The organism is Bradyrhizobium sp. NAS96.2, assembly GCF_001908235.1.
GTDB lineage: Bacteria > Pseudomonadota > Alphaproteobacteria > Rhizobiales > Xanthobacteraceae > Bradyrhizobium.
This window is the reverse complement of record NZ_LGHK01000047.1, coordinates 1-57,671: the sequence shown is the minus strand read 5'-3', so window position 1 is coordinate 57,671 and position 57,671 is coordinate 1. Positions and strand designations below refer to the sequence as shown.

Sequence of the window (57,671 nt, the reverse complement as noted above, 5' to 3'; positions counted from 1 at the left end):
TCAAGCAGCACCGCTGGCCGGGCAACGTCCGCGAGCTGGAAAACCTCGCCCGGAGGCTCGCCGCGCTCTATCCGCAGGACGTCATCACGTCCTCGGTGATCGATGGCGAACTGGCGCCGCCCGCGGTCACGTCGGGCAGCACCGCGACCGTCGGCGTCGACAATCTCGGCGGCGCGGTCGAAGCCTATTTGTCCTCGCACTTCTCCGGCTTCCCGAACGGCGTGCCGCCGCCGGGCCTCTACCACCGGATCCTCAAGGAGATCGAGATCCCGCTGTTGACCGCCGCGCTGGCGGCGACCCGCGGCAACCAGATCCGGGCCGCCGACCTGCTCGGATTGAACCGAAATACGCTGCGCAAGAAGATCCGCGACCTCGATATCCAGGTCTACCGGAGCGGCGGATAGGGCGTTTCGCGCAAAGCGGGCGCCGGGTCGTGTGAAGAAAGCGCGCCGGAACAAAGGGGCTCGAGCTTCGGTTCTGACTTGATCAGACGCGAAGCTCCAGCGAATCCGGACGGCGCGGTCACCGTTATTGAGTAGTCACAAATGGTTTTGAGGACACGGCGCCGCATTGTGGTTTGCGCCGCGGAAATGTCGCAATTCGGCAACATTGTGATATGATTGCATCAGTTCGCAATTCCCGCGGGCGATCGCACTCAGCTCAATTGCCGGTATGACCAGCGCAGAGACAACCGCCTCAACGTTACACGCGCCACCGGCCGAGCCCCATGCAGAGGCGCGGGGCTTTCCGCTGCGGCGCTGGCTGGCGCCGTTCGCCGTGGCCATCGCGCTGCTGTCCGCCTTCCTGACCTTCGTGGTTCTAACCGGCCTGACCCCGATCGAGCCGACCTCCGAGGTGGTCCGCTCCTTCCTGATGATCAACGCCGGCACGATCCTGCTCCTGGTCGGGATCATCGTCCGGGAAGTCTGGCAGATGGTGCAGGCGAGGCGGCGGGGCCGGGCGGCGGCACGGCTGCACGTCCAGATCGTCGGCCTGTTCTCGGTGATCGCGGTGCTGCCCGCCGTGCTGGTGTCGATCGTCGCCAATGTCACCATCGAGCGCGGCCTCGACCGGCTGTTCTCGGGCCCCACCAAGCAGGTGATCCAGAACTCGCTGACGATCGCCAGCGCCTACATGCAGGAGCACGCCCAGCTCATCAACGGCGACACGCTGGCGATGGCCAATGACCTCGCCCATGCGCGACCGCTCTACGACCAGGACCGCATGACGTTCCTGCAGCTGATGACGGCCGGCGCCGAGTCGCGCAATTTGCCGGTCGCGGTGCTGATGGACAAGGACGGCAAGATCGTCGCCAGCGCCGAAACCGGGGTTCGCCTGAATTACGAGGCGCCGCCGCCGGACATCCTGAAGGACATCAACGAGACCGAGCCGAAGATCTCGGTCTTCCCGGAAAACTACGTCGCCTCCGTGGTCCGGCTGCGGGCCTATGACGACATGTTCCTGTACGTCGCGCGGCTGCTCGATCCGGCTGTGGTCGCCCAGCTCAAGCAGACCCAGACCAGCGCCGCCGAATACGCTCAGCTCGAGACCCGAAGGCTCGGCATCCAGGTCGCGTTCGCGCTGATGTTCGCGGTGATCGCGCTGACCATCCTGATGGCCTCGGTGCTGATCGGGCTGAACTTCGCCAACGGGCTGGTGTCGCCGATCCGCCAGCTGATGGGCGCGGCGAGCGAGGTCTCGACCGGCAACCTCAACGTCCAGGTGCCGGTCCATAAATCGGCCAGCGACCTCGCGCTGCTCGGCGAAATCTTCAACAAGATGACGCAGGAGCTGCGGACCCAGCGCAACGAGCTGGTCGATGCCAGCGAGACAATCGACAGCCGCCGCCGCTTCATCGAAGCTGTGCTGTCGTCGGCCTCTGCCGGCATCATCGGCGTCGATGCCTCCGGCAGCGTCGGCATCCTCAATCGCTCGGCGGAGAAGCTGATCGGGCACGCCGAGTCGGAGACATTAGGCCATCCGCTCTCGGACGTGCTGCCCGAGCTCGACGAGATGATGAAGACCGCGCGCGAGGGCACGCAGCGCCTGGTGCAGGGGCAGGTCACGATCCTGCGCGACGGCCATGAGCGCAATCTGTCGGTTCGCGTCTCGGCCGAGCAGACCAGCCAGTCCCGCGACAGCTACATCATCACGCTCGACGACATCACCGAATTGGTCTCCGCGCAGCGCACCTCGGCCTGGGGCGACGTCGCCCGCCGCATCGCGCACGAGATCAAGAACCCGCTGACCCCGATCCAGCTTTCGGCCGAGCGCATCCGCCGCAAGTTCGGCAAGACCATTACCGAAGAGAAGGACAAGTCGATCTTCGAGCAGTGCACCGACACCATCGTGCGCCAGGTCGACGACATCAGGCGCATGGTCGACGAATTCTCGCGCTTTGCGCGGATGCCGAAGCCCGTGATGGAAGGCGAGGACGTTGCCGACGTGGTGCGCCAGGCGGTGTTCCTGATGAAGGTCGCGCATCCCGATCTCGCCATCGAGGCCGACATCAAGCAGTCGCCGCTGCCCGCGCAGTTCGACCGCCGGCTGATCTCGCAGGCGCTGACCAACATCATCAAGAACGCGACCGAGGCGATCGAGCAGGTGCCGCCCGAGGAACTCGGCAAGGGCCGCATCGACGTCGTGGCGCAGCGCGAGAACGACGACATCCTGATCGATGTCGTCGACAACGGCATCGGCCTGCCCAAGGTCGCGCGCGCGCGGCTGCTCGAGCCCTATGTCACGACGCGGGCGAAGGGCACCGGACTTGGACTTGCGATCGTCGGCCGCGTTCTGGAGGACCATGGCGGCCGCATCGAGCTCAAGGACGCGTCCGATTTCCGCGAGGGTCAGCGCGGTGCCTGGATGCGGCTGCGCTTTTCCGTCACCGGCCAGGCGGCCAAGCCGGAGAACAAGCCCGAGAGCAAGGACCAAAAGCCGGACGTGAAGCCGGAAGCAAACGACCCCGACAGTGAAAAAAATCCGCCGGAAGAGCCGACCAACGGCCCGGCACAGGCGACCAACAATGAACCAAAAATCCAAGAAGCAAATAGCCAAGAGCCAAATGCGCAAGAGCCAAGAAGCCAAGAGCCAAAAATCAAAGCCGCGACGGGCGACTGACAAGGCAGGTGTAACCCATGGCAAGTGACATTCTGATTGTCGACGACGAAGCTGACATTCGTGACCTCGTCGCGGGTATCCTGGACGATGAGGCTTCTCCACGCGCACCGCGCGCGACAGCGATTCGGCGCTGGCCGAAATCGCGAACCGCCGCCCGAACCTGATCTTCCTCGACATCTGGCTGCAGGGCTCCAAGCTCGACGGCCTGCAACTGCTCGAGCAGATCAAGAAGGACAATGCCGATCTGCCGGTCGTGATGATCTCCGGCCACGGCAACATCGAGACCGCGGTCGCCGCGATCAAGCGCGGCGCCTACGACTTCATCGAGAAGCCGTTCAAGTCGGACCGGCTGATCCTGGTCGCGACCCGCGCGCTCGAGACCTCGCGGCTGAAGCGTGAGGTGAAGGAGCTCAAGCAACTGGCGCCCGCCGCGAGCGTGCTGACCGGCCGCTCGGCCTGCATGAACCAGCTGCGCCAGACCATCGACCGCGCCGCCAAGGCCAACAGCCGTATCCTGATCGTAGGTCCCTCCGGTGCAGGCAAGGAGCTCGCCGCGCGCACGCTGCACCATGCGTCGGGTCGCGCCGAAGGGCCGTTCGTGGTGATCAATGCGGCCGCGATCACGCCGGAGCGCATGGAGATCGAGCTGTTCGGCATCGAGGGATCGAACGGCGAACAGCAGCGCAAGGCCGGCGCGCTCGAGGAAGCGCATGGCGGCACGCTGTTCATCGACGAGATCGCGGACATGCCGCGCGAGACCCAGAACAAGATCCTGCGCGTGCTGGTCGATCAGACCTTCCAGCGCCAGGGCGGCACCAGCAAGGTGCATGTCGACGTCCGCATCATCTCCTCGACCGCACGCAATCTCGAGGAGGAGATCGCCGGCGGCCGTTTCCGCGAGGACCTCTATCACCGCCTCTCGGTGGTGCCGATCCGGGTGCCGCCGCTGTCGGAGCGCCGCGAGGACATCCCCGAGCTGATCGACTATTTCATGGACCAGATCTCGGCGGCCACCGGCCTGCCGAAGCGTCAGATCGGACAGGACGCGATGGCCGTGCTGCAGTCCCATGTCTGGCCGGGCAACGTCCGTCAGCTCCGCAACAACGTGGAGCGCGTGATGATCCTGGCCGGCGGCGGCCCGGAGGCGATCATCACCGCCGACATGCTGCCGCAGGACGTCGGCTCCATGGTGCCGGCGATGCCGACCTCCAACAATGGCGAGCACATCATGGGTCTGCCGCTGCGCGAGGCACGCGAGGTGTTCGAGCGCGACTATCTGATCGCCCAGATCAGCCGCTTCTCCGGCAATATCTCGCGTACCGCGGAGTTCGTCGGCATGGAGCGCTCGGCGCTGCATCGCAAGCTGAAGGCGCTCGGGGTCGGTTGACCCCGCGCTCCGGGCCGGCGACCGCAGGCGACGGGGAGTGCAGGCAACTTGGCGAAGCCTCGGCGATCAACCGCCGGGGTGGCCGGACCAGGGTCAGGGCCGGGTGGGCCGGCGAGCGAGGCGAGGGTGGGGCCGGTACAACCCGGGATTTATCCACTCTCCACGAGAATATTCGTCTCTTTCCGTGCCCTTTCTTAGAATTGCCACCGTGTTCCTACCGACTGCACCGCGAACCGGCTTGCCTAAAAACCGCGCGTGGCCTCTAATCCTACCGCTACGCCTGCCAGAGGGGGATCTCAGGGCAGGTGGGCAGCCGGAGGAGGCTCCGTCAGAGAGCCGCAACCGGTTCAATAAAAAGAAGCACAAGCTTGCGGGACAAAAACAATGGCGGCAGACCGCGCACAAAATCTACAAGACACCTTCCTTAATCACGTTCGTAAAACCAAGACGCCACTGACGATATTTCTGGTTAACGGAGTAAAGCTGCAGGGCATTGTCACATGGTTCGACAATTTCTGTTTGCTGCTGCGGCGCGACGGTCACTCGCAGCTTGTCTACAAGCATGCGATCTCGACCATCATGCCCGGAGCCCCGATTCAGCTGTTCGAAGGTGGTGAGGACGCACCGGCTTGAGAGTGAACTGATTGGAACCCTTCAATCGTGAAGGGGGCGCCGACCGGACCAAGTCTAGGCCCGGGTCGGCGGGGAACGGCAGCAGCGGGCGCGTGATCGTCATCGGCCCGTACCTGCGCGCGCGCCGTGGCGACGGCGACGCGCAAACGTCCTCTGTCCGCGACTACGAAGCGCAGATCGAGGAGGCCGCCGGCCTTGCCGGAGCGATCGATCTCACCGTGGTGGAATCCGTCATCGCGCCGATCAGCCAGATCCGGCCCGCGACCTATCTCGGCAAGGGCAAGGTCGAGGAGATCAACGGCCTCGTCGCCAGCAACCATGTCGAGCTCGTGGTGATGGATTGCGCGCTGTCGCCGATCCAGCAGCGCAACCTCGAGAAGGCCTGGAGCACCAAGGTGCTCGACCGCACCGGTCTGATCCTGGAAATCTTCGGCCGCCGCGCCAAGACCAAGGAAGGCGCGCTGCAGGTCGAGCTCGCCCATCTCAACTACCAGCGCAGCCGCCTGGTGCGGTCCTGGACCCATCTCGAGCGTCAGCGCGGCGGCTTCGGCTTCATGGGCGGCCCCGGCGAAACCCAGATCGAGGCCGACCGCCGCCTGATCTCCGAGCGCATCACCAAGCTCGAAGGCGAATTGAAGAAGGTGCAGGCGACGCGGCGGCTGCATCGTGCCGGCCGCCAGCGGGTGCCGTACCGTGTGGTGGCGCTGGTCGGCTACACCAATGCCGGCAAGTCGACCCTGTTCAACCGCTTGACGCGGGCCGACGTGCAGGCCGCCGACATGCTGTTTGCGACGCTCGACCCGACGCTCCGCGCGCTCAACCTGCCGCATGGCGGCAAGGCGATGCTGTCTGACACGGTCGGTTTCATCTCCAATTTGCCGACCCAGCTGGTGGCCGCGTTCCGCGCCACGCTGGAGGAGGTGCTGGAAGCCGACATCATCCTGCATGTCCGCGACATCTCGCATGAGGATGCCGAGGCGCAGGAGCGCGACGTCGAGGGCGTATTGCGCCAGCTCGGGATCGATCCCGACGCCGACGGCGGCCAGCGCATCATCGAGGTCTGGAACAAGATCGACCGCTTCGATCCCGAGGAGCGGGACAATCTGCGCAACATCGCCGCGCGCCGCCCGCCGGAGCGGCCATGCTTCCTGGTTTCGGCCGTGACCGGTGAGGGGATCGACGCACTGCTGTCGGCGATCGAGGTTCGCTTGGCGGCCAAGCGCTCGACGCTGCAGCTTTCGATCGACGCATCCGACGGCGCCGGCATCAGCTGGCTGCACCGCAACGCCGAGGTCCTGAACAAGGAGCTGCATGGCGAGCGCTTCGACATGACGGTGCGGGTCGACGAGACCAAGCGCGACATCGTGGTGAGCCGGTTCGCCGCCGTGCCGCACGGGGCGTAAGCCTCCGGCGCCGCGCGCCGCATTCCGCCAAAATATGACGGCGTCGTGACGCGGCCTCACTCCGGCACGCCTGCGGCGTGGCGCCGCACTTTCTGTTTGAAATCTCCGCCGCCTTGGTTCATTGCGCTGCAGAACGCAAAGGCGAGGGCGATCGATGCAAGACTCCGAAACCATGACCAAAGAAGCGCTCAGCCCGAACGGGGACCTCGCCCATGTGCGGGCACCCGAGATCGTCGATGCCCTCAACGCCCGGGAGCCGGCAGATGCCGCCGCGCTGCTGCGATCGCTGCCCGCCGAAAAGGCGATCGAGGTGCTCGACCTGCCCGGGCTCGACAACACCTGCGAGATACTGGCCGAGCTGCCGCAGGACACCGCGGTGTCGCTGCTCTCAGGCGTCTCCGACGACCGCGCCGCCGACATCTTCAAGGAACTGGTCGAGCCGCTGCGCACCACGCTGCTGAACGGGCTCAATCCGGAGACCCGCAGCGTCATCTCGGGGCTGCTGGCCTATCCCGAGCGCAGCGCTGGCAGCATCATGACGACCGAATTCGTCAGCGTGCCCTCGAACTGGACCATCGCCGAGGTCTTGCATCACATCCGGATGGTCGAGCGCACCCGCGAGACCGTGTACTCGATCTTCGTGATCGATCCGGTCAAGAAGACCCTGATCCAGGCCGTGCCGCTGCGCCGCCTGATCTCGGCCGATCCGCACGCCAACGTCCTGACCGCGGCGCCGGCGCGAAAGCCGCTGATGATCGCCCCCGAGGCCGACCGCATGGAGGCGGCGCGGCTGATCTCGCGCTACGATCTGCTTGCGGTCGCGGTCGTCGACGGCCCCGGCCACATCCTCGGCATCGTCACGGTGGACGACGTCATCGACGCCATCGTCGAGGAATCGACCGAGGACGCCCAGAAGTTCGGTGGCATGGAGGCAATCGACGAGCCATACCTGCGGATCGGTTTCGGCGAGATGATCAAGAAGCGCGCCGGCTGGCTGTGCGCGCTGTTCCTGTCGGAAATGCTGACCGCGACCGCGATGCAGTCGTACCAGAGCGAGCTTGAGAAGGCGATCGTGCTGACGCTCTTCATCCCGCTGATCATGAGCTCCGGCGGCAACTCCGGTTCGCAGGCCACCTCGCTGCTGATCCGCTCGCTGGCGCTGCACGAGGTGCGGCTGCGCGACTGGTGGCGGGTCGCCGTGCGCGAGCTGCCGACCGGCATCGTGCTCGGCTCCATCCTCGGCCTGATCGGTATTGTCAGGATCACGCTCTGGCAGACGATGGGCCTGTTCGACTACGGCCCGCATTGGGTGCTGGTCGCCGCGACCGTCGGCGCCGCGCTGATCGGCATCGTCACCTTCGGCTCGCTATGCGGCTCGATGCTGCCGTTCATCCTCAAGCGCATCGGCTTCGATCCGGCCAGCGCCTCCGCGCCCTTCGTCGCGACGCTGGTCGACGTGACCGGCCTCGTGATCTATTTCGGCGTTGCCGCGGTTATATTGCGCGGGACGCTGTTGTAAGATGAGGGGGACGCGTGTTTGACGCGATCCGCATCCACACACTCAATGTCGTCCCTGCGAAAGCAGGGACCCATAGCCACCGGCCCTGATTGTTGAGCACGCTCGAAGTTCTGCTCGCCTAGGTGAATCCTTGGCGATGCCGCGGGACTGATACCGTCAACCAACCGATAGATCACGCGGTATGGGTCCCGGCCTTCGCCGGGACGACGGCTTCATTTGCCGTCTTCGCCTCGTTCCACAACGCATCCATCTCCTCGAGCGATGCCCCCTCCAGCGAGCGCCCCCGCGCCGCCAGCGCCTTCTCGATATAGGCGAACCTCCGCTCGAACTTGGCGTTGGTCGCGCGCAGCGCCGTTTCCGGATCGGCGTCAACGTGGCGGGCGAGGTTGACCAGCGCGAACATCAAGTCGCCGGTTTCCTCGGCGATCTCTTGCTTGTCGTTGCGGTCGAGCGCGGCCTCGATCTCGTCTGCCTCCTCGCGGATCTTGGCGAGCACCGCGCGCGGGTCGTTCCAGTCGAAGCCGACGGTGGACGCCTTGCGCTGCAATTCCATCGCCCGGGTCAGGGCAGGCAGGCCTGCCTTTACGCTTGCGAGCAGGGATTTGTGCGCGGTGTCCTCCGGCGGCCGGCGCGCCGCGCGCTCGGCCTTCTCCTCGGCCTTGATGCGCTCCCAGGCGCTCTTGACGCCGGCGGGCTGGATGTTGCCGTCCTTGTCGGCAAAGACATGCGGATGACGGCGGATCATCTTCCTTGTGATCGCCTCGACCACATCGCCGAACGCAAACGCGTTCTGCTCCTCGGCCATCCTCGCGTGATAGACCACCTGCAGCAGGAGATCGCCGAGTTCCTCGCGCAGATCGTCGAGATCGCCGCGCGTGATCGCGTCCGCGACCTCATAGGCCTCCTCGATCGTGTAGGGCGCAATCGTCTCGAAGTTCTGAATGAGATCCCATGGGCACCCGGTCACCGGCGTGCGCAGCGCGGCCATAATCTCGATCAGGCGGGAAATGTCGCGGGAAGGGGTCATGGGACACCGGACTGTGAAGGGTAGACGCGTTATGCCAAATCGGCCCAGCCGATCCCAGAAGAACGCGCCGGAATCAGGGCGCTGTCCACCGATTGGCCTCGGGCGCCGTCAGATGCTAAATCGCGTCCCATGACCGATCAGAACACTTCCGACACCGCGCTGGTGCTGTTTTCCGGCGGCCAAGATTCCACCACCTGCCTGGCGTGGGCCTTGTCGCGCTTTGCGCGCGTCGAGATGCTCGGCTTTTCCTACGGCCAGCGCCATGCCGTCGAACTCGATTGCCGCGATCGGTTGCTGGCCGGGATCAGGCAAGTCCGGCCGGACTGGGCGGCGAAGCTCGGCGACAGCCATACGCTCGCGATCCCGACACTGTCTGAGATCTCGGACACCGCGCTGACCCGCGACGTCGCCATCGAAATGGGCGCGGACGGCTTGCCGAATACCTTCGTGCCCGGCCGCAACCTCGTGTTCCTCACCTTCGCCGCGGCGCTGGCCTACCGGCGCGGCATCCGCCACATCATCGGCGGCATGTGCGAGACCGACTATTCCGGATATCCGGATTGCCGCGACGAGACCATCAAGGCGCTGCAGTCGGCGCTCAACCTCGGCATGGCCCGGGATTTCGAGCTGCACACCCCGCTGATGTGGCTCGACAAGGCCGCGACCTGGCGGCTCGCGCGTGATCTCGGCGGGGCAGGGCTGGTCGATCTGATCCGCGAGCACTCGCACACCTGCTATCTCGGCGAACGCGGCGCGCAGCACGATTGGGGCTATGGCTGCGGCGAATGCCCGGCCTGCAGCCTGCGCGCCAAGGGCTGGCGGGAATATGTCGCGCAGGGTGGTGGCGACAATCATTGAGTTGCCCGACGGGGCAAGCTCTCGGAGCGATCGCATCCAATGCCGCGTCGCAGGGGCGCTCTGGAAAAAAATATCGAAAACAACCCCATGCAAAGGAGCGGTCGGCTGTCGCCGTTGGACACGGACCGCTTGACACGTCGGGCAAATCAGTCGTATTTTTCCATTATTCCGAAATCGCGCAACTGACCATGCCACCCTGCAATAGCCAAGCTGCGGGATGTGGCCGATAGCGATATGCTTTCGCAGGACGACGGCTCTGAATGCGGCACTCTGCAATCCGCGACGGAAGAGGAGCCGCTACTCGAAATCCGCCGCCGTTAGTACGATCGGTTGGCCGTGCGGGGTGCGGTCGGCGGCGTGGTCCCAGGCGTCGCGGTAGCGGTGCAGGGTCTCCGTTGTGGTGACGCCCTTGGCGGCCACGAGGTGCTCGAGCGTCGCCAGCCAATGCTGGTAATAGGTCTCGCCGGTGTCGGGATCGCCGGCGGCCTGCGCGCGCTTGATCTGGTCGGCAAGGGCGGCCGCCCATTCGGGCCATGTGAACACGCCGCGGTCATGCAGCGTCAGTGCCATGGCGAACGCCTGCGCCTCCCACGGCGCGCGGAACACCGGGCCGTCCTGATCGCGGGGAATGCTGGAGACGGCGCTGGTGGCGCGCGCGGCGGCGCCGGCATCCATCAGATGGCCTCCAGATAAGGCTCGAACGCGTCGATCGAAACCTTGATGGTCGGATCGGAGTCCGGTCCCCACAATTCGCGTCCGTCGAACACGACGGTGTACAGCCATTGCGGATGCTCGCCGGCGTCGTTCGCCGCGGTATCGGGGAAAACGTGACAGCCATGATCGCGCTCGACCACCCCGACATGACCACGCACGTAACGCGGCAGCCGGGTGTGCGTGGCGGGGTGAATGTTCTTCGCCCGCACCCGATCGCCGGCCTTGAACTTCGCGGCCGCAGGCGCTGCGCGGCCGAACTTGCCGCGCACCATGATGCGCTCGATATCGGCGGTCGAGAATTTGCCGTGCTTGAGCGATTTCGCCGGCGCAACGGCGTGTCCGGCGGCGACGTCGTCCTTGGAGATATAGCCCTTGTCGAGCAGCAGGGCTTCCAGCCCAAGGAACCATTTTTTGTAATAGGAGCTCGACAGATAGACCTGCGGGGGCAGGGTCTCGCGATAGAAGCGCGAGGCGTCGATGTTGAAGGCGCCGGCCGCGCCCATCGCGCGGACCATCGCGAGCACCCGCGACTCCCATTCCGTATGGAACATCGGCTCGTTCGGCTCGGGCTCGACCTTGCCGAAGCCGTCCATGCCGCCCATGTCGTGGACGCCGTTCACGACGGCGCTCCCGGCGTCTTCGGAAATCCGGTGCCGATCATGGAATCGCGCGTCACGAGCTCGGCGAGTTGCTCCTCGCTCCAGCCCTCGGTACCCGCGGGCCGCATCGGCAGCACCAGGAAGCGCGTCTCAGCCGTGGAGTCCCAGACCCGGATTTCCGTCTCCTTCGGCAGGCTGATGCCGAAATCGGCGAGCACGCCGCGCGGATCCTTGACCGCGCGCGAGCGGTACGGCGAGGCCTTGTACCAGACCGGCGGCAGCCCGAGCATTTCCCAGGGGTAACAGGAGCAAAGCGTGCAGACGACCATGTTGTGACGGCCAGGCGTGTTCTCGATCGCGACCAGATGGTCGCCGACCCGGCTGACATGGCCGAGGGTGCCGACTGCCTTGGAGGCGTCCTCGAGTAGCGCCTGCTTGAACGCGGGATCGCTCCAGGCCTTGGCGACGACCTTGGCGCCGTTATGCGGGCCGATCTTGGTCTCATAGGCCTGCACGATGGCGTCGAGCGCGGCAGCCTCGACATAGCCCTTCTCGGTCAGGATCGATTCCAGCGCGCGGACGCGCAGTTCGGTCTCCGACAATTCGGAATGGTCGTGATCGTGGTGGTGGTGATCATGTTCGCTCATGCCCAGAGAATAGGCGAAACCGCCGTGCTATGTCGAGGCAAGCCGTACACAACAATGCGAGCTGGGAGGTATGCGTGGTTGACTGTGTGACGATCGAAAAAGGCCTCGGGCCGGAGGGGCGCATCGCCGTGGTGCGGTTCGACCGCGGCGACGGGATCAACGCGCTGTCGCCGGACGCGCTGCGGCAGCTGACCGATGCGGCACGCAGCTTCGAGGACGATGGCGACACCTCGGTGGTGGTGCTGACCGGCGGCGCCAAGGCGTTCAGCGCCGGCTTCGACCTCAAGGACGCCGAGGGCCGTTCGCGCGCCACCATGGACATCGGCGCGCTGCGCCGTCACCTGAAGCTCGGGCCACGGCTGACGCGCGCCTGGCAGGAGATGGAGCAGGTCACGATCGGGGCGATCGAGGGCTTCTGCGTCGGCGGCGGCGTTGCGCTCGCCGTCGCGCTGGATTTTCGGGTGATGGCGCGCGATGCCCATATGCGGGTGCCGGAGATCGCGCTCGGCATGAACATGAGCTGGCAGAGCGTGCCGCGCATGCTGCATCTGATGGGCCCGGCGCGGACCAAACAGGCAGTGATCCTGGCCGACGACCGGATCTCGGCCGACGAGGCCTATGAATGGGGCCTGGTGGAGCAGGTGGCTGATCCGGGCAAGTCGTACGAGGCCGCGATGGCACTCGCGGCCAAGGTCGCCGCGCAGCCGCCGATCTCGGTCGCGATGACCAAGCTGACGGTTAACCGGCTGGCGCATGCGCTCGACGATCTCGCCAGCCACATGGACCTCGACCAGTTCGCGCTGGCGAGCCTGACCGACGATCACAAGGAAGGCGTCGCGGCCTTCCTCGGACGGCGCAAGCCACGCTTCAAGGGGCGTTGACGGCACTGTCGTACGATTGTTGCGCCAGTCCGACATCGCCGCCGGTGCCGTCCAAAAGGATGGTCACGTTCGACCGCCACATGGACTATTTGCGAGCGGCCGACGCGATCAAGCGCCGGCAACATGCCAAGGGCGGAGCGAGATTGGCCGAGTTGCCGAATGCCATATGGCCGTGAGGGGTAGCCCATCCATACATCCAAATAGCCACCCGCCGCTCCTTGCTTTCGTGTCTCCCCGATCGCTTAATCGACGAAATCTGCACGAACGGCGCGGCTGTTCGTCGGAAGCCATTGGCTTGCGCGTGAGCGCGCTCTCGCGATCGGAATGCACGTATGACGTCTGACTGCCGCCCCGAGCCCGATTTTTGCCAAGCTTCCGTCGCGGGCAGAGACGATCGCGACGGCGCATTGGGTGCGGGCCGAGGAACAGCGTCGCGCAGTCTGAGCTCCTTCGATGAAACCGTCGAGCTGAGATCCGGGAGGATCGTGCCAGTTCTCGAGAATGACGGCTTAGAGGTCCTGGCATTCTCGCTCGATGCGGAACCGGACATCATTGGCGTCATGGATGTCGGCCTGAACGAAGAGGAACGCCGGCGCGCCGAGCGGGTGAGGCTGGAGCGGGACCGCCGCCGCTTTGTTGTTGGACGCGGCCAGTTGCGCCGGGTTCTCGCTTCCAAACTGGGAATTTCGCCGTCCGACGTCGAACTGGAATACGGACCGCTTGGCAAACCCTATTTGTCGCACCGCATGCCCGCGCGCGATCTGCGCTTCAGCTTCTCCCGATCCGGCGACGTGGCGGTCGTCGCCCTCTCGACGCGGCAAGAGGTCGGCGTGGACATCGAGGCGGTCCTCCCTGTGCCCGAAGCGGACGAAATTGCAGCGCTCTGCTTTTCCGCCTCCGAGGGCGGATCCTACGCCGCCCTTGACGCGGAAGACCGCCTGGAAGGCTTCTTCCGGCGCTGGACGCAGTTGGAAGCTATCTCCAAGGCCTTGGGGTGCGGCTTGGGACAGTCATTGTCCTGGAATGAAAGGGATTGGGTCGTCCGAAGGTTCATACCTCGAAGTGGGTATATCGGGAGCGTGGTGGTCATCCCGAACGGGCATTCGCGCGATGTCACTACGCATTGAACGAGCAGGCTCATCGAAGTCCATTAGACTGCACGGGGGCTCATTCGCGCCGCACTTCGCTCCCGCACATGGCGGTCGCAGACGAGAGCACGGGCTAGCCCCATGTCAGCGCAGTTGATACAGTTTTCCGAGCTCCTCGCAGCCCTCGCGGTCAGGGACATCAGGCTCTGGGTGGAGGGCGACCGGCTGCGGTGCAACGCGCCGGCTGGCGCACTCACATCAGAGCTTCGCGACCAGTTGCAGGACCGGAAAAGCGAGATCATCGCGTTTCTGAATATGGCCACGGCGGCCACGCGACAGCCTGCAATCATTCCCCTGCAGTCTGGCGGAACACGTACGCCGATTTACGCCGTCCCCGGGCATGTCGGGGCGCCGTTCACATTCTCGGACCTGTCGAAGCATCTAGGCGGCGATCAGCCATTCTACGCACTGCAACCGACCGGCTACGATGGGCAGAGCGAGCCGATGGACCGCGTCGAAGATATCGCCGAGTATTTCGCCCGCCAGATCGTCGAGTATCAGCCCAAGGGTCCGTACATCATCGCCGGATATTGCTCCGGCGCTCCAACTGCTTTCGAACTCGCGAAAATCCTGGGACGCCGCGGAGCGGAGGTGCCATGCATCGCGCTCTTTGGCCCTCTTCACCCGACCACCCATCAGGAACTACCGCGTCTGCTTTATTTCACCGCCAGGAGCAGACGCGAAGCAATTCAGCGCGAAATGGCGAAGCGGCCGACGTTCGGCGCTCGTCTGCAATATTTCAGCAGTCGTCTCCGCGGTCTCGTGACCTTCGTTCGGAAGGGCAAGGAGCCGATCGCGACGGACCTGGTGCTGGCAAGCAGAGCCCGGCTCAAATCCACGGCGATCACCGCCTTTCGGCAATACGTTCCCGCTCCGTATTCGGGGCGGGTATGCATATTCCTTCCGAACAAGGCCTGGCTGCGATCGGGTGCGGGGCCGCGCAGATGGCTTCGTGCGGCGCCTCATGCCGAATTTTTTTTCGGGCCCGAGGGCTGTCACGCGGACTCCATGCTGGAAGAACCTGACGTGTCCGCGATCGCAGCGCTTTATCGCCAGGCAATCCAGGAGCCGAGCGACTGACGCAATTTCACTGACGCGATTTGATTATTGATTGCTTGATGGAGCGTGGTTCATGAATGAAGTCCTGCCCATTGTGGAGGAGGGCGTAGCGCTTCCCCTTCTGAACAGTGCCGATCATCAAACGCTGGTTGTCGCGTACAACGCCACGGCGGCGAGCTACCCGTCGGACCGGACGATCATCGATCTGTTTCGTGACCGGGTGACGCGTAGCCCGGACGCTGAAGCGATCCGCTTCGGCGATGTCATGCTGACGTACCGGCAGCTCGACGGACGCTCCAATCAGATGGCCGCGCATTTGAGCGCGATCGGCGTGGGGCCGGGTCGGATTGCCGTCGTGTTCATGGAGCACTCCATTGAGGTCGTCGTCGCGATCCTGGGTGTCCTGAAATCCGGCGCAGCCTATGTGCCGGTGGACGCGGCAACGCCGAAGGGGCGCATCGCAACGATCCTGACGGATATTTCCGACGGAACCGACGGGCGGTCGCCAGTCGCGATCACGCAGGCGCGCCTGGAAGCCGCCATTTCCCCCGATCTTGCCGAGATTGTCGTGCTCGACGCCGATTTCGCTTCGATTGCGCGTCAACCCGACTCTGCCCGGCCGTCCGCTGCCACGCCGGACGGCACCGCCTATATCATCTTCACCTCCGGCTCGACCGGCACACCCAAGGGCGTCGAGATCGCGCACCGGAGCCTGGTGAATTACATCTGGTGGGCCGCCCAGGTCTACAGTTCCGGCGAACGTCTGGCCTGGCCTCTGTTCTCCTCTCTCGCTTTCGACCTGACCGTCACGACGCTCTTTACGCCCCTCATCACCGGCGGCCGCATCGTGGTCTATCTCGGTGATCCCGGCGTGCAGAGTATGGTCGTGCTCAAGGTCATCGACGACAATGCCGTCGACATCATGAAGCTGACGCCGGCGCATCTGGCGATGATTCGCGACCGCAATCTTGAAACCACACGCCTGCGGAAATTCATCGTGGGCGGTGAGGACTTCAAGACCGAGCTGGCCCGCGACATCACGAAAGCCATCCCGCATCCGGTCGAGATCTACAACGAATACGGACCAACCGAAGCCACGGTAGGCTGCATGATTCACCGTTTCGACATCGACCGGGATCAAGCGGGCTCGGTCCCGATCGGCGTTCCGGCCGCCAATGCCGGAATCTACGTCCTCAGCGAAGCATATCAGCCGACCGGTCCCGGCATCATCGGTGAGATGTTCATTGCCGGCGACGGCCTCGCGAGGGGCTATTTCAATCGGCCTGACCTGACCGACGACCGTTTCCGCACGGCGATCGATCCCCGAGACGGGTTCACGAAGCTGCGGCTATACAAGACGGGCGATCTTGCCCGCTGGAGTCCGGAAGGACGCCTGGAATTTCTCGGCCGTGCAGATCATCAGGTGAAGGTCGGTGGTGCGCGTGTCGAGCTCGGCGAGATCGAAGCGCGGCTTCTCAAGCACCCGCAGGTGCAGGAATGTGCGGTCGTCGTCATCGAACCGTCCGCGGCCGGAGGCGGCATGGCTCGACTTGCGGCCTACTACGTCTCGCCAGACGCTCTGACCGTGGCGGACCTGCGCGCCCACCTGGCCGAAGAGCTGTTGGAGTCGATGATTCCGACGCACTATGTTCGCCTTGAGCGGATGCCGCTCACCTCCAACGGCAAGGTCGACCGCACCTCGCTGCCCGAGCCGACGGCGGAAAACATCCGGTCAGCGCAGGAATTCACCGCTCCCGCGACGGAGACCGAAAAGACGCTGGCGGCGTTGTGGTGCGATCTGCTGAAGGTCAAGTCGATCGGCCGTCGCGACAACTTCTTCGAGCTGGGCGGCGAGTCGCTGCTGGTGGTGCGGGCGGTCGCGCGGATGCGAAAGGTCTTCGGCGTCGACGTGCAGATTCGCAACCTGTTCGAGCGCCCGACACTGTCCGAACTGGCGGAAGTGATCGACGGGATGCGCTGGGTGGCCCATTCCGAAGCCGCTTCCGCATCGGAGGGACCGAGAGAGGAAATCGAACTGTAGCGTGGCGGAACGCTCCCGATCCGGACGGAAACATTTGCGTTGGACTGATGGCAGAGCGCACGAACATGATGGACAAAGCTTTGGGACCGGCGCGAGGACCGGGGTTGCCCTGGACGGCGGCGGAGTATGAGCTGCTGCGGGATCAGGTCCGCCGGTTCGTCGAGGAGGAGATCAAGCCCTGCGCGGATGGCTGGGAAGAGCAGGGGTTCATTCCCCGTCCGGTCCTGCGCCGCATGGGCGAGCTCGGTTTCTTCGGTATCCGTTACCCGGGCGGGTATGGCGGCGCCGAGATGGACGCGGTCGCGTCGACAGTTTTCGCCGAGGAGCTTGGGCGCTCGACCTATGGCGGAGTCGCCGATGCGATGCTGGTCCAGGCCGAGATGGCGTCCGTGTATGTCTTTCATGACGGGACCAGAGCCCAGCGGGCCCGCTGGATGCCGGGCATCATCCGCGGCGAGGTGATCACCGCGGTTGCCATCACGGAACCGGACGCCGGCTCGGACGTGAAGGCCATCCGCACGCGCGCGCTCCGGGAGGGCGACTCCTACATCCTCGACGGCACCAAGCTCTACATCACGAACGGCGTCCACGCGGATCTCTACTGCGTCGCAGCCAAGACCAATCCCTCGGCAGGAAGCAACGGGATCACGATGTTCCTCGTCGAGAAAGGCACGCCGGGCTTCAGCGTCGGTCGCGTACTGGACAAGCAGGGCTGGCGCTCCTCCGACACCGCGGAACTCGTCTTCGACGGTTGCCGGGTCCCCGCCGAAAACGTGCTGGGCGCCGAGGGGCAGGGCTTCTACTCAATCATGCGCAACTTCCAGAACGAGCGCCTCGTCCTCGCCGCCATGGCGATCGGGATGGCCCAAGCGGCGATCGATATGACCCTTGCCCACGTGAAAGCTCGCCGCGCATTCGGGGGCGTCCTGTGGGACTTGCAGGCGATCCGTCAACGCCTCGCGATGCTCGCCGCGAAGGTCGAGGCAAACCGCGAGTTTCTCTATGCCACCGCGTGGCGCATGGCGGCGGACGACGATTGCATCCGCGAGATCTCGATGTTGAAAGCCATCTGCGCCGAACTCGTCAACGAGGTCGCGTATGCCTGCGTCCAGTTCCACGGCGCCATGGGCGTCATGCGTGAGAGCCCGATCGAGCGCATCGCGCGTGACGCGCGCGTCCTTCCCATTGCCGGCGGCGCAACGGAGGTGATGCTGGAGGTGGTCGCCTCGATGTCGTGAGCGGCATGCGGCCGTCGGGTCGCGGAGGGCGTCCCGCGTTGCATCACCCCAGGCACCACCGGCCCATATCTGTAATTCGCATAAGGTATATTATGGAATATTTATATCTACAATTAGATCAGATATTTAGTTGGAAATCTTCGCACCGGACCGCAGCCAGGCGTCTGTCCTGACCGATCCCGACCGTCGGTCCAGCCCATCTGGATCGCACCGCGATCGACGCGCACGCGTCTCGTTAGAAAGCCGATATTGCCGCGGCGTACGGACGCTGCAATAAGCCCCAGCTGTGCAGAGATCGCTGGTGACCCCGCGGCATCAGGTCCGTATAGGATGGCATCTCAGAACAACAACAAGCCTCTCGAGGGAGCAACACCAATGAGCTTTTCACGACGCACGCTGCTGAAGGTCTCCGCCGCTTCCGCCGTTCTGGGCGGAATTGGCGCGCCGTATGTCGCGCGCGCCCAGTCGGCCGAGTTCTCCTACAAGTTCGCCAACAACCTGCCGGAGTCGCACCCGTTCGTGGCGCGCGCCCGGGAGATGGCCGCGGCGATCAAGACCGAGACCAACGGCCGGTTTGATCTGCAGGTGTTCCCGAACAGCCAGCTCGGTTCCGATACGGACATGCTGAGCCAGGTGCGCTCCGGCGGTGTCGAGTTCTTCACGTTGTCCGGCCTGATCCTGGCGACCCTGGTGCCGGCGGCCTCGATCAACGGCATCGGTTTCGCGTTCCCTGACTATCCCACGGTCTGGAAGGCCATGGATGGCGAGCTCGGCGCCTATGTGCGCGGCGAGATCAACAAGGCCGGCCTCGAGGTCATGGACAAGATCTGGGACAACGGCTTCCGCCAGACCACGTCCTCGACCAAGCCGATCAACGGTCCCGACGATCTCAAGGGCTTCAAGATCCGCGTGCCGGTGTCGCCGCTGTGGACCTCGATGTTCAAGGCGTTCAATGCATCGCCCGCCTCGATCAATTTCAGCGAGGTCTATTCGGCGCTGCAGACCAAGATCGTCGAGGGCCAGGAAAACCCGCTGGCGCTGATCTCTGCCGCGAAGCTCTACGAGGTGCAGAAGTACTGCTCGCTGACCAACCACATGTGGGACGGCTTCTGGTTCCTGATGAACCGCCGGGCCTGGGCGGCGCTGCCTGATGATATCAAGGCCATCGTCGCCAAGAACGTCAACGCGGCGGCCGTCAAGGAGCGCGAGGACACCGAGAAGCTGAACGCCACCGTGAAGCAGGAACTGACCGGCAAGGGCCTGTTGTTCAACCAGCCCGAGGTCGGGCCGTTCCGCGACAAGCTCCGGACCGCCGGCTTCTACGCCGAGTGGAAGGGCAAGTACGGCGAGAAGGCCTGGGATCTGCTCGAGAAGTCCGTCGGCAAACTGTCCTGATCGATCAAGCGGGAGGCTCGCCAGCGGGAGATTTGCTATGGCTCATGTCGAGATGACGCCGGCCGTGGCCGGCGAGGCGGCATCACAGCCCCCTCGCCGCCGCTCTGTTCTCGGTTCCATCGAGGCGACGCTCGGATGGCTGGTCGAGATCCCGGCGGCGATCCTTGTCGTCGCCGAGGTCGTGATCCTGTTCGCCGGCGTGGTGTCGCGCTACGTGCTGCATGCGCCGCTGATCTGGTCCGACGAGCTGGCGTCGATCCTGTTCCTGTGGCTCGCCATGCTGGGGTCGGCAGTCGCATTCCGCCGCGGCGAGCACATGCGGATGACGGCGCTGGTCGCGAGCGCCGGGCCGAGGCTGTGGGCCTATCTCGACGTGGTCGCGACCTGCGCCGCGCTGGCGTTCCTGATCCTGATCGTGCGGCCGGCCTATGAATACGCCTACGAGGAAAGCTTCATTACGACGCCGGCGCTGCAGATCTCCAACACCTGGCGCGCGGCCGCATTGCCGGTCGGCACCTGCCTGATGGCGCTGTTCGCGCTGCTGCGGCTGGCGCGGGTCGGTGACATCAAGACCTTCCTGCTGGCGGCGCTGACCGTGGTCGCGTTGATCGGTCTGTTCTGGCTCGCGCAGCCGCTGCTGCGGCCGCTCGGCAACCTCAATCTGATCATCTTCTTCGTCGGCGTGGTCGGCTTCTGCGTGTTCGCCGGCGTTCCGATCGGCTTTGCCTTCGGCATGGCGATCTTCGGCTATCTGGCGCTGACCACGCGCACGCCGCTGATGGTGCTGGTCGGCCGGATGGACGAGGGCATGAGCCATCTGATTCTGCTGTCGGTGCCGTTGTTCGTCTTCCTCGGCCTGCTGATCGAGATGACCGGCATGGCGCGCGCGATGGTCGCGTTCCTCGCGAGCCTGCTCGGGCACGTTCGCGGCGGCCTGCATTACGTGCTGGTCGGCGCCATGTACCTGGTGTCAGGCATTTCCGGGTCGAAGGCCGCCGACATGGCTGCCGTCGCGCCCGTGCTGTTCCCGGAAATGAAGCAGCGCGGCGCCAAGCCGGGCGATCTGGTCGCCCTGCTCGCCGCCACCGGCGCCCAGACCGAAACCATTCCGCCGAGCCTGGTCCTGATCACGATCGGCTCGGTCACCGGCGTCTCGATCTCGGCGTTGTTCACCGGCGGCCTGCTGCCGGGCGTCGTGCTCGCGATCACACTGTCGGGGCTGGTGTGGTGGCGCTACCGCGGCGAGGACCGCAGCCACGTGCAGCGCGCAACCGGCAGCGAGATCGGCAAGGCTCTCGTGTTCGCCCTGCCCGCATTGGCCCTGCCCTTCGTGATCCGCTATGCCGTGGTCGAAGGCATCGCCACCGCCACCGAAGTTTCGACCATCGGCATCGTCTACGCCTTCGTCATCGGCCTCCTGATCTACCGCAAGTTCAACTGGCGCCGGCTGGTGCCGATGCTGATCGACACGGCGTGCCTGTCGGGCGCGATCCTGTTCATCATCGGCACCGCGACCGGCATGGCCTGGGGCCTGACCCAGTCCGGTTTCTCACGGGCGTTGGCGGCCGCGATGACCGGGCTGCCCGGCGGTTCGGCGACCTTCATCGCGGTCTCGATTCTGGCCTTCGTGATCCTCGGCAGCGTGCTCGAGGGTATTCCGGCGATCGTGCTGTTCGGGCCGCTGCTGTTTCCGATTGCCCACCAGGTCGGCGTCCACGAGGTGCACTATGCCATGATCATCATCCTGGCGATGGGCATCGGACTGTTCGCGCCGCCGTTCGGCGTCGGCTATTATGCCGCCTGCGCCATCGGGCGCGTCGATCCGGCCGAGGGTATCCGGCCGATCTGGGGCTACATGCTGGCGCTGTTGATCGGCCTGATCATCGTTGCCATCTTCCCCTGGATATCGATCGGTTTCCTTTAAAGCACCTTGCGGATGGGACAGAGCCATGAGTGCAGCTCAAAACCAGTACTCGATCGGGCTCGACAAGACGCCCGCGAACTACGTGCCGCTGACGCCGCTGAGTTTCCTGGCGCGCTCGGCCGCGGTCTATCCCGACCACATCAGCGCCGTCTATGAGGCGCGCAGCTTCACCTGGAGAGAGACTTACGAGCGCTGCAAGCGCTTCGCGTCCTATCTCGCGGGCCGTGGCATCGGCCATGGCGACACGGTTGCGGCGATGCTGCCGAACATCCCGGCGATGAACGAGCTGCATTTTGCGGCGCCGATGACCGGCGCTGTGCTGAACGCGCTGAACATCCGCCTCGATGCGGCGTCGATCGCGTTCCAGCTCGACCATGGCGGCGCCAGGATCATCCTGGTCGACCCCGAATTCTCCGGTGTGATCGCGGAAGCCCTGACCTTGATGAAGGGCGCAAAGCCGTTCGTGATCGACGTCGATGATGCCGCGTTCAGCGGCGGCAAGCGCATCGGCGAGATCGAGTATGAGGCCGCGGTAGCGCAAGGCGATGCCGCTTTCGCGGAACGGCCGCCGGCCGACGAATGGGACGCGATCGCGCTGAGCTATACGTCGGGCACGACGGGCAATCCGAAGGGCGTCGTGACGCATCATCGCGGCGCGTATCTGAACGCGGTCAGCAACATCCTCGCCGGGAATCTCGGCCAGCATCCAGTCTATCTCTGGACGCTGCCGATGTTCCACTGCAATGGCTGGTGCTTCCCGTGGACGATCGCGGCGACCGCCGGCGTCAATGTCTGCCTGCGCAAGGTCGATCCCGCCAAGATCTTCGAGCTGATCCCCAAGCACGGCGTCACCCACATGTGCGGCGCGCCGATCGTCTACAACACGCTGATCAACGCCCCCGATGCGCCGAAGGGTGGCAAGGCCAAGCCCGTCGTCGGCCTGATCGCAGGCGCAGCGCCGCCGGTTGCGGTGCTCGAAGGCGCCGAACGCATCGGCGTCAAGCTGACCCACGTCTATGGGCTGACCGAGGTCTACGGCCCCGCCTCCGTCTGCGCCGAGCAGCCCGGCTGGGACGATCTGTCGGCCGATGCGCGCGCGCAGCTGAAGCGGCGTCAGGGCGTGTCGTATCCATTGCAGGAAGGCGTCACGGTGCTCGACCCCGAGACCATGCGCGAGGTGCCGCGCGATGGCGAGACCATCGGCGAGGTCATGTTCCGCGGCAACATCGTGATGAAGGGCTATCTGAAGAACGAGAAGGCGACGCAGGAAGCGTTTGCCGGCGGCTGGTTTCACACCGGCGATCTCGGCGTGCTCGACGAGCACGGCTACGTCATCATCAAGGACCGCTCCAAGGACATCATCATCTCGGGCGGCGAGAACGTCTCCTCGGTCGAGGTCGAGGATATCCTCTACAAGCACCCGGCCGTGCTGTTTGCGGCGGTCGTCGCAAAACCCGATCCGAAATGGGGCGAGGTGCCCTGTGCCTTCATCGAGCTCAAGGATGGCGCCAAGGCAACCGAGGCCGAGATCATCGCCTATTGCCGCGAGCACATGTCGGGTTTCAAGACGCCGAAGTCAGTGGTGTTCGGCGTGATCCCGAAGACATCTACGGGCAAGATCCAGAAATTCCTGCTGCGCAATGCGGTCGGATCGGCCAAGGCGATTTCCGCGTAGGCTTTTAGCCCGCCCGGTCGAGCGTCAGCTGCATGCCGTCATAGGCCGGGATCACGCCGGCCGGCAGGCTCTGCCGCAGCACCTCGTAGTCGAGGTCGGAATGCATGTTGGTGATCACGGCGCGCTTCGGCTTGAAGCGCTCGATCCATGACAGCGCATCAGCGACGCTGAAATGGCTGGGATGCGGCGCATAGCGCAGGCCATCGACGATCCAGAGATCGAGGCCTTGCAGCGCCGGCCAGCTCTCCGCGGGGATGTCGTGCAGATCGGGTGTGTAGGCGGCATCGCCGATGCGATAGCCGAGCGCGGGAATTTGGCCATGCTGCACCAGGAAGGCCTCCAGCTTCAGCGGACCGCCCTTCCCCTGCACCGCGTGGCTCTCGCCGGCCTCGATCGAATGGCGGGTCAGGATCGGCGGATAGTCGCTGCCCTCCGGCGAGATGAAGCAGTAGGAGAACCGCGCCATGATATCCTTGGCGGTCGACTGGTTGAAGTAGACCGGGATGCGGCGGCGCTGGTGCAGCACGACCGAGCGCAGATCGTCGATGCCGTGGGTCTGGTCGGCGTGCTCATGGGTCAGGAACACCGCGTCGATATGCTCGACATTGGCATCGATCAACTGCTCTCGCAGGTCGGGCGCGGTATCGATCACGACCCGCGTGGTGCCGTGCTCCATGGTGCGCTCGGCCATGATCGAGCAGCGGCGGCGGCGGTTTTTTGGATTGCTCGGATCGCAGGCGCCCCAGCCGAGCGCCGGGCGCGGCACGCCGGCGGAAGAGCCGCAGCCCAGGATGGTCAGTGTCAGCGTCATGCAGCAACCTTCGGCGCCGGCACCTTGGAGAACAGCCGGAAGAAGTTTTCGGTGGTCTGCCGCGAGATCTCCTCCAGGGAGACGCCGCGGGTTTCGGCAAGCACCTTGGCGACCTCGACGACATAGGACGGCTCGTTGCGCTTGCCGCGGAATTTGCCGGGCGCAAGATACGGCGCGTCGGTTTCGACCATGATGCGGTCGGCCGGCAGCTCGGCGGCCAGCGCGCGCAAGGCGTCGGATTTCTTGAAGGTCAGGATGCCCGTGAAGGAGATCGACAGCCCAAGCGAGATCGCCTTCATCGCGAGCTCGCGCCCGCCGGTGTAGCAGTGCAGAACGGCTTTGAACGGCCCCTTCGCGACCTCGTCCTCCAGGATGCGGCCGCAATCCTCGTCAGCCTCCCTGGTGTGGATGACGAGCGGCAGGCCGGTTTCGCGGGCAGCCGCGATATGCGCACGAAAGCCACGCTCCTGCGCCTCGCGCGAACCGTGCTCATAGAAATAATCCAGCCCCGCCTCGCCGAGCGCCACGACCTTCGGATGCTTGGTCAGTTCGATCAGCTCGCTGGCCGGGATGCCGTCCTCTTCATCGGCATGATGCGGATGGGTGCCGACCGAACAGTAGACGTCCGGAAAACGCTCCGTGATCGCAAGCAGGCCGCCGAGCCGCTTCACGCGGGTCGAGATCGTCACCACGCGGGCGACCCCGGCCGCTTCGGCGCGCCCGACGATCCCGTCGAGATCATCGGCGAAATCAGGAAAATCCAGATGGCAGTGGCTGTCGACAAGCATGAATTTCGAACCGCTCACTCGGTCTTCGGTTCCACGTAGCGCGGGAACACGCCGACAGGCGCCGGCAGCGTCGTGCCCGGCCTGATCCGCTCCGCGATCGCCGTGAAGTTGCGCGCATCCGCTGATATGCCGAGGCTGTCGAGCATCTTGCCGCAGGACTCGGGCATCACGGCCTGCGCCATGATCGCGATCTGCCGCACGACTTCGGCGGTGACATAGAGCACCGTCTTCTGGCGCGCCGGATCGGTCTTGGCCAGCGCCCACGGCGCCTCGCCGGCAAAGTAGCGGTTGGCCTCGGCGACCACGGCCCAGACCGTGTTGAGCCATTGATGGATTTGCTGCGCCGCCATCGCGGTCCGCGACGTCTCCAGCATGGCGTCGGCCTGCGCCAGGATCGCCTTGTCGTTGTCGCTGAACTCGCCGGGCTCCGGCAGCACGCCGCCGAGTTGCTTGGCGATCATCGACAGCGAGCGCTGCGCCAGATTGCCGAAATCATTGGCGAGGTCGGCGTTGATGCGCGCGACGATGGCCTCGTGGTTGTAGTTGCCGTCCTGGCCGAACGGCACCTCGCGCAGGAAGAAGTAGCGCACCTGGTCGACGCCGTACTGGTTGGCGAGATTGAAGGGATCGACCACATTGCCGACCGACTTCGACATCTTCTCGCCCCTGTTGAACAGGAAGCCGTGCGCATAGACGCGCTTCTGCAAGGGGATGCCGGCCGACATCAGGAAGGCCGGCCAGTACACTGCGTGGAAGCGGATGATGTCCTTGCCGATGATGTGCACGTCCGCCGGCCAGTAGCGCCAGTGCTTGTCGCTCTCGTCGGGATAGCCGACACCTGTGATGTAGTTGGTCAATGCGTCGACCCAGACATACATCACGTGCTCGGGATCATTGGGGACCTTGACGCCCCAGTCGAACGTGGTGCGCGAGATCGAGAGATCCTTCAGCCCGCCGCGCACGAAGCTCATCACCTCGTTGCGGCGCGAATCCGGGCCGATGAAATCGGGCTGGCTCTTATAGAGGTGCAAGAGCTTGTCCTGGTAGGCCGAGAGCTTGAAGAAATAGCTCTTCTCCTCGACCCACTCGACCGGCGTGCCCTGCGGACCGCGGCGGACATTGTCCTCGCCAACAACGGTCTCATCCTCGGCGTAATAGGCCTCGTCGCGCACCGAGTACCAACCGGCATAGGTGTCGATATAGATGTCGCCATTGTCCTGCATGCGGCGCCAGATTTCCTGCACCGACTTGTGGTGAGCAGGCTCCGAGGTGCGGATGAAGCGGTCGAAGGAGACGTTGAGCCGCTCGTCCATCTCCTTGAACCGCGCGGCGTTGCGGGTGGCGAGATCGTACGGCGTCATCCCCTCGCCCTGCGCGGTCTGGATCATCTTCTGGCCGTGCTCGTCGGTGCCGGTCAGGAAGAACACGTCCTTGCCGTCGAGCCGCTGGAAGCGCGCCAGCGCGTCGGTCGCGATCGCCTCATAGGCGTGGCCGATATGCGGCTGGCCGTTCGGATAAGCGATCGCGGTCGTGATGTAATAGATGTTGCCGCGGTCCGCGGCGCGCATCGGGGCGGCTGCGGCCGCAGGAGCCGCCGCTGCCGGCTTGGGTTGCTTCGGCACGCGAACCGCTGCTGCTTTCGGAGCCTTCTCGACGGCCGGAGGCTTCGGAGCTGCGGGCTTCTTTGCGGCTGGCACAACAGCAGATGCGGCTGCCTTAGTAGGCGCAGCCTTGGCGGCTTTTGCAGGAGTCTTAGCTGTTTTCTTGGCCGTCTTCTTCGTAGCCTTCTTGACGGTCTTTTTCGCGACCTTCTTGGTCGCCGATTTCCTGGCGCCCCTAGCTCCCGTCTTGGCGGCCTTCTTCGCCTTCTTGGCGACGCGCCCACCCTTCTTGGCCGCGCGCGATTTCGCCGCGGCCTTCCTCGTCGCGCGGGCGGGCGATGCCTTCTTCGTCTTCTTAGCCTTCTTCGACGATTTCTTCTTAGCGGTCGCCACCACGGAATCCTTTGCAGATCGAAACGAGATTGTCGGGAGTGTTGTCAGATAGATGTGTGGTCAGACAGATGTGTTTTGAGACTTGGCGTCTACCGGGTCGCGTCCGCGAGCATCGAAAACACCGAGAAAACCAGCGGCTTGCGCTCCAGATTGTAGGCTTCGGTATCGCGCGCGGCGCGGACGATCTTTTCCCATACCTCCGCCAGCCGTGCAAGGCGCGGCAGATTGGCATTGGCATCGCCGGTGCGCATGCGCTCGCTCATCCAACGGTCGATGCCGTCGATGAAAGCGGCGAGCGCGACGCGGTCGCTGGTGCCGAGCGCATCGCCCAGCGCGTGCAGCTCACGCGGATCGACGCTCGGAAGACGTCGCGAGCAGCGCGGCCGTGCGCTGCTGCAGCTTGAGCGCGTCGCCGCCGAGCAGCGACAGCGCCCGCCCGACGCTGCCCTCTGATGCCGCCGCGGCTTCAGTCAGCGCAGGATCGTCCGCTGCGATGTCGGTTGCGGCCGCGGCTGCACGCAGCACATCACCCGTCTCCAGCGGCCGCAGCAGCAATTTGCGGCAGCGGGACAAGATGGTCGGCAGCACCCGCGACGGCGCGTGGCTGACCAGCAGGAACAGCGACTGCTGCGGCGGCTCCTCGAGGATTTTCAGGAGCGCGTTCGCGGCATTGGGATTGAGCTCGTCGACGGTGTCGACGATGCAGACGCGCCAGCCGTCGACCGCAGCCGTCGAGCCGAAAAACGAGATCGTCTCGCGCGTCTCGTCGACCGTGATCACGGTGCGCATCACGCCCCGGTCGTTGAGGCCGCGCTCCAGCACCAGCAGGCCGCCATGGGCGCCCGCCGTGACTTGTCGCGCTACCGGATCGGACGGATCGACCCGCAGCGTCGGCGCGTGCTGGACCTGGGACGACTTCGGATTGCGGAAGGCCAGCACGAAGCGCGCCATGCGGTAAGCCAGCGTCGCCTTGCCGATCCCCTGAGCGCCGCCGATCAGCCAGGCATGCGGAATCCGCCCACTGCGATAGGCATCGAGCAAGGCGGTCTCCGCCTCGCGATGCCCGAACAGATCGGGCGTTTCGCGCGGATGGCGAGCCGTGCTCTCCTGTTCGACCTTGCGCGCGCTCATGCGGGATTGTCCGCCGTGAGCGTTGCGCGCAGATGCTCGCGCAGCGCGGCCCATATCTTCGCCGTCACCGTGTCCGGATCAGGTGTGGCGTCGATCAGGACGCAGCGCTCCGGGTCTTCAGCCGCGATCCGGCGGTAGGCGTCACGCAAATCCTGGTGGAACTTGATGCCCTCGGCCTCGAAGCGATCAGCCGTGGCGTTGCCGCGGCGCGCGGCGGCGCGTTGCAGTCCGACCTCGACCGGCACATCGAGGATGAAGGTCAGATCGGGCTTGAGATCGCCGATGGTCACGCGCTGCATGGCATTGACGAGTTCGGGCGACACCTGCCCGAGTTGGCCCTGATAGGCGCGCGTGGAATCGAAGAAGCGGTCGCACAGCACCCAGATGCCCTGGTTGAGCGCCGGCAGGATCACGGTGCGGACGTGGTCGTCGCGCGCGGCGGCAAACAGCAGCGTCTCGGCCTCCGGCCCGAGCAGCTTGCCCATTCCCGACAGCACGAGGTGACGGATGATCTCGGCGCCCGGCGAGCCGCCGGGCTCGCGGGTCACGATCGCACGCAGCTTGGCGGCATCGAGCCGTTCGGCGAGCTTGCGGATCTGGGTCGATTTCCCCGACCCCTCGCCGCCTTCAAAGGTGATGAAGCGACCGCGCAAGCTCGGCCGTTGGACTGCTACTTCCGCCATGTCAGAGCTTCTCGACCCCTGCGCGGAACATTCCGATGACGAGCTCCTGGGCGCCGTCGAGCGCACGGCGCATCGTCGATCCCGTGCCGACGGCATCCGCCGCGTAGACAGGAGTTTCCATCGCGACGTTCGCGCCGCGCCAGACCCGCACCACGCCGATCTTCTGGCCGGCGGTGATCGGCGCCTTGACCGGGCCGCTGTAGATGACGCGCGCGAGCAGCTTGTCGTTGCCGTTCTTCGACACCATCACCTTGATCGGATCGGGGCTGACCAGCTTGACCGAACGGGTCTCGCCGCCGAACACCCGGGCGTAGCCGACCGGCTGGTTAGCCGCGATCAGGACCCGGGTCTCGAAGCTGCGGAACCCCCATTCCAGCATCTTCTTGGCTTCGGTCGCGCGGTCCTCGGAATCTTCCAGCCCGTTGATGACGACGATCAGCCGCGTGTCGTTCTGGACGGCCGAGCCGACCATGCCGTAGCCGCCCTCCTTGGTGTAGCCGGTCTTCAACCCGTCGGCGCCAGGCAAGGCGTTCAGCAGCGGATTGCGGTTCTGCTGGCGGATCTTGTTCCAGGTGAATTCCTTCTCGCCGAACAGCTTGTACCTGTCCGGGTAGGTCAGGATGATATGGCGGGCCAGCACCGCGAGTTCCCGCACCGTCATCTTGTTGGTCGGGTCCGGCAGCCCGTTGGAATTGCCGAAGGTCGACTTCGTCATGCCGAGCTCGCGGGCGCGCTTGGTCATGAAGTCGGTTGCGAACGTATGCTCGTTGCCGGCGATGCCCTCGGCCAGCGCGATGCAAGCGTCGTTGCCGCTCGGGATGATCGCGCCGTGCAGGAGGTCGTCGACCGAGACCTTGCTGTTGATCGCCGCGAACATCGTCGAGGTGCCGGACGGCGCCCCGCCCCGCCGCCAGGCGTTCTCGCTGATCCGGTACTCGTCGGTCAGCTTGATGTCGCCCTTCTTGATGGCGTCGAACACCACCTCGGCGGTCATCAGCTTCATCATGCTGGAGGGCGCGCGCAGCTCGTCGGCGTTCTTCTCGAACAGCACGCTGCCCGAGGAGGCCTCGACGAGGATCGCGGTCGGCGCATCGCCGTCGAAGCCGGCGTCTTCCTTCTTGGCGCCCTGCACGCTGTTGTTGGCGGCATAGACCACCCCGCCGCAGCCGATCGCCAGCGCGACCGCGGCTGCGACCAGACCACGCCAGCAACGCCCGGCGCGAGCTAGCAACGTGCGGGGAACTGCGGTTGGGGCTGCCATCGGCGATGTCCTGAATGACTGCGTTCTAACAGCTGGAAGTATCGCAAACAACTGAGGTTTCGCCGCTTGTACACGGCCGGCTGGATTGCCGGCTGGGCCGAACGCCCGTATCCTTGTCAGTAATCCTTGGAACCAGCTAACGACAACAGAACCGGCAAACAAGGCGGAAACGCGAATGTCATCCTCCCGCACCATTTCCGCCAACGGCATCGACATGTTCGTGCGCGAGGCCGGGCAAGGCCCGCTGGTCGTGCTCTGCCATGGCTGGCCGGAACTGTCCTACTCATGGCGACACCAGATCGCAGCGCTGGCTGCGGCAGGCTTCCGCGTCGCCGCCCCCGACATGCGGGGCTTCGGCCGGACCGCCGCACCGGCCGACGTCGGCGCCTACACGATCTTCGATACCGTCGGCGACATGGTCGCGCTGGTGGCGGCGCTCGGCGAAAAGAAGGCAGTCATCGTCGGTCACGATTGGGGAGCGCCGGTGGCCTGGCACGCGGCCCTGTTCCGTCCCGATGTCTTCACGAAGGTCGCCGGCCTCAGCGTGCCGCCGCCGTTTCGCGGCCGCGGACGTCCGCTGGAAACCCTGCGCGAGAGCGGCATCACCAATTTCTATTGGCAATATTTCCAGCCGCCCGGCGTCGCGGAAGCCGAATTCGAGCGCGACATTGCCCACACCATGCGACTGGTGCTCGGGCGCGGCGTCTCCGATCCGAGCTCGATGTTCGTCGACGAAGCCAAGGGGTTCCTCGGCAAGCTGCCAACCGGAACGCCGCTGCCGGCCTGGATCACCGAGGCCGACATCGCCGAATTCGCCGAGGGCTACCGGCAGTCCGGCTTCCGCGGCGGCCTGAACTGGTACCGCAATCTCGACCGCAACTGGGAGCTCACCGCGCCCTGGCAGGACGCCCAGATCCATCAGCCCTCGCTGTTCATCGCCGGCTCGAACGATTCGGTGATTACCGGGCTGATCGGCGCCAAGCGGGTTGCGGACATGGAGCGCGTGCTGCCGAACCTCAAGCAGAAGCTGATCATCGAGGGCGCCGGCCACTGGATCCAGCAGGAACGCCCCGATGAGGTCAATGCGGCGCTGATCGCGTTTCTGAAATGATCAGGCCAAGGGACTGATTCGCAACGATTTGACTTAGTAGAGCCCGCGTCCGCTCAGCACTTCGGCCGGTCCGCGCGCGTCGATCGGCACATAGGCGGCGGCCGGGCTCGGGGTCGCGGCATAGCGCGGATCGCTCTCGTAGGAGACTTCGCGCGGATTGTTCAAGGCGCGGCCCCGTGACCGGCTCGAGGCCGACATTTCGGAGGTCGCGCTGACCGAGGCATAGTCGGCCTGGGTGTTGCCGAGGCTGTAGGGCCGGCCCTCAGGCAGCGGAACATCGCCGCGCAGACGGCCGGATGAGGACGACATCTCGGGTACGAATGGTCGCGCGGAGGCGACGCGGACCATCGACGGTGACGGCGCCGGCGTGCCGGTACGCAGGGTCGCCATCAGCTGGCGGTCGTCGGAGCCTTCGAGCGGCGCCCGGCCGACATATTCGACGCGGACGCGGGCGACGCCATTGCCTTTGAATTCAAGCAGTTCGGCCGCTTTGTTCGACACGTCTATGAGGCGATTGCCGTGGTACGGACCGCGGTCATTGACGCGGACGACGAGCGATTTGCCGTTGCTCAGATTGGTGACCCGCGCGTAGCTCGGCATCGGCAGGGTTGGATGGGCGGCCGTCAGCGAGCCCATGTCGAACACCTCGCCATTGGCGGTCAGGCGGCCATGGAAATCATCGCCGTACCAGGACGCCATACCCTCGGCGCGGTAGTTCTCGTTCTCCTCCGGCACATAGGTGCGGCCGGCGACGACATAGGGCTTGCCGATACGGTAGGTGCCGCCGCCCTTGGGCACGGGGTCGCCGAGCGCGACGACACGCGGGCTCGACGACACGCCGTATTTGGGATCGACCCGGCTGGCGAACTTGTTGGAGGAGGCGCAATTGGCGAGGACGAGGCACGTCGCCACCGCAACGGCGCCGCGCGCCGTCCGGATCATCGAATCTGGCCGTCTAGTCCCCATCTGCCCCAAGTACCATTCTGCCGGACCCGCGCCCACTTTGCGGCGTCGGGATCATTTTCTTCACGGTGCGGCCCACCTCCACACCAGAGCTTGACGATATCGCAACCGGAACACGGCGGAAATGGGGAGAGCCTTAACCGTATGGCACTTTGGTAAACCGCCTGTTGCGCCTCCTCAGTTGTTCTACGGAGCCTCGGCCACCCAAAACGCCCTCGCCTGTCCCGCTATCAGACACACTGTTGCAGCAAATCATCAGTGGGGCGGCATCTTGAATTCAAACAATTGAATCTTTTTGACTGTGCAAGGCTGCAATCGTTTTCTCTTCCGCGTGGGGCGCAAAGGAAGTTTGCGATGATCGAGACGGTTACAGCGGTGATGGGCCTGGTGAGTGCGGCGATCTTCTTGGCGCACGCCGTGGAAGGCTATCGGTACCGGGCCTGACAGTCCGTTGAAGGCGGAAAGACGCGTCACCTCTTTCCAGGAGAGAATGTTCGGAAAGCTTTAATCAATTCGGATGAGCATCGGTTGAAGGCAGGTGTGTCATGCGTAATCACGATTTGGTCTCCGACGGATTTCTAACGCTCACCGCGGCAAGCCTGGTGCTGCTGTGCTCGAGCCTGCTGGCCTTCGCTTTTGGCTGAAGATGTGATGCGTTGGGCGCCATCTGCGCGCATGCGACGGGCCGACCACCTTCACCTCATCCCTCGCCGATCCGACGTCGGCATCAGCGCCAAGCCTGATGATACTTGGCCAGGCAAACACGCGGCGACCTGCACGCCAGTTGCGCCGTCTTCTCCCAGCCCCAGTCCTGACGCACCCTCCACCTTCCCATCGAGAGGATTGGCGAATGATCGGCGCGGTAAGAGAGGGAACGTCTGCACTCCTCGTCAGCACGGACGGCCGGTTGCTCATGCAACTGCGCGACGACCTTCCGCACGTTTCCGATCCCGGCAAGATCAGCCTGTTTGGCGGGCGGCGGGAGGGCAGCGAGACTTTCCTGGAATGCGTCGTTCGCGAAATCCACGAGGAGATCGGCCATTACGTGCCGCCCGAGCGTTTTGAACTGATCGGGAGTTATTCCGGACCGGATCCTTCGACACCGGGCGGCACCCTCCGCGGCGAGGTATTCCTCGCCCACGATGTGCCGATCGACCAGCTGAGGGTCACCGAAGGCCGCCTCGAGATCGTCGCGGTCGAGGACCTCGAACGTCTCCGCGGCAGGCTCGCACGCCCGGCGCAGTATGCGCTGGCGATCTTCCTGAAGAGCGAACCGGCTACCTGAGTGACCAAACCAGCCCGCGCACGAGATCGTCGATCATTGGCAGCGCGACCGCGGGATGGGCAACGTCGATATCGTGCACGTGCCAATAGGTCACCCTGTCGGCGACCTCAGGGAACCGCCGCTCGATGAGCGGACGATGCTCGGCCTCCTTGAGCGCGATCACGAGGTCCGCGCCGTCGAAGTCAGCCAACGCGCAGGGCTGCGGATAGCGCGCTGCGCCTTCGGGAACGATGCCGTTGGCGCGCAGACGATCATCCGCAAACACCGACATGGCTCCGACATTGTCGGGCGAGCCCCGTTCGGCTGCACCTCGGGACGATGCGCGCCATGGGACGTTTGCGGCTCGTGCCAGATGATTGAACAGCTCTTCTGCGTATCGACTGCGATAGTAGTTGCCGGTGCAAAGGAACAGGACGCGCTTCATGGGTTCATGATGGCCAACGCCGGCCTCGGCGGTCAACCGCGTTGCATTCAACTGCGCATGATCCGCGGCGCGGCTCGTTGACGCCGGCAAAGCCAAGGCCGGCCTTTTCGATCAAATCAGGCCTTTTTCAATGTGCATACCGGCAAATGACCAATTGGCGCCCGGTTGCACAGGCAGGTTCGCGTTGCGTTCGGCCGCGGCCTACGCTATGGGCCTGACCTGCTCAGACGGAAGGGTGGCCGAGTGGTTTAAGGCACCGGTCTTGAAAACCGGCGTGCCCGCAAGGGTACCGTGGGTTCGAATCCCACCCCTTCCGCCAGTATAGTGTTCTCCGTTGTTATCCACTGTTCGGAATCCCAAGCAAAATCAGCGCTTTCGTCGGCCGACCGCATTCCTTGGTTCGCCGTCGTTCCTCATAATCAAAGCGCAAACCGTAGCTTGGGACCGTAGGTTCGGAGGATGGTTTTGATCGGAGGAGCGTCCATCTTCCGAACTATGCTGATTTGCTATGTTCTAGGGTCACTCCTTGCAAAGCTACGGTTGAAATCCACGATTACCCCGTTGAACCAAACAAGAGTAGCCCGCTCAGATCGGCTCGACCGGAGCTGACTTGACAGTTTACGGCGTTCCCTCTCGCAAGGAGCAGCATCAAGTCATCGCGGCCAGACGCGTGCGCACGAGATCAATGTGACCTCGCAGCGTATATAAACTGCTCGCATAAACATTTGGCAATTGCAGATGGTTCGCGCGTTGATCAATCAGATCAAGTTTGGTGTTCAGCGCGCCGAGATCAATCTTCACTCCTTGAGCCTCCATCTCGCTCTCGATCAACCTGATCTCGTCATAGAGTCGCCTGATCCGGAGCTGCATCATCCAGTCGTACGACTGCGGCAGCAACTTGAATGCGGGAAAGAGCAACGCGACCAATGGCACAAACACGACCAGGAGCTTCTCGACCAGCGTCGCGGCCCAGAATGGAAGATAGCCTTGCAAGAATGGCCGTCCGGTCTTGTAAAAGCGCTGCGCTTCCTGACTAAGCGGAAGGTCGATTGCTTCGGCGGCAGGAAACTCTCCCGCCTTCTGGAAAATCCCCGGCGGCGAATGAATCTCGACTGCTGCATTGAGCAGCAGATACTGCAAGGCAGGATGCAGGTCGGCGCGCACGGCAAGGCTGGCTTTCGGCGCCAATAGAAAAACATCGTTCGGCGGTCGGTTCGTCAAGAGATCGATGACACCGGCGGGCAATATCAATTTATGTAAGTAAGGATAGATCGCGACGAAAGCGTCCGCGCGCTGAGCGCTTGAAAGCTCGATGCCCGTGGCATGGAGAAGAGACTGGACGACGGGAGACTCCCAGGCTGTCACAATAAACGCCGCGTCGATGTCGCCGGCGATCAGCTTTTCAGCCGCAGCCTGCGGGGGAAATCCCGACAATTCGCCGACAATACTGTCAAGCCTGGTCCTTTCGACGACTCGCTGCGCCAAGGCACGCCCACCGCTTCCCTCGGCACCTATCGAAAGCCGTCGGCCCCGCAATCCCTGTACGCCTTCGCCAATTCCGGCCCGGCGAAAAAGCCATAACGGTTCGTAAAAAACGGTGCCGAGCGACTCCAGCTTCGGGGCTTCCTTCCTGGTGGTAGTGCCCCCCTGTATGAATCCAACGCTGACCTGCGACGTCGGATCGAGCAGATATCTCAGATTGGCCAGGCTGCCGGCAGTCGGCTGCAGCTGCAGCTTGACACCATCTTTCGCCAGGATATCGCGATAGCGGATCCCCAGTTCGTAGTTGGCCCCGCCTTCAGCGCCAGTCGCCATCACCAACTCACGCGGCGGTAGCGTTGCTACAATGAACCAGCTCGCGCCGAAAAATATCGCTGCTGTCGCGGCAACTGCAGCGTAGCGCCAGATCCTGTGGGCATAATCTCCAATCATCATCGCGCGTCGATCCTCGGTGCCGTCGCGACCTTGCCAAATGGCCTTACTGAAACGCTTGGTCCGTGGTTCGAAATACAAGCGAACTGGCACTTTCGCCCCAGTGATTTCGCCAAGAGCGGGAAATGAATGATAGCGGATAGCCGGACCATGATTCTGATCGAACGTGGCTCACTGATGGAGCCAAGCGCTCCATGTGCATCATGCTTGTTCACCTCCCTGAAATTGCCGGTACAAAGACCAATGGCATGCAACCTGTCTTCCGTGAGGTTGATCCAGGTTAATCAACCTTACGGAATACTCCTCGTCCGGGCGGTGGCCTCCTGAGCCAAAGGTGGCGACGCGACCGTCTCCACTGGCCGCTTTGCAATGGCCCGCCGGTCCTTCACATAAGCTATGGGAACACCGAACCTCTCCACCGTGCCGATAACATCGCCGTCAAGATCGCGGTCGCAGTTCATCTGTGTCGGCGCGATAAAGAATTCCGACTCGTCCCACTCGGACCTGAAGTCCCAGCGCAATTGTGGAAGAGTGACAGCCCGGTCAAAAGGCAAACGCTCCCCGCATACGGCGACGGAATAAATCTTGGGCGGATGGATCGACTCCATGTGGGTCTGGTCACGGACGAACGCCTCAAGCGTACGGATCGCCTCCGGCATGCTGTTGAACCAGTAATCGAGCTCGTACCGACGGAATGCGCCCGGAAGGCCGCCGACCAGCGCATTGTAGGAGAGGTTCTCGTAGGGATGAAGCCTCACCAGCGTCACGCCTTCCCACAGGAAGCATGCAGAGACTAACGCGAGCGCAGCCGATGCCAATCGGCGCCGACGCGTCGAAAGCGCGTCAAGGCCCCTGCTGAAACCAACGCCGGCCAGCGTCGCAAGCGGCGGAAGCACGAACAAGAAATGACGCATGCCGGTAAAGCCGGGTCCACGAAGCAGCACTTGGCAGGCCAGCGGAAAAAGGACGCTCAACGACACCAAGGCCAGATCGCTGTGGTGTCCTCCCCGGCTCTCATCGCGCTGTTGCCAAAGCAATGAGATCATCGCCAGCGCCGCGCCGACGAGCGTAATGAGCGGCACGCGGATGAGGAGATAGACCGGAATATAGAGCCGCGGCACATCGGCCATCTCGTAAACGCGTCCCGCAAACATCGTGCGGATGTCGTAGTGAAACTCCGAGAAAGCAATTAGACCGCGGATCGGGTTGAGCGGCGACAGCGCGGCCCACGGCCAGGCCAGGATCATGATGAGACAGGCGAGCACCACGGCCGGTAACGCCTTCAACGCGGAAGTGGCGGCAAAGGAGAGGCGCACGCCGCGCTCGCGCCAGGGCAGGCAAATAGCGACGGCAAAAACGAGATAGAGGATCAGCAGCAAACCGAGGCTTCGCACGCCAAGCGCCGCTCCGGCTAAAAGGCCAAACCCTGCCACGTCGACGGCGCGCGGCGACGGCAATCGGCGAGCGATCCGGACGAGAAACAGCGTCGCTCCCATCATGGCGGACGCGAAGGGAATGTCCTTGGTGTGGTTGAACATGGCGCCGTACCAGTCACCGCAAAGCGCAAGCGCGACCGCGGCGATCAGACCTGCGCACGGTCCTGCAATCAATCGCGCGGTCACTGCACTGGCGCAAATCCCGCCAATCCCGATCATCGCGCACAGGATGTGGCGCAGCTCGTAAGCGTCCACAGGGACGACATGCGCGAGCGCCACGGCAATGATGTCGAACAGCCCACCATAGAGATAAAGGTTCTCGAACGCGAATACGTCGCGAACCTTGAATGCACTCTGATAATAGCTGATAATCAATTCGCCATAGTGGTGCTGCACGCCCTCATCGTTGGAGATCGCGTAATCCCTGAAGGTGAGCCACACCGCGAGGACGAGGGTTGCGAGAAGCGCACCGGTCGCGATGTCATAGATGTCGAATCGCGCGATCGATCGTATCGCCCTGTTCCGGGGCAAATTGCCCTCCGCGATGCCGGAAAAGCGTTCTGTGCGCCGCGCTTTGGTCCTGATCATTCCTCGCTATCACACCTAGTGCGCTGTCTGGCGCAGGAGCTCGGTCAGGCGCGCGCGTAGAGCCTCGCTCGCCTTGCGTCCGGCTTCCTGGCCAACCTGCGTGCTTTGCTGGGCAATTGCTTGTGACTTTTCCAGAAATTTCCTTCCGGCTGGTCGGCTATAGAACGCCTCGATCTCGTGCAATTCGTCGACTGTAAAATTGTTCGCGTAAACGGTGGCGACAGCGTCGATCATCGCGCTGTAATACGGAGCATAGGTCTCCGTCATCTTCGGCAGCAGCGCATCGAACGCTCGCTCCATTTCCGGCCTTTCCTGCGTCAGCCCCGGCTTGAGGCCCAGCAGAATGACAGGCAGCAGCGCCTTGTACTGGTCGGGTACCCCTAAAGTAGTAACCAGGCTTCGAGCTGCGGTCATAGCCTCGGTGGATGGCGCTTGTGCCCGTGCGACGCATGTCGAACATAGGAGTATGCTACAGATGACCAATAAGCGTTTGGACATAGACCGACTCCTCCGACGACGTCCGAATGGACGATGGTGATCAAATCGCGGCTTCCGGGCGTCGGCGCAGTCACGCCGTGCCCGAACCGGTCGCTGCCTTTGACGTATCAAGATCGGCTACCTCGACAAACAAGTCGGGGACCTTCTGGCTCTGATCCAAAGCCCATGCGATCGCCATCATGATCAGGAAGCCGGCGAGGCTGACGCCAATCTGCGCCAAGACGCCCGAGTCGTACTGCACCAGGATCCAATGCGCTCCAAACGACAGGAACACGCCGACGCAGAAGAGCGGCAGCGAATGCCGGCCACACAGCTTGAGCGGATAAGTCCATTTTGCGGTGAGCTGCCGCCAGTTGTGCGGAACATAACGCGACACTACGACCGCCACAGCGAGAAAGTGCGTAAAGCGCAGCATGTCGAGATCGGTCTTGTCGATCGGATAGATCACCTTGATCATCCATTTCGGAATCAGTGACGCCAGGAATTCGCTGTGCCAGGTCATCACGATCAGGAAAGCAAAGCCAATCCACGCAACTGATAGGGCGAATACCGCGCGGGATTGAATCAGGTTCCAGTATTTGGCGGCGCCCCCGACGCTGCACCATGCGGCCAGAAAAAACAGCAATTGCCAGGCGAACGGGTTGAAGTACCACGTTGTGCCCGGCGGATAAGACGGGAGATTCCAGTCGAACCAGCGCGCCAGAACGTACAGGACCGCCGAGCAAAGCAAGGTTAGGTTCGGGCGGCGTACCATGCACCACAGGACCAGCGGTGAAGCGGCAATCAACGAAATGTAGAGCGGCAGCACGTCGAGATCGACCGGCTTGTATCGCAGCGTGAGGGCCTGCCCGATCAGTATGTCGGGATGCTGGAGGAAATTGAAGACATTGAACTCATTCTCGTACATCGGATTGTCAAATTTTCTCGCGGCGCGCGCGATCTGCGCCGTAAAAATCAGGAAGAGCATAATGTGAGCGACGTACATTTGCACAGCCCGCTTCCAGAGCCGCTTTGTGGCCGCGAGGAACTGGCCGCCGGCAATGAAAGGACCGTAGATGAAGCCGGCAAGGTAGCCGGAAATGAACACGAAGAACTCGGCGGCGTCGCTGAAGCCGAAGTTGCGAAGCGTCAACCAGGAGACGATGTTGTTCGGAACATGATCGAGGAAGATCATCCACAGACCCAAGCCGCGCAACAGATCGAGCCGGAGGTCACGCTCGACGGGACGCATGAGATATTCGTCATCCTTGTGGGTCATCATGCTCCATCCATTATTACTCGTGGTACGTTGCACTGTGACAACGGCGGTAACCTGCTCGCCGAAACCTCATTTCTTCATCCTGCTCCCATCTGCCGCTGAAGCTTTGGGCGCGACTGGTCCTGTTGAGGCGGCGCCAAGCACGTCAAACGAAACAGTAATCTTGCCCGCTTTCTCGAACTCGAGCGTCATCGGCACAGCAGTTCCTTTCTTCATCTTCGCCTTGAGGTTCGACAGGGTGAGATGAATCCCGTGAGGCGCCAACACCACCTTGTCACCGGGAGAGATCGTCACTCCTCCGGCAACAGGGTTTAAGGTCAGTCCGCCCCCGACCATGCTACTTTGCTGGATCTGAAGCTTTTCGGCGATATCGGTCGCCCCTCCGATCAAGCGGTCCGGCGCCGTTCCCTTGTTTTCGATCGTGACATAACTACTCGCCAATTCCGCACCGCGCGGCGCCGCGCGGCTCCACGCTTGTGAAATAACAAGATCACCTGCCTTCACTTCCTGCGCTTGCAGAGGCAGGCTTTGGAGTGCACCGGTAAAAAGCAGGAGCGCGACGAGATGTCTGCTGACTTTCACTTTTCCCTCCCTTTAACGACTTGGTACCGTCACAGTGGTCTTGACAGCATTGGAGCGCTCTCGCGCTCCGCCGTCGCCCACTTGTACCATGTGAACGTCCGCGCAACGCAGTACATGACCAGGAGGCCAGCGACGCCCACGATGAAATGCAGCGCGGCGCCGGCATCAAGCTCCATCAGAAGCGCGTAGCCAGCAAATGACAGGGCGACCCCGAGTGCAAAAGTCTGAAGGGAATATTGCCCGCACAGGATTAATGGCCGGGCGAAGGGCGACTTCAATCCCGCCCAGTCGCTCGGCACGAAGCGCAGAACAACGACCGTCAGCGCCAGGAAATGCGCAAACCTCAGGATATCGAAATCGGTCTTATTGATCGGGTAGATCACGCGCGACAACCACGCTGGGATGAAGCCCTCCAGCTGAGGGAAATACCAGGTGAAGGTGACAAAGAGCGCCGCGCAGAGATAGGCGACAGCCAGCCATAAAGTCAGCGAAGAATTCAGAACCGCGATCAATCGCCATCCGCCACCGAGCGCGCACCAGGCACCGAAGACGAAGAGCAACTGCCAAGCGCAAGGATTGAATGACCAGAAGCCGTCTCGATAGGTCGACAAGTGAAGGTCGTACCGAATGGTGAGGATGTAGAACAGGATCGACGCTGCCAGCGGAAGATCGCGGTGCACTCGTGCAAGCAGGAAGACGAGCGGCAGGAAGGCCATCAACACGATATAGAGCGGCAGAACATCCATGTTCAGCGGACGAAATCGCAGGAGCAGTGTCTGGATCATCACAGCTCCTGGATCCCTGAAGAAATCCGCGACTTCCATCTCATGAATGTAAAACGATGGCTTGTTTGAAACTGCCACGACGTAAGCGATCTCCGCCATAAGGACCAGGAAGAGCAACAGATGCGCGGTGTAGATCTGCCAGACCCGCCGCAGCACGCGCGCGGTCCCGATCACGAACCCAGACTCGAAGGTTGCCCTGCCGTAGACCAGCGCAGCGGTAAAGCCGGAAATGAAAATGAAGAGTTCCGCGGCGTCGCTAAAGCCGTAATTTCGGATCGTGAACCAGGTCAAATAGTCGGGCGAAACGTGGTCGATATAGATCATCCAAAGGGCCAGCCCACGAAAGAGGTCGAGCCGCAATTCCCGCTGGCCGCTCGCGACGACAAACAGCGGCATCGAGACTGCCGACGCTGAAAAGATGCCTTTCGCGACCGGGTCCACCTTGCCCGTTGAGGAAGCTCCGGCGACTCCATCGGCAATCGATGCAAATCCGGCTTGATCAATACGAGGCATCGTCTCGTCCTCGCTCCTGGTCATCGACAACAACAAGCCAATGGACGACTACACTACAGTTCCGCTCCCCAACTCGATATGTCATATTGGAGGTAGTCCGGGCCAATCTTGCTGGCAGACGGCTGCGGAAATGTTCAAACAGCCAAGGCGCATACGGCTTTCCCAACCAAAGTGTTCGGTGCGGTCAGTGGCCTTCCGGTCCCCCAAAATGGTTCGGGAGCGTGGAGCTGTTCGAGGGTAGCCGACGTTGCGGCCGGATGAGAGTACAGGCGCGGAGAGCGCGCTTCCTAGGCCGGCAGATAGAAGATCGCAGCGAGTGATGCTCATAATGCTGCTCCCAAACTGGTGCTGATTTCGCAGCCGCAATTTGACTTTGGACACTCCAACGACCGGCGTACTGGCCCCCGCTCCTCTCATCACTAAAGCGAAAGAACGCCGATCACAGCCCCGCCCAGCACCAGCACTGCCGGGTTGATCTTGGTTTGCAAGCAGGACACCCGTCCGCGGTGCCGATCCTGACTTGCGCCGGATAATGGAGAAGTCCGTCGCAACCTATTGGGCGGTCGAACAACCAAGCGTGACACACACGGTTACCCGCATGCTCCACGCTCGCGTCGTCTTTCCCGACATCTCCCTTGAAGCGGTGGCCAATGAAATGTCGATGCAGCCTCGAACCCTGAACCGCCGCTTGCAGGCAGAGGGCAAGAGTTTCCGTGAATTGGTCAACGAAGCACGCTTCGCAGTCGCCCGGCAGCTGCTGGCGGGGACGAGGATGGATATTACCGACATCGCCCTTGCACTCGGATACGCCGATCCCAGCGGCTTTACCCACGCGTTTCAGCGCTGGTCGGGTGTAGCACCGAGCGAATGGCGCCCCAATTGACTGCCGTTAGCAAACTTTGGGACGAGTTTGCCAAAACGGGCGGCGCGCTAATGGAATCGGGCGCGAAAACAGAATCAAACCGAAAGGTGTGGCGTGCACGAGCCACGCGGCGGACCAACCTCGAACGCGTCGCTGGCCGTGGCCTAAACCGCAGCCGTTTGACGCAGTGCCGCGGAAAGTCGAATTGATTCAGTGGGGTTGACAGGACACCCCTTCGGCCATGCATGGCGCCTCCGCAAAGCGGCCTGGTTGCAACCTCTTCCCGAACCAACAATTAAGGAATCAGCTTGAATGATAGGTGCATTGCCCGTCCGGCGCCCGGCACCGAGAGGTTGAAATGAATTGGGTCAAGGCGTTGCTGCTGCTCTCCGTACTGCTTCTTGGATGTGCCGACCTCGCCACCACCAACAGGATCTTGGAGCTCGGATTCGGCGAGGCGAACCCGTTCATGCAGATGGCCCAGGCCTGGTTCGGTGTCTGGTGGCTGATCCCCAAACTGGGCTTGACCTATCTCGTCATCGCCCTGCTTTGGCGTAGCGAAAACCTTTCCAGGATCGCCCTTGTCGTGGCGTTCTGCTCAACGCCCGTCATCAACAACCTCGTCATCCTCGCCGGCGCAAGCTGAACCAGTGCGCGCCGTTTGCGCTGGCGATGCGATCGTTCTGCTCGTTGTCGCGAGCAGGCATGATCCGATCAATGTCCCGGATTTCTACCGCCTGATCAGACCCACGCTCTTTGCCGGGCGTGCCGTCAGGTCTGCGCGATGAACTCCGCGATCATGTCGGCGATTTCCTGCGGCGCATCCTCGAAGCAGTAATGCCCGACGCCGGTAAGGCGCCTGACCGGCGCCGCCGGGAAGATCGCGGAAAACAGTGGCAGGAAATGGTCTGCGTGCAGCGTGCGGTCCGCTTCGCCCCAGATCGCCAGCGCTGGCTTGCTGCGGATCGCGCGATCGGCGGCAGGAGTCGGCGCCTCGAATTTGTGCGCCCCGGTCGCAAAGCCCCTCGCCCATCCGATCGCACCGAGGCAGTCGGCCGGACGCGCGAAAGGTGAGCCGTAGGCGGCGAGCCAGGCGTCGGTGATGACTGCGTTGTTCTCGAAGCCGTTGAGCTTGAGCGTGCTCAGGATATTGAAGCCGAGCTGGCCGAGCACCGGCTCGAGCTCACCGTTCGCCTCAGCGGATGCGATCCACTGAAACCAGGGCGAGACCTGCGCGTTCGTGGTGACGCGCGTGAGCAGGTCGCTCTGCCCGAACGGTGTCGGCCCGTTGGCCGAGATGACGCGGCGGATCCGATCCGGATGGCGTACCGCGAGCCCCATGCCGACGGGACCGCCGAAATCATGCATCACGAGGGTGATGTTGGTGAGGTCGAGCGCGAGGACCAGGGCTTCGAGATTGTCGACATGGTCTTGCAGCCAATAGCTGCGCTGCGCCGGCGTCGCGCTCTTGCCAAAGCCCATGTGATCCGGAATGACCACGCGCCGCGTTGCGTTCAGGACTGGCACCAGATGCCGGAACAGATAGCTCCAGGTCGGTTCACCATGGAGGCAAAGCACCACCTCGCCGTCCCGCGGGCCTTCGTCGACATAATGCATCCGGAAACCTGGAGCCGCGCTGAAATGCGGCGCGAAAGGAAAGGTGCCGTCGAACGTCGCATCGGGTTGAATCATGGCTGGCCTCGAATAGTTTTAATTTGAAACCATCGTGTAGCCCTTGAGGTTTTACTTTGCAACCGATATATCGAGCCCTCGATCGGGCGGTCTTTCGGGCCGCGTCCACGATGAAGAGCGTCAGGCAGATCACGATGGCCAAGCGAGTGAGCCACAGGGACTCGATGTGCGGGGTGGCCCGGCCGCTCGATGCAATCGGCGACTGGTGGTCGCTGTTGATCGTCCGCGATGCGTTCGACGGGCTGCGCCGGTTCGGCGAATTTCAAAAGAGCCTCGGGCTCGCCAAGAACATCCTCTCCGCCCGGCTCCGCAATCTGCTGGCGCACGGAATCATGGAGACCGTACCCGCGGCGGACGGCAGCCCCTATCAGGAATATGTGCTGACAGAAAAGGGACGCGGCCTGTTCCCGCTCCTCGTCGCGCTCCGTCAGTGGGGTGAGGATTTCTTCTTCGAGCCCGACGAGGCGCATGTGCTCTTGGTCGACCGAAAGAACGGGTTGCCGGTGCGGCGGCTCGAACTGCGAGCGCAGGACGGACGCGTCGTCGGCGCAGAAGATACGATGGTGCGGCTGCCGCAGGCTTCAGCCGGGAAAGGGATCGCGTGAGGCGCGTGTGCGCCGCGCGGACACCGTCATCAGCAACTGGATCTTAACCCTCCTTGCCGCAGCATCGGCTGCGTGGAGGTTCGACCAATGCAGACATTCCGGATTTCGCTGAGCGATGGGATGCGGCAATTCCACACGGCGATTCAAGCGCCGGATCCCGCGTCCGCGCGTATCAAGGCCGCCTACTTCTTCGATATTTCGAAGTGGCGGATCCTGAGCGTGTCGCTGACCGGGGCCAGTGTCGCGGCGGCGTAGTCGCTACGCGCCTTACGCCATCCGGTCGAGCTCGCCGGCCGCAAGTCGTGCGATTGCAAGGTCGATCTCGGCGAGTGGATCGGCATCGCCGAGGAACCACGCTGCCGACAAGCCTGTCCAGGCGATGATCCATGACAGCAAGCGCCAGCGATCGAGTCGCGCTGTTTCCACGACGATGTCGAGACGCCGCGCAAAGCGGCCGGGTTCGGTTGCGACCGGCCGTGTCGGATCGGCAAGATCGGGGTTGGTGAAGATGTTGGCGAAGTCGAAGCCGCGCTCGCCGACAAGATGCTTGGGATCGATCGCAAGCCAGCCACGCGCGCCGAAGTCGAGCACATTGTCATGGTGCAGGTCGCCATGCAGCACCACGATTTCGCGCTGATCGCGGAGCAGCGCTTCGGCGATGTCGGCCGATCGATTCAGGATACCGCCGTGCGCCCTCGCCGCCGGCCACAGCTCGCGAAACCAGTCCTCGAGCGGCGTCAGGTCCGGCCGCGGTTTCGCTCTCCGGGCGTGCAGCCGGTCGGCGGTTGCACAGAGAATTCGGCAGGCTTCATCGTCCCGGCCGGTTCGCGCCATGTCGCTCAGCGAAGCCGAACCCATCGCCCGCTCGAGCAGGAGAGCCTCGCCGTCACGGGCCAGGACGCGCGCCGCGCCGTCCCCATCCCACCACGCCATGACGATGCCGCCGAGACGTTCGTCCGGTTCGTGTGACAATTTGAGTATCGCCGGTTCGCCGTGCCGCCGCACCGGCAGCAACCGTGCGGCGTGCGTCACGATCGGGTCGCCGTCGGGGACAAGGCTCCAGGCTGAGAGATAGGGGTCGAACATCCAGGCAGGTTGGGTGGTGAAGGGCGTGACCGTCGTTCTAATCACTGCCGGCGCGCGCTGCCACGCTGGTTCCCTGCGGCGCATCGTGGCAGGACCGCTCCAACCGGTTCCGCGCTGCCCTCCCCATGTTGGCTGATGACAGCCCCCACCCATCTCGCGCTACAATGTCGCAGCCGGTGCTACGGAGGGTGTGGCGATGCCGCGAAAGGGAATAACCGGACATGACGAGTGGGTGGTCACCGAGGCCCTGGCCACGGCGCTGGTTGCGCTCGAACAGTTGCCGTCGAAGCACCAGCCTCGCGCGCATATGGAGGATGTCCGGAAGATTCTGACCGCGAGATGCGAGGCCGGCGCCGTCACGCTGCATCTTGCGCAGGCCAAGTGCCGGTTGTTTCCGGATACCGACCCGCTGACCATCTATGAGGAATACGGCCTCAAGGATGGACTGGGGTAACGGCCTGCCGGCCTGAACAGCCTCACTGAAGAGCGAACGGCTACTCGTGGCTGATGCGCCAGATCGTGCCGTTGCCGTCCTCGGAGACCAGCAGTGCACCGTCGCGCGCGACCGTAACTCCCACTGGACGGCCCCACACCTCATTGTCGCCGATGACAAAGCCGGTGATGAAATCCTCGTACTCACCGGTCGGCACGCCGTCCTTCAATCTGATGCGAATGACCTTGTAGCCGGTGCGCTTCGACCGATTCCACGAGCCGTGTTCGGCGGCAAAGCCGTCGCCGCGATATTCGGGCGGAAAACTGCTGCCGGTGTAGAAGGTCAGGCCGAGCGAAGCCGAGTGCGCCTGCAACAGCACGTCGGGAATCGTCACCTTGTCTTTCAGGTCGGGCCGCGCACCGGCATGCGCGGGGTCTTCGTTGGCGCCGATATAGTACCAAGGCCAGCCGTAGAACGCGCCATCGCGGATCCGCGTCACATAGTCGGGGACGAGGTTGTCGCCGCGGCCATCGCGCTCATTGGTCGAACACCATGGCGCGCCGCTGCCAGGCTGGATCGCGAGGCCGACGCAATTACGAATACCTGTGGCGAACAGTTTCTGGTTCTTGCCGTCGGGATCGAAGGCAAGGACAGCGGCGCGATCGGTTTCCGATCCCCAGGCAGCGCCAAGCGCGTGGTCGCGACTCCAGACCTCGATGCCACCAGGAGGCTGGCCGAGCCCCTCGCCTGCGTTGCCAGCCGAGCCGACCGATACCAGCATGCGCTTGTCATCGGGCGTGAATACGATGTCACGCGTCGAATGGCCGTAGCCGTGAGGAAGATTTGCGACAATGGTCTCGGGCTTTCCCGACGCCTTGAGGTCGCCGTTGCGGTAGGCAAAGCGCACGACGCTGTCCGTGTTGGCGACATAGAGCCATTGCGGGTTGTCGCCGCTCGGGAAGAACGCGATGCCGAACGGCCGGTTCAGTCCGGTTGCGTAGACCTCATTGGTCGCAGCCTTGGTGGCACCGTCGGCGCTGCGCAGGACACGGATGCGGCCGGGGCCGGTTTCCGCGACGAAGATGTCGCCGTTGGGCGCGGTCCGGATGATCCGCGGTCCGCTCAGCCCGCTGGCAAACAGCTCGATCTTGAACCCCGCCGGCACCTGCGGCACTGCGGAGGCAGGTCGCTGCACGACGCGCGATGAATTGCTGCTGGAGGCCGTTGCCCCCGGCTTGGGCAAGTCTTGCGGTGTGATCAGACGCACCGTGCCCGGTCTGTCGCGCTGCCAGTCGCCGAACGCCTCCGTGCCTTTCAGCACGGGCTCGGCCGTCACCCCTGTGATGCCGACCGCCGCGAGGAGGATGACCGACAGACCTGCGCCGGCCAGATTTGTCTTGGGCATATGCTCCTCGCGCGATGTCCCTGTCAGCTGCAGAGTTCATAGCGCGGTTCGACCGCCGGCTGCGGTCACAATGTCGTCTGCCTCGTTGTCGTTGAGATACGCGACGCGGTCAGATCGCCCGGCTTGACGATCGATGTGCGCGGGATCAAACCACCCTGGAACGGACCATCGGCTTGCTGCGCTCGGCCGCCGCCGACAGGTCGCGATAGGCCGCCGCTTCGCCAACCAGCGCCTTGAGCGGAACCGTAAGTCGGCAGATCAGGCCCTCGGCACGCCAATCGAAGTCGGCGCGGCCGCCGAGCTGGGTCTCGATGCTGGCGATGACGCTCCTGGTGCCGAACCCCTTCTGCTTCGGCTTGGTCACCGGAGGCCCGCCGGACTCGACCCAGGCCAGGATCAGCGTCTCGTCCTGCACTTCCCAGGTGATCGCGAGCCGGCCTGGTAGCACCGACAGGCTGCCGTATTTGGCGGAGTTGGTGACGAGCTCGTGCAGCGCCAGCGCCAGGGTCTGCGCGGTCGCGGGCTGCAACTGCACCTCCGGACCCTCGATCTGGATCTGCCCGGCCTCGGAATAAGGCGCGATCTCCTCGGTCACCAGCCGGCGGATCTCGGCGCCCTGCCAGCTCGACAGCGACAGCACGGTGTGAACGCGCGCCAGCGCCGTGATGCGGCCCTCGACCGCTCGCACATAGGCGGTGACGTTCTGCGCGCGCGTCAGCCGCACGATCGACTGCGCCAGCGCGAGCGCGTTCTTGGCGCGGTGGTCGACCTCGCGGGTCAACAGGCTCTGCCGTTCCTCGGCCTTCTTGCGATCGGTGATGTCGACGGTGACGCCACTGACCCTCACCACCCTGCCGTTCCTGTCGCTGGTGGCCGCGGCCGTGCCGACGCACCAGCGGATCTCGCCGTCCGGCCGCACGACGCGGAATTCGGCTTCGTAAGATGTGCGGCCGTTGCCGAAGCCGGTCCAGGTCTGCTTCAGTTCTTCAACATCATCGGGATGAAACAGCCCCTGGATGTTGTCTGATGTCAGCGCGAAGGATTTCGGATCGACGCCGAAGATCTTGTATTGCCCCTCGTCCCACATCCAGTCGCCATTGACCCAATCCCAGTCCCACGAGCCCATCTTGCCCGCGGCAATCGCCATGCTGCGGCGCGCCTCGCTTTCGACCAGCCGCGTGGTCGACTGCTCGAGCTCGGCGGTGCGCGCACGCACGCGGTCCTCGAGCTCGGCGTTGAGGCGTTCGAGTTGCCGTGTCTTGCGGTAGAGCTCGGCGAACACGCGGATCTTGGCGCGCAACACTTCCGGCACGACTGGCACCGGGACGTAGTCGACCGCGCCCATCTCATAACCGCGCAGCCGGTCGATATCGCTGACCTGGATCGCCGAGATGAAGATCATCGCGGTCTTCTGGAAGCGCGGATGCTCGCGGATCATCGCCGCGAGTTCGAAGCCGTCGAGCTCGGGCATGCAGACGTCGACCAGAATGACCGCGACTTCGTTCTTGAGCAGGAACTCGAGCGCCTCGCGGCCGGACGATGCCGCGACGAGTGTTTCGCCGAGCTCCTTGAGGATGACCTCATAGGCCAGCAGCTTTGCCGGCTGGTCATCGACCAGAAGGATGTTTACCTTTTCATGGTCCATCATGTTCGATCGCCGATCAGCGATGCAACCACATGCGGATCGCCAGCAGCAGTTGCTCTGTGTTCACGGGTTTCGCCAGATAGTCGGATGCGCCTGCTTCCAGGCATTTCTCGCGGTCACCTTTCATCGCCTTCGCAGTCAGCGCGATGATCGGCAGCCGCGCAAAGGCGGGATTTTGCCGGATGGCGCCGATGGTCTGGTAACCGTCCATCTGCGGCATCATGATGTCCATCAGCACAATCGCGATCTTCGGATTGGATTCGACCAGCGAGATCGCCTCGTGACCGGTTGTCGCAGTCAACACCTTCATACCTCGCCGCTCAAGCACGCTCGACAGCGCGAAGATGTTGCGGGCGTCGTCGTCGACCAGCAGCGCGGTCTTGCCAATAAGATCCTCATCGGAACTATTGAGCTTCTCCAGCATCCTCTGTTTTTCGACGGGCAATTCCGTGATCACACGGTGCAGGAACAGTGACGTTTCGTCGAGCAGACGCTCCGGCGACTCCACACCCTTGACGACGATGCTGCGCGCCATCGTGTGCAGTTCCGCGTCCTCCTCGGCCGAGAGTTCCCGGCCCGTAAACACCACAACGGGAATATTGGAGAGCGTTTCGTCCTTGCGGATCTGATCCAGCACCTCGAAACCGCTCATATCGGGCAGGCGCAGATCGAGCACGACGCAGTCGCATGGATTTTCGCGGAGCGTGGAGAGCGCCCCCGCTCCAGTGCCGCTGGTCACGATCTCGATATCCTCGTGTCCGAGCAACTCGGTGATGCTGAGCTGCTCCGCCGCATTGTCCTCGACGATCAGCAGGCGTTTGCGGCGCGGTCTCGCATATTCCTTGATCTGCGACAGCGCCGCGCTGACGCCTTCGGTCGTGGTCGGCTTGTTGACGAAAGAGAAGGCGCCGCGCGCGAGTGCATGTTGCCGGTCTTCGTCCAGCGTAATGATCTGGACCGGAATGTGTCGGGTCAGCGGATTGTGCTTGAGCTGGCTCAGCACGGTCCAGCCCAGCATGTCGGGCAGGAAGACGTCGAGCGAGACCGCGCTCGGCTGGAACTGCTTGGCGAGATCGAGCGCCTCGGCGCCGCGGCTTGCGACCAGCACCTTGAAGCCCTTGTCGCGCGCGAGGTCGATCAGCACCCGGGCGTAATGCGGGTCGTCCTCGACGATCAGCAGGATGGTGTCGCCGGGCTCGAGCTCGTGCCGGTCATCCGGCAGTTGCTCGATCACGCGCTCCTGCGCGCCTGTCGCCTGCAACGACGGCACCGGCGTGTGCGGCATCGGCAGCGGCGCCTGCGGGCGCAACGCCACCGACGGTCCGGCATATTTCAGCGGCAGATAGAGGATGAAAGTCGAGCCCTTGCCGGGCGCGCTGCGCAGATGGATCTCGCCGCCGAGCAGGCTCGCCAGCTCACGGCTGATGGCAAGGCCAAGACCAGTGCCGCCGTATTTGCGGCTGGTGCCGGCATCGGCCTGCTGGAACGCCTCGAATATCAGCTTCTGCTTGTCCTGGGGAATGCCGATGCCGGTATCCGAGACTTCGAACGCAACGACGGCGGGTGCAGCGTTCAGGATCGGATGCTCGGCGCTCCAGCCGCCGAGCGCGGCCGACACGGTCAGGCTGACGCCGCCGTCCGCGGTGAACTTGAACGCATTCGAGAGCAGGTTCTTCAGCACCTGCTGCAGCCGCTTGGAGTCGGTGACCATGCTGCGCGCAAGGTTGGTGTCGACATCGATGCTGAAGGAAAGGTGCCGGTTCTCCGCCTCATGCCGGAACGGCCGTCCAACCGTCTCGAGCAGGCTCGAGGTGAGAATTTCCTCGGCGTCGACCGTCACCGTGCCGGATTCGATCTTGGACAGATCGAGGATGTCGCTGATCAGGTTCAACAGGTCGGTACCGGCGCCGTGAATGGTGCGGGCGAACTCGACCTGCTTGCCGGTCAGATTGCCGTCCGGATTCTCGGTGAGCTGCTGGCCCAGGATCAGGATCGAGTTCAGCGGCGTCCGCAACTCGTGCGACATGTTGGCGAGGAATTCGGACTTGTACTTCGAGGTCAGCGACAGCTCGGTCGCCTTCTCTTCCAGCGCGCGCCGCGCCTGCTCGATTTCCTGGTTCTTGCGCTCGACGTCGACGTTGCGTTCGGCGAGCTGCTGGGCCTTCTGCTCGAGCTGGTCGTTGGTCTGCTGCAATTCCTTCTGCTGGGTCTGCAACTCGCCGGCGAGCTGCTGCGACTGTTTCAGCAGCGCCTCGGTCTGCATCGTCGCCTCGATGCTGTTGAGCACGATGCCGATGCTGTCGGTGAGCTGTTCGAGGAAGGTGATCTGGGAGGTCGTGAACGAGGAGATCGAGGACAGCTCGATCACCGCCTTGACCTGATTCTCGAACTGCACCGGGAACACGACGAGGTTCTTCGGCATGATCCGCATCAGCGCCGAATTGATCGGCACCGCATCGCCGGGAATGTCCGAGACGAGGCGCTGGCGCTTGTCGAGCGCGCACTGGCCGATCAGTCCCTCGCCGAACTGCACGATCTGTGGATGCGGATTGCTGCTGTCGCTGGCATAGGCCGACAAAAGCCGCAGCTGCGCATTCTCGGGATTATCGACCTGGTAGATCACACCCATATGCGCGTTGATCAGCGGCGCAAGCTCGGTCAGCAGCAGGCGGCCGACGGTCGCGAGATCGCGCTGGCCCTGCAACATGTTGGTGAAGCGCGCCAGATTGGTCTTCAGCCAGTCCTGCTCGGTGTTGCGCTCCGTCGTGAGACGGAGGTTGCCGATCATCGTGTTGATGTTGTCCTTGAGCTCGGCGACCTCGCCGCGCACGTCGACCTGGATCGAGCGCGTCAGGTCGCCCTTGGTCACGGCGGTCGCCACTTCCGCGATCGCGCGCACCTGCGAGGTCAGGTTGGCCGCGAGCAGGTTGACGTTGCCGGTGAGGTCCTTCCAGGTGCCTGCTGTGCCGGGCACGTTGGCCTGACCGCCGAGCCGTCCCTCGACGCCGACTTCGCGCGCCACGCTGGTGACCTGTTCGGCGAAGGTCGCGAGCGTTTCCGTCATGTTGTTGATGGTGTCGGCGAGCGCGGCCACCTCGCCCTTCGACTTCACCGTGAGATTTTGCTTCAGGTCGCCGTTGGCGACCGCGGTCACCACCTTGACGATGCCGCGGACCTGCTCGGTCAGGTTCGCCGCCATGACGTTGACGGTATCGGTGAGGTCCTTCCAGGTGCCGGCGACGCCGCGCACCTCGGCCTGGCCGCCGAGCTTGCCCTCGGTGCCGACCTCGCGCGCGACGCGCGTCACCTCGCCGGCGAAGGCGTTGAGCTGGTCGACCATCGTGTTGATGGTGTTCTTCAGCTCGAGGATTTCGCCCTTCACGTCGACCGTGATCTTGCGCGACAGGTCGCCGCGCGCGACGGCCGTGGTCACTTCGGCGATGTTGCGGACCTGGGTGGTCAGGTTCGCGGCCAGGAGGTTGACGTTGTCGGTGAGGTCCTTCCAGGTGCCGCCGACGCCGGGCACCACGGCCTGTCCGCCCAGCCGCCCTTCGGTACCTACCTCGCGCGCCACACGCGTCACTTCGGCGGCGAACGAACGCAGCTGCTCGACCATCGTGTTCAAGGTGTCTTTGAGCAGCAGGATCTCGCCGCGCACGTCCACCGTGATCTTCTTCGACAGGTCGCCGCCGGCGATCGCGCTCGCCACCTCGGCGATGTTGCGGACCTGCGCGGTCAGGTTCGACGCCATGAAGTTGACGTTGTCGGTCAAATCCTTCCAGGTGCCGGCGACGCCGGGCACTTCGGCCTGGCCGCCGAGCTTGCCTTCGGTGCCGACCTCGCGCGCCACGCGCGTCACTTCCGAGGCGAAGGCGTTGAGCTGGTCGACCATCGTATTGAGCGTTTCCTTCAGCTGAAGGATCTCGCCCGACACGTTCACCGTGATCTTCTTCGACAGGTCGCCGCCGGCAATCGCGCTCGCGACCTCGGCGATGTTACGGACCTGCGCGGTCAGGTTCGAGGCCATGAAGTTGACGTTGTCGGTCAGGTCCTTCCAGGTGCCGGCGACGCCGGGCACCTGGGCCTGGCCGCCGAGCTTGCCCTCGGTGCCGACCTCGCGCGCCACGCGCGTCACTTCCGAGGCAAACGAGTTGAGCTGGTCGACCATCGTGTTGATGGTGTCCTTCAGCTCGAGGATTTCGCCGCTGACGTCGACCGTGATCTTGCGCGACAGGTCGCCGCGCGCCACGGCCGTGGTCACGTTGGCGATGTTGCGGACCTGCGCGGTCAGGTTGCCGCACATCGCGTTCACGGAGTCGGTGAGGTCCTTCCAGGTGCCGGCAACGCCCGGCACGATCGCCTGACCGCCGAGCTTGCCGTCGGTACCGACCTCGCGCGCCACGCGCGTCACTTCCGACGCGAATGAACGCAGCTGATCGACCATCGTGTTGATGGCCTCCTTCAGCTGCAGGATCTCGCCGCGGACGTCGACCGTGATCTTCTTCGACAAGTCGCCGTTGGCGACCGCGATCGTCACCTCGGCGATGTTGCGGACCTGGCCGGTCAGGTTGTTGGCCATCGAGTTGACGCTCTCGGTCAGGTCCTTCCAGACGCCAGTCACTTCGGGCACCTGGGCCTGGCCACCGAGCTTGCCCTCGGTGCCGACTTCGCGGGCCACGCGCGTGACTTCCGAGGTGAACACCGAGAGCTGCTTGATCATCGTGTTGACGATGTTCGCCGACTGCAGGAATTCACCGCGCAGCGGCCTGCCCTCGACGTCGAGCTGCACGGTCTGCAGCAGGTCGCCCTGCGCCACCGCGGCGACCGCGCGGGTAACCTCGCGGGTCGGCCACAGCAGATCGTCGATCAGCGTGTTGACCGAACTTTCCATGTCGGCCCACGCGCCACTGGCGAGGCCGAAATTGACGCGCTGACGGGTCTGTCCCTCGCGGCCGACGACCTGCCCGACGCGCGCCAGTTGCTGCGCCATGCGCTCGTTGGCGGCCGCGATTTCGTTGAAGGCGTCCGCGATCTTGCCATCGATACCGAGATAGTCGCCACGCATCCGCACCGAGAAGTCACCGCCGCGCATCGCCTGCAGCGACTGCAGCAGATCGTGCGAGGAATCGAGACTTCCATTCGATGATTGGGCGCGGCGTGTATCAGTACGGGGACGAGGCGGCGAACCGAGATCGGTCATGGAATTTCCCCTACGCGCTGGCTACGAATCCAGGGACTCGGAAAAGCCAGTGTGACCATAAGAATGACTGCCTTGGAGCTATTCAAGCGGGAAAACGCCAAAACCACGATTTGTGACGCAAACCGAGTGGCTTAATGGTGAATGGAACCAAAAGTTCCAATGACGAATGAAACTTTTCGCGAAACGCTGCTAGCGATCCGCCGGCCACGTTCGCCGCACCAATTGCACCCGTTCGATGCGGCTGCATTGCTCGCAGCGGTACTGAAGAATGTCCCTGCCCTCGCTGCCCGGAGAGCTACTCTCGAGCCGCATCGTTCTGACGCAGCTGATGCAGGAGATCAGCGTCAGCAGCGGGCTGCGATCGTCATTCATCGATGCCCGCGGTGGCGCGGTCGGATCGGCGATCATGGCGCTGGGCGATGCTATGGTGTTGGCTCTCACCACAAGAAAATGCCGATCCTGCGGCTCAGGTTCCGGCCCGGAAACCCGATTTAGGCTCATGGCGGTGCGTCGGCCCTGGTTCAGCCGAGCAGCCGGATTACGCCCTGGCGTTACTGTGGCCCGGTTTGGGCTTGGCCTTGTCCGCCTTGGCCTTGTCTGCCTTGGCCGTTGCAATCGGGCGATCCGCATAGCTTCGGCCGAGCCGCTCGCGAACGGTCGGGAGGCGCTCGCCGCCACCAGCGGCTTTCCATCGGCCGATCAGCTCAGTGACTTCGGCGCGCATCGCCATCAGCCGATATGACGCTTCGCTGCAATCCAGGTCGCGGTTCACCTGGTCCCGGATCGACGCCTCGATCAAGGTCATCTCAGCCCGCAAAGTGCTGATCCTGCGACGAATTTCATTGATCTTGTTGTCCATGGCTTGTTAGAACAAAAATAGAACATATTGTCAAGTCACGATCCGGCAAGCGAGGTGGACGATGAGCATGGCAGCGGTGAAATTTGGCGGGGTTGCGGACCGGCTCGGCGGGCTGATGTCGCGCGCCCAGGCGCTGCGGTTGAGGAGCCTGGCCGAGGAGGCCTACCAGCCGAACCAATACGCGCGCGACCTGACGTCAGAGGAAGCCGAACGGCGCATCGATGCCCTCCGGGCGGAGATTGCGCTGGCGGACTCCTTCTGACCCCAGGTGGCCGAGCCGGACAACTCCCTTAAGGCTTTGATATAGCGGCGCAGCTAGGTCTGTTCTGTTATGGCTGCTTTGCCGCTGCATGACCTTTGGGGGAGCCTTTCGTGCTGGAGTTGGAGAAGCGGTCGCCGCTCGCGTTCCCGATCACACTGAAAGACGGGCGAATACTCGCAACGGTTGGCGATGCCGCGGACTATCTGTCAGCGCTGAACGCCGATCAGCGCGAGCGCAGCTATTGGAAGACGGCGATCCTGATGTTCAACAACGCGATGCGCGAACCCAGCTATCTGAGGATCGCAACGATCAACATGCGCTCGGCCCTTGTGTACGACCGCCTCGTCGACGACGTCGGCCCGTGATTGTGGCGCAGCAGCTACAGCCGAATCGGCGGTGGTTGCGTAGGGCCGTCTTCGTTATGGCCGCAAACAAGGTAACGGCGGTACACGCGACGGCCGGGCGCGCGATGCACTTCGGCCGCACTCTCGGGCCGCCTCGGAGGGCCAAGGCGGCCCATTTCTTTTCAAAGCAATTTTGCGCGGACGAACAACGTCCGCAAAGCGTTGGTCGCTTGCACGGTCAGCATGGCGTTCCCCGCGGCGCGCTCCAGCGCAACCAGCGCCTCGTCATGCAGAGAGCGGAACTCCATCCATTCGACGGCGCTGAGATTGCTGATGAAGCGGTAGGCCTGGCCGACGGTCGCGAGCGTCACCGTCTCGCCGTTCAGCCGCACCTGGAATATCGCCTTCAGCGGCGTATCGGATTTGGAAACGTCACCCATGGCGGGGTTGTGCTCCGCGCCGCGTTAATGTCAATCTAATTTCTCTGCGCCCGCGCAGGTCCGCCTGCCCCACTGAATCGCATTGTCTGTTAGCGTTTCGTGGGGGTGATTCGTGCCTGATCTTGCCAACACAGCCTATCTCGATGCGCTCAATTCCGAGCAGCGCCGCGCCGTCGAGCACGGCGTCGGCAAGGATTGCATTGTGGGCGCGCCGCTGCTGGTGATCGCGGGCGCAGGCTCGGGCAAGACCAACACGCTCGCCCATCGCGTCGCGCATCTGATCGTCGCGGGCGCCGATCCGCGCCGCATCCTGTTGATGACCTTTTCGCGGCGCGCCGCCGCCGAGATGGCCGGCCGCGTCGAGCGCATCGCACGGCGCGTGCTCGGCGACCGCGCCTCGATCATGACCGATGCGCTGAAGTGGGCCGGCACGTTCCACGGCATCGGCGCGCGGCTGCTCCGCGAATTCGCCGAGCGCATCGCCCTCGACCCGGCCTTCACGATCCATGACCGTGAGGACTCCGCCGATCTGATCAACCTGGTCCGCCATGACCTCGGTTTCTCCCGTACCGAAAGCCGGTTCCCGACCAAAGGCACCTGCCTTGCGATCTATTCGCGTTGCGTGAATGCCGAGATGCCGATCGAAGCCGTGCTCGGCCAATTCTTCCCGTGGTGCTCCGGCTGGGCCGGCGAACTGAAGCAATTGTTTGCGGCTTATGTCGAAGCCAAGCAGCGGCAGAACGTGCTCGATTACGACGATCTGCTGCTCTACTGGGCACAGATGGTGGCCGACCCGGCGCTGGCCGAGGAGATCGGCGGCCGCTTCGACCATGTGATGGTCGACGAATATCAGGACACCAACCGCCTGCAATCTTCCATCCTGCTCGCGCTCAAGCCGGCAGGACGCGGGCTCACCGTGGTCGGCGACGACGCCCAGTCGATCTACTCGTTCCGCGCCGCGACGGTGCGCAACATCCTGGACTTCCCGGCGCAGTTCAGCCCGGCCGCCGAGATCGTCACCCTCGATCGCAACTATCGCTCGACCCAGCCGATCCTGTCGGCCGCCAATGGCGTGATCTCGCTCGCCAAGGAGCGCTTCACCAAGAACCTGTGGACCGACCGGACCTCGACCCGCAAGCCGCAGCTGGTCACGATCCGCGACGAGGCCGATCAGGCGCGCTACATCGTCGAGCAGGTGCTGGCCAACCGAGAGGAAGGTGCGCTGTTGAAGCACCAAGCGGTGCTGTTCCGCACCTCCTCGCACAGCGGACCGCTGGAGGTCGAGCTGACCCGCCGCAACATCCCGTTCGTGAAGTTCGGCGGCCTCAAATTCCTCGATGCCGCGCACGTCAAGGACATGCTGGCGCTGCTGCGTTTCACCGCCAATCCGCGCGACCGGGTTGCCGGCTTTCGCATCCTGCATCTGTTGCCCGGCGTCGGGCCGGCCTCGGCGCAGCGCGTGCTCGATCATATGACCGAGGCCGCCGATCCGATCGCCGCGCTCGCCGCGCTGCCGGCCCCGCCGCG

48 protein-coding genes, 1 tRNA gene and 3 pseudogenes (1 of these 52 running past the window's edge) are annotated in these 57,671 nt (G+C 63.7%); 27 read left to right on the top strand and 25 right to left on the bottom strand.

Going from position 1 to position 57,671, the window contains the following annotated elements:
* From ntrC to mgtE, 6 genes and pseudogenes are all read left to right on the top strand, one after another.
* On the top strand, positions 1-404 hold the 3' end of the coding sequence (gene ntrC, locus AC628_RS12770) for a nitrogen regulation protein NR(I) (RefSeq protein WP_050419700.1). It extends 1,039 nt beyond the left edge of the window; only the last 404 of its 1,443 coding nucleotides appear in the window; the start codon falls outside the window, past its left edge; its stop codon occupies positions 402-404.
* 268 nt (positions 405-672) lie between these two features.
* On the top strand, positions 673-3,120 hold the full coding sequence (locus tag AC628_RS12765; protein ID WP_074127148.1) for a sensor histidine kinase NtrY-like: 2,448 nt from the start codon (positions 673-675) through the stop codon (positions 3,118-3,120).
* Between the two features lie 17 nt (positions 3,121-3,137).
* Positions 3,138-4,507, top strand: a pseudogene (ntrX, locus tag AC628_RS12760) (nitrogen assimilation response regulator NtrX).
* A gap of 384 nt (positions 4,508-4,891) precedes the next feature.
* On the top strand, positions 4,892-5,140 hold the full coding sequence (gene hfq, locus AC628_RS12755) for an RNA chaperone Hfq (protein WP_006020546.1): 249 nt from the start codon (positions 4,892-4,894) through the stop codon (positions 5,138-5,140).
* An 11-nt stretch (positions 5,141-5,151) separates the two neighbouring features.
* The gene (hflX, locus tag AC628_RS12750; RefSeq protein WP_074127146.1) at positions 5,152-6,543 is read left to right on the top strand and encodes a GTPase HflX; all 1,392 of its coding nucleotides are present in this window, start codon (positions 5,152-5,154) and stop codon (positions 6,541-6,543) included.
* A 154-nt stretch (positions 6,544-6,697) separates the two neighbouring features.
* The gene (gene mgtE / locus AC628_RS12745) at positions 6,698-8,062 is read left to right on the top strand and encodes a magnesium transporter (protein WP_074127145.1); all 1,365 of its coding nucleotides are present in this window, start codon (positions 6,698-6,700) and stop codon (positions 8,060-8,062) included.
* A gap of 172 nt (positions 8,063-8,234) precedes the next feature.
* On the opposite strand, the gene mazG is transcribed toward mgtE, so the two are convergent.
* Complete coding sequence (gene mazG, locus AC628_RS12740; protein WP_074127143.1) at positions 8,235-9,089, bottom strand: nucleoside triphosphate pyrophosphohydrolase; 855 nt, start codon at positions 9,087-9,089, stop codon at positions 8,235-8,237.
* 129 nt (positions 9,090-9,218) lie between these two features.
* Between mazG and queC the strand changes: the two genes are divergently transcribed.
* The gene (gene queC, locus AC628_RS12735) at positions 9,219-9,947 is read left to right on the top strand and encodes a 7-cyano-7-deazaguanine synthase QueC (RefSeq protein ID WP_074127141.1); all 729 of its coding nucleotides are present in this window, start codon (positions 9,219-9,221) and stop codon (positions 9,945-9,947) included.
* A 297-nt stretch (positions 9,948-10,244) separates the two neighbouring features.
* Here the strand turns inward: queC and AC628_RS12730 are convergent, their stop codons facing one another.
* The 3 genes from AC628_RS12730 to nthA are packed head-to-tail and all read right to left on the bottom strand — an operon-like array spanning position 10,245 to position 11,907.
* The gene (locus tag AC628_RS12730; RefSeq protein ID WP_074127140.1) at positions 10,245-10,622 is read right to left on the bottom strand and encodes a nitrile hydratase accessory protein; all 378 of its coding nucleotides are present in this window, start codon (positions 10,620-10,622) and stop codon (positions 10,245-10,247) included.
* Positions 10,622-11,281, bottom strand: coding sequence for a nitrile hydratase subunit beta (gene nthB / locus AC628_RS12725; RefSeq protein WP_074127139.1), 660 nt, complete (start codon positions 11,279-11,281; stop codon positions 10,622-10,624). The genes AC628_RS12730 and nthB overlap by 1 nt, the downstream gene beginning before the upstream one ends.
* Complete coding sequence (gene nthA / locus AC628_RS12720; protein ID WP_074127138.1) at positions 11,278-11,907, bottom strand: nitrile hydratase subunit alpha; 630 nt, start codon at positions 11,905-11,907, stop codon at positions 11,278-11,280. Before nthA ends, nthB begins: the two co-directional genes overlap by 4 nt.
* A 74-nt stretch (positions 11,908-11,981) precedes the next feature.
* Between nthA and AC628_RS12715 the strand changes: the two genes are divergently transcribed.
* From AC628_RS12715 to AC628_RS12680, 8 genes are all read left to right on the top strand, one after another.
* Positions 11,982-12,788, top strand: coding sequence for an enoyl-CoA hydratase/isomerase family protein (locus AC628_RS12715; RefSeq protein ID WP_074127136.1), 807 nt, complete (start codon positions 11,982-11,984; stop codon positions 12,786-12,788).
* A 332-nt stretch (positions 12,789-13,120) separates the two neighbouring features.
* Complete coding sequence (locus AC628_RS12710) at positions 13,121-13,915, top strand: 4'-phosphopantetheinyl transferase family protein (protein WP_083632822.1); 795 nt, start codon at positions 13,121-13,123, stop codon at positions 13,913-13,915.
* A 102-nt stretch (positions 13,916-14,017) separates the two neighbouring features.
* Complete coding sequence (locus tag AC628_RS12705; protein ID WP_074127135.1) at positions 14,018-15,016, top strand: TubC N-terminal docking domain-related protein; 999 nt, start codon at positions 14,018-14,020, stop codon at positions 15,014-15,016.
* 52 nt (positions 15,017-15,068) lie between these two features.
* Positions 15,069-17,036, top strand: a complete 1,968-nt coding sequence (locus AC628_RS12700) for a non-ribosomal peptide synthetase (RefSeq protein ID WP_074127133.1) — start codon at positions 15,069-15,071, stop codon at positions 17,034-17,036.
* 47 nt (positions 17,037-17,083) lie between these two features.
* Positions 17,084-18,274, top strand: a complete 1,191-nt coding sequence (locus AC628_RS12695; RefSeq protein ID WP_245321149.1) for an acyl-CoA dehydrogenase family protein — start codon at positions 17,084-17,086, stop codon at positions 18,272-18,274.
* A 375-nt stretch (positions 18,275-18,649) separates the two neighbouring features.
* Positions 18,650-19,669 carry a TRAP transporter substrate-binding protein gene (locus tag AC628_RS12690; protein ID WP_074127132.1) on the top strand — a complete coding sequence of 340 codons (1,020 nt, stop codon included), beginning with the start codon at positions 18,650-18,652 and terminating at the stop codon, positions 19,667-19,669.
* A gap of 37 nt (positions 19,670-19,706) precedes the next feature.
* On the top strand, positions 19,707-21,593 hold the full coding sequence (locus tag AC628_RS12685; RefSeq protein WP_074127131.1) for a TRAP transporter large permease: 1,887 nt from the start codon (positions 19,707-19,709) through the stop codon (positions 21,591-21,593).
* A 25-nt stretch (positions 21,594-21,618) separates the two neighbouring features.
* The gene (locus tag AC628_RS12680) at positions 21,619-23,268 is read left to right on the top strand and encodes an acyl-CoA synthetase (protein WP_074127130.1); all 1,650 of its coding nucleotides are present in this window, start codon (positions 21,619-21,621) and stop codon (positions 23,266-23,268) included.
* 4 nt (positions 23,269-23,272) lie between these two features.
* Here the strand turns inward: AC628_RS12680 and AC628_RS12675 are convergent, their stop codons facing one another.
* The 3 genes from AC628_RS12675 to metG are packed head-to-tail and all read right to left on the bottom strand — an operon-like array spanning position 23,273 to position 26,489.
* Positions 23,273-24,079, bottom strand: coding sequence for an MBL fold metallo-hydrolase (locus tag AC628_RS12675; RefSeq protein ID WP_074127129.1), 807 nt, complete (start codon positions 24,077-24,079; stop codon positions 23,273-23,275).
* A complete protein-coding gene (locus AC628_RS12670) occupies positions 24,076-24,867 on the bottom strand; it encodes a TatD family hydrolase (protein WP_074127180.1) in 792 nt (263 codons plus the stop codon). Before AC628_RS12670 ends, AC628_RS12675 begins: the two co-directional genes overlap by 4 nt.
* Before the next feature lie 14 nt (positions 24,868-24,881).
* Complete coding sequence (gene metG, locus AC628_RS12665) at positions 24,882-26,489, bottom strand: methionine--tRNA ligase (protein WP_245321148.1); 1,608 nt, start codon at positions 26,487-26,489, stop codon at positions 24,882-24,884.
* A 109-nt stretch (positions 26,490-26,598) separates the two neighbouring features.
* On the opposite strand from metG, the gene AC628_RS45255 reads away from it, so the two are divergent.
* Positions 26,599-26,913 carry a hypothetical protein gene (locus AC628_RS45255; RefSeq protein ID WP_245321147.1) on the top strand — a complete coding sequence of 105 codons (315 nt, stop codon included), beginning with the start codon at positions 26,599-26,601 and terminating at the stop codon, positions 26,911-26,913.
* 37 nt (positions 26,914-26,950) lie between these two features.
* Here the strand turns inward: AC628_RS45255 and AC628_RS12660 are convergent.
* The 3 genes and pseudogenes from AC628_RS12660 to AC628_RS12650 form a co-directional block, all read right to left on the bottom strand.
* Positions 26,951-27,992: pseudogene (locus tag AC628_RS12660) on the bottom strand (DNA polymerase III subunit delta').
* Complete coding sequence (gene tmk, locus AC628_RS12655; RefSeq protein WP_074127127.1) at positions 27,989-28,675, bottom strand: dTMP kinase; 687 nt, start codon at positions 28,673-28,675, stop codon at positions 27,989-27,991. The pseudogene AC628_RS12660 and the gene tmk overlap by 4 nt, the downstream one beginning before the upstream one ends.
* Before the next feature lies 1 nt (position 28,676).
* On the bottom strand, positions 28,677-29,936 hold the full coding sequence (locus tag AC628_RS12650) for a D-alanyl-D-alanine carboxypeptidase family protein (RefSeq protein ID WP_074127126.1): 1,260 nt from the start codon (positions 29,934-29,936) through the stop codon (positions 28,677-28,679).
* Between the two features lie 175 nt (positions 29,937-30,111).
* On the opposite strand from AC628_RS12650, the gene AC628_RS12645 reads away from it, so the two are divergent.
* A complete protein-coding gene (locus AC628_RS12645) occupies positions 30,112-31,047 on the top strand; it encodes an alpha/beta fold hydrolase (RefSeq protein WP_074127125.1) in 936 nt (311 codons plus the stop codon).
* Between the two features lie 33 nt (positions 31,048-31,080).
* Here AC628_RS12645 and AC628_RS12640 read toward each other — a convergent pair whose 3' ends face one another.
* Positions 31,081-31,989 (bottom strand): septal ring lytic transglycosylase RlpA family protein, encoded by a 909-nt coding sequence (locus AC628_RS12640; protein ID WP_074127124.1) that lies wholly within the window; start codon positions 31,987-31,989, stop codon positions 31,081-31,083.
* Between the two features lie 871 nt (positions 31,990-32,860).
* Between AC628_RS12640 and AC628_RS12635 the strand changes: the two genes are divergently transcribed.
* Positions 32,861-33,295: an NUDIX domain-containing protein gene (locus AC628_RS12635; protein WP_074127123.1), complete on the top strand. Its 435-nt coding sequence runs from the start codon at positions 32,861-32,863 to the stop codon at positions 33,293-33,295.
* Here the strand turns inward: AC628_RS12635 and AC628_RS12630 are convergent.
* Positions 33,288-33,815 carry an arsenate reductase/protein-tyrosine-phosphatase family protein gene (locus tag AC628_RS12630; protein WP_245321146.1) on the bottom strand — a complete coding sequence of 176 codons (528 nt, stop codon included), beginning with the start codon at positions 33,813-33,815 and terminating at the stop codon, positions 33,288-33,290. The genes AC628_RS12635 and AC628_RS12630 overlap by 8 nt on opposite strands.
* A gap of 133 nt (positions 33,816-33,948) precedes the next feature.
* On the opposite strand from AC628_RS12630, the gene AC628_RS12625 reads away from it, so the two are divergent.
* A tRNA-Ser gene (locus AC628_RS12625) sits at positions 33,949-34,038 on the top strand.
* Between the two features lie 329 nt (positions 34,039-34,367).
* Here AC628_RS12625 and AC628_RS12620 read toward each other — a convergent pair.
* The 6 genes from AC628_RS12620 to AC628_RS12595 all read right to left on the bottom strand — a co-directional run bounded on the left by AC628_RS12620 (position 34,368) and on the right by AC628_RS12595 (position 41,311).
* Positions 34,368-35,654, bottom strand: a complete 1,287-nt coding sequence (locus AC628_RS12620; RefSeq protein WP_083632817.1) for a TAXI family TRAP transporter solute-binding subunit — start codon at positions 35,652-35,654, stop codon at positions 34,368-34,370.
* 287 nt (positions 35,655-35,941) lie between these two features.
* Positions 35,942-37,675 (bottom strand): glycosyltransferase family protein, encoded by a 1,734-nt coding sequence (locus AC628_RS12615; protein WP_074127122.1) that lies wholly within the window; start codon positions 37,673-37,675, stop codon positions 35,942-35,944.
* Between the two features lie 15 nt (positions 37,676-37,690).
* Positions 37,691-38,089 (bottom strand): DUF2059 domain-containing protein, encoded by a 399-nt coding sequence (locus tag AC628_RS12610; RefSeq protein WP_349510112.1) that lies wholly within the window; start codon positions 38,087-38,089, stop codon positions 37,691-37,693.
* Positions 38,090-38,243: 154 nt separating this feature from the next.
* The gene (locus tag AC628_RS12605; protein WP_074127177.1) at positions 38,244-39,431 is read right to left on the bottom strand and encodes an OpgC domain-containing protein; all 1,188 of its coding nucleotides are present in this window, start codon (positions 39,429-39,431) and stop codon (positions 38,244-38,246) included.
* Between the two features lie 69 nt (positions 39,432-39,500).
* Complete coding sequence (locus tag AC628_RS12600; RefSeq protein WP_074127120.1) at positions 39,501-40,013, bottom strand: copper chaperone PCu(A)C; 513 nt, start codon at positions 40,011-40,013, stop codon at positions 39,501-39,503.
* A gap of 29 nt (positions 40,014-40,042) precedes the next feature.
* Positions 40,043-41,311: an OpgC domain-containing protein gene (locus tag AC628_RS12595; protein WP_074127176.1), complete on the bottom strand. Its 1,269-nt coding sequence runs from the start codon at positions 41,309-41,311 to the stop codon at positions 40,043-40,045.
* A gap of 532 nt (positions 41,312-41,843) precedes the next feature.
* Between AC628_RS12595 and AC628_RS12590 the strand changes: the two genes are divergently transcribed.
* Positions 41,844-42,194: a helix-turn-helix transcriptional regulator gene (locus AC628_RS12590; RefSeq protein ID WP_074127119.1), complete on the top strand. Its 351-nt coding sequence runs from the start codon at positions 41,844-41,846 to the stop codon at positions 42,192-42,194.
* Positions 42,195-42,531: 337 nt separating this feature from the next.
* Positions 42,532-42,819: a DUF5658 family protein gene (locus AC628_RS12585; RefSeq protein ID WP_245321145.1), complete on the top strand. Its 288-nt coding sequence runs from the start codon at positions 42,532-42,534 to the stop codon at positions 42,817-42,819.
* A 125-nt stretch (positions 42,820-42,944) separates the two neighbouring features.
* On the opposite strand, the gene AC628_RS12580 is transcribed toward AC628_RS12585, so the two are convergent.
* Positions 42,945-43,865, bottom strand: coding sequence for an alpha/beta fold hydrolase (locus AC628_RS12580; protein WP_074127118.1), 921 nt, complete (start codon positions 43,863-43,865; stop codon positions 42,945-42,947).
* A gap of 134 nt (positions 43,866-43,999) precedes the next feature.
* Between AC628_RS12580 and AC628_RS12575 the strand changes: the two genes are divergently transcribed.
* A complete protein-coding gene (locus AC628_RS12575) occupies positions 44,000-44,470 on the top strand; it encodes a winged helix-turn-helix transcriptional regulator (protein WP_083632825.1) in 471 nt (156 codons plus the stop codon).
* Positions 44,471-44,557: 87 nt separating this feature from the next.
* Positions 44,558-44,725: a hypothetical protein gene (locus AC628_RS43940; RefSeq protein ID WP_168193362.1), complete on the top strand. Its 168-nt coding sequence runs from the start codon at positions 44,558-44,560 to the stop codon at positions 44,723-44,725.
* 12 nt (positions 44,726-44,737) lie between these two features.
* Here the strand turns inward: AC628_RS43940 and AC628_RS12570 are convergent, their stop codons facing one another.
* On the bottom strand, positions 44,738-45,556 hold the full coding sequence (locus AC628_RS12570; RefSeq protein WP_074127117.1) for an aminoglycoside phosphotransferase family protein: 819 nt from the start codon (positions 45,554-45,556) through the stop codon (positions 44,738-44,740).
* A gap of 196 nt (positions 45,557-45,752) precedes the next feature.
* Here AC628_RS12570 and AC628_RS12565 point away from each other — a divergent pair, with 196 nt between their 5' ends.
* A complete protein-coding gene (locus AC628_RS12565) occupies positions 45,753-46,010 on the top strand; it encodes a hypothetical protein (RefSeq protein ID WP_028340659.1) in 258 nt (85 codons plus the stop codon).
* A gap of 40 nt (positions 46,011-46,050) precedes the next feature.
* Here AC628_RS12565 and AC628_RS12560 read toward each other — a convergent pair whose 3' ends face one another.
* From AC628_RS12560 to AC628_RS12540, 4 genes and pseudogenes are all read right to left on the bottom strand, one after another.
* Positions 46,051-47,394, bottom strand: a complete 1,344-nt coding sequence (locus tag AC628_RS12560; RefSeq protein WP_074127116.1) for a PQQ-dependent sugar dehydrogenase — start codon at positions 47,392-47,394, stop codon at positions 46,051-46,053.
* Positions 47,395-47,539: 145 nt separating this feature from the next.
* On the bottom strand, positions 47,540-49,039 hold the full coding sequence (locus AC628_RS12555) for an HWE histidine kinase domain-containing protein (RefSeq protein ID WP_074127170.1): 1,500 nt from the start codon (positions 49,037-49,039) through the stop codon (positions 47,540-47,542).
* A 16-nt stretch (positions 49,040-49,055) separates the two neighbouring features.
* A pseudogene (locus tag AC628_RS12550) lies at positions 49,056-53,858 on the bottom strand (HAMP domain-containing protein); the annotation flags it as partial.
* 919 nt (positions 53,859-54,777) lie between these two features.
* Positions 54,778-55,098 carry a hypothetical protein gene (locus AC628_RS12540; RefSeq protein WP_143201570.1) on the bottom strand — a complete coding sequence of 107 codons (321 nt, stop codon included), beginning with the start codon at positions 55,096-55,098 and terminating at the stop codon, positions 54,778-54,780.
* A 61-nt stretch (positions 55,099-55,159) separates the two neighbouring features.
* On the opposite strand from AC628_RS12540, the gene AC628_RS12535 reads away from it, so the two are divergent.
* Together AC628_RS12535 and AC628_RS12530 are read left to right on the top strand one after the other, a co-directional pair.
* Complete coding sequence (locus AC628_RS12535) at positions 55,160-55,360, top strand: DUF3072 domain-containing protein (RefSeq protein WP_050423694.1); 201 nt, start codon at positions 55,160-55,162, stop codon at positions 55,358-55,360.
* A 110-nt stretch (positions 55,361-55,470) separates the two neighbouring features.
* A complete protein-coding gene (locus AC628_RS12530) occupies positions 55,471-55,725 on the top strand; it encodes a hypothetical protein (protein ID WP_074127114.1) in 255 nt (84 codons plus the stop codon).
* 161 nt (positions 55,726-55,886) lie between these two features.
* On the opposite strand, the gene AC628_RS12525 is transcribed toward AC628_RS12530, so the two are convergent.
* A complete protein-coding gene (locus AC628_RS12525; RefSeq protein ID WP_074127113.1) occupies positions 55,887-56,144 on the bottom strand; it encodes a hypothetical protein in 258 nt (85 codons plus the stop codon).
* Between the two features lie 112 nt (positions 56,145-56,256).
* On the opposite strand from AC628_RS12525, the gene AC628_RS12520 reads away from it, so the two are divergent.
* Positions 56,257-57,671: ATP-dependent helicase (locus AC628_RS12520; RefSeq protein ID WP_074127112.1), on the top strand; the 1,415-nt coding region annotated here is incomplete at its 3' end.

What these genes read in the sequence shown, in the direction of transcription:
- AC628_RS12695 (WP_245321149.1), top strand. Translation starts at nt 17,084, where the DNA reads ATGGCAGAGCGCACGAACATGATGGACAAAGCTTTGGGACCGGCGCGA.
- AC628_RS12765 (WP_074127148.1), top strand. Translation starts at nt 673, where the DNA reads ATGACCAGCGCAGAGACAACCGCCTCAACGTTACACGCGCCACCGGCC.
- AC628_RS12595 (WP_074127176.1), bottom strand. Translation starts at nt 41,311, where the DNA reads ATGCCTCGTATTGATCAAGCCGGATTTGCATCGATTGCCGATGGAGTC.
- hfq (WP_006020546.1), top strand. Translation starts at nt 4,892, where the DNA reads ATGGCGGCAGACCGCGCACAAAATCTACAAGACACCTTCCTTAATCAC.
- AC628_RS12525 (WP_074127113.1), bottom strand. Translation starts at nt 56,144, where the DNA reads ATGGGTGACGTTTCCAAATCCGATACGCCGCTGAAGGCGATATTCCAG.
- AC628_RS12535 (WP_050423694.1), top strand. Translation starts at nt 55,160, where the DNA reads ATGAGCATGGCAGCGGTGAAATTTGGCGGGGTTGCGGACCGGCTCGGC.
- AC628_RS12700 (WP_074127133.1), top strand. Translation starts at nt 15,069, where the DNA reads ATGAATGAAGTCCTGCCCATTGTGGAGGAGGGCGTAGCGCTTCCCCTT.
- AC628_RS12730 (WP_074127140.1), bottom strand. Translation starts at nt 10,622, where the DNA reads ATGGATGCCGGCGCCGCCGCGCGCGCCACCAGCGCCGTCTCCAGCATT.
- AC628_RS12580 (WP_074127118.1), bottom strand. Translation starts at nt 43,865, where the DNA reads ATGATTCAACCCGATGCGACGTTCGACGGCACCTTTCCTTTCGCGCCG.
- tmk (WP_074127127.1), bottom strand. Translation starts at nt 28,675, where the DNA reads ATGGCGGAAGTAGCAGTCCAACGGCCGAGCTTGCGCGGTCGCTTCATC.
- AC628_RS12645 (WP_074127125.1), top strand. Translation starts at nt 30,112, where the DNA reads ATGTCATCCTCCCGCACCATTTCCGCCAACGGCATCGACATGTTCGTG.
- AC628_RS12670 (WP_074127180.1), bottom strand. Translation starts at nt 24,867, where the DNA reads ATGCTTGTCGACAGCCACTGCCATCTGGATTTTCCTGATTTCGCCGAT.
- AC628_RS12635 (WP_074127123.1), top strand. Translation starts at nt 32,861, where the DNA reads ATGATCGGCGCGGTAAGAGAGGGAACGTCTGCACTCCTCGTCAGCACG.
- AC628_RS12555 (WP_074127170.1), bottom strand. Translation starts at nt 49,039, where the DNA reads ATGGACCATGAAAAGGTAAACATCCTTCTGGTCGATGACCAGCCGGCA.
- AC628_RS12680 (WP_074127130.1), top strand. Translation starts at nt 21,619, where the DNA reads ATGAGTGCAGCTCAAAACCAGTACTCGATCGGGCTCGACAAGACGCCC.
- AC628_RS12650 (WP_074127126.1), bottom strand. Translation starts at nt 29,936, where the DNA reads ATGGCAGCCCCAACCGCAGTTCCCCGCACGTTGCTAGCTCGCGCCGGG.
- AC628_RS12690 (WP_074127132.1), top strand. Translation starts at nt 18,650, where the DNA reads ATGAGCTTTTCACGACGCACGCTGCTGAAGGTCTCCGCCGCTTCCGCC.
- AC628_RS12590 (WP_074127119.1), top strand. Translation starts at nt 41,844, where the DNA reads ATGGAGAAGTCCGTCGCAACCTATTGGGCGGTCGAACAACCAAGCGTG.
- AC628_RS12685 (WP_074127131.1), top strand. Translation starts at nt 19,707, where the DNA reads ATGGCTCATGTCGAGATGACGCCGGCCGTGGCCGGCGAGGCGGCATCA.
- AC628_RS12705 (WP_074127135.1), top strand. Translation starts at nt 14,018, where the DNA reads ATGTCAGCGCAGTTGATACAGTTTTCCGAGCTCCTCGCAGCCCTCGCG.
- AC628_RS12640 (WP_074127124.1), bottom strand. Translation starts at nt 31,989, where the DNA reads ATGATCCGGACGGCGCGCGGCGCCGTTGCGGTGGCGACGTGCCTCGTC.
- AC628_RS12575 (WP_083632825.1), top strand. Translation starts at nt 44,000, where the DNA reads ATGGCCAAGCGAGTGAGCCACAGGGACTCGATGTGCGGGGTGGCCCGG.
- AC628_RS43940 (WP_168193362.1), top strand. Translation starts at nt 44,558, where the DNA reads ATGCAGACATTCCGGATTTCGCTGAGCGATGGGATGCGGCAATTCCAC.
- AC628_RS12675 (WP_074127129.1), bottom strand. Translation starts at nt 24,079, where the DNA reads ATGACGCTGACACTGACCATCCTGGGCTGCGGCTCTTCCGCCGGCGTG.
- AC628_RS12615 (WP_074127122.1), bottom strand. Translation starts at nt 37,675, where the DNA reads ATGATCAGGACCAAAGCGCGGCGCACAGAACGCTTTTCCGGCATCGCG.
- mazG (WP_074127143.1), bottom strand. Translation starts at nt 9,089, where the DNA reads ATGACCCCTTCCCGCGACATTTCCCGCCTGATCGAGATTATGGCCGCG.
- nthA (WP_074127138.1), bottom strand. Translation starts at nt 11,907, where the DNA reads ATGAGCGAACATGATCACCACCACCACGATCACGACCATTCCGAATTG.
- AC628_RS12620 (WP_083632817.1), bottom strand. Translation starts at nt 35,654, where the DNA reads ATGATGATTGGAGATTATGCCCACAGGATCTGGCGCTACGCTGCAGTT.
- mgtE (WP_074127145.1), top strand. Translation starts at nt 6,698, where the DNA reads ATGCAAGACTCCGAAACCATGACCAAAGAAGCGCTCAGCCCGAACGGG.
- AC628_RS12540 (WP_143201570.1), bottom strand. Translation starts at nt 55,098, where the DNA reads ATGGACAACAAGATCAATGAAATTCGTCGCAGGATCAGCACTTTGCGG.
- AC628_RS12585 (WP_245321145.1), top strand. Translation starts at nt 42,532, where the DNA reads ATGAATTGGGTCAAGGCGTTGCTGCTGCTCTCCGTACTGCTTCTTGGA.
- AC628_RS12610 (WP_349510112.1), bottom strand. Translation starts at nt 38,089, where the DNA reads ATGACCGCAGCTCGAAGCCTGGTTACTACTTTAGGGGTACCCGACCAG.
- AC628_RS12710 (WP_083632822.1), top strand. Translation starts at nt 13,121, where the DNA reads ATGACGTCTGACTGCCGCCCCGAGCCCGATTTTTGCCAAGCTTCCGTC.
- AC628_RS12570 (WP_074127117.1), bottom strand. Translation starts at nt 45,556, where the DNA reads ATGTTCGACCCCTATCTCTCAGCCTGGAGCCTTGTCCCCGACGGCGAC.
- AC628_RS12605 (WP_074127177.1), bottom strand. Translation starts at nt 39,431, where the DNA reads ATGACCCACAAGGATGACGAATATCTCATGCGTCCCGTCGAGCGTGAC.
- AC628_RS12560 (WP_074127116.1), bottom strand. Translation starts at nt 47,394, where the DNA reads ATGCCCAAGACAAATCTGGCCGGCGCAGGTCTGTCGGTCATCCTCCTC.
- queC (WP_074127141.1), top strand. Translation starts at nt 9,219, where the DNA reads ATGACCGATCAGAACACTTCCGACACCGCGCTGGTGCTGTTTTCCGGC.
- AC628_RS12565 (WP_028340659.1), top strand. Translation starts at nt 45,753, where the DNA reads ATGCCGCGAAAGGGAATAACCGGACATGACGAGTGGGTGGTCACCGAG.